The organism is Novosphingobium sp. TCA1 (assembly GCF_009811895.1).
In the GTDB taxonomy this organism is placed as follows: Bacteria; Pseudomonadota; Alphaproteobacteria; order Sphingomonadales; family Sphingomonadaceae; genus Novosphingobium; species Novosphingobium panipatense_A.
The window spans coordinates 1-40,628 of sequence record NZ_BLJH01000034.1 but is presented as its reverse complement, the minus strand read 5'-3'; the positions used below and the strand labels follow the sequence as shown (position 1 = coordinate 40,628).

Sequence of the window (40,628 nt, the reverse complement as noted above, 5' to 3'; positions counted from 1 at the left end):
GCCAATAAGGGGCATCTGTCACAATCCATCTAACGAGGTCAACCGTTCGGTTGCCCCCGTAAGGTAGACGCGTAAGCTGCCTTTGACCATCACCCCTCAGTAGGACAGGCGTCTACCGCCCCGTTCATTTTAGCCGAGTGTACGGAACTTGAGAGAGGCCCCTGCCCCGGCCGGCCGTAGCCTGCGGATACCGCCAGGAAGTGCCCCTGAAAATGCCGGAACTCTGCCGCGCAGCACATTGGCGGCCGGCGGTATTCTTCCCTGAATCCGGCCGTATTCTTGCGGGGCTGGTAGCGAAAATTCAGCGGTGGCGGGGAGTCCGGTCGTATCCTGAAACCGACAAAAACCCCTCGCCTCATAGCCTGGTTTGTGCTGTCCGTGAAGGACACTTATCGGACATGGTAACGAAGCGGGGATCGCTTTCGCCGTATGGCTACAGCCAGAGGTTTCACATCCACTCTCCCTATTTGATTTACCCCCCCATCGGTCACACTGAGTTGATGACAAAGCCATTCTATCGCAGCGCGCAGGCACCAGCTAAGAACCTCGCCTGTCACTTTACCGCCGGTAAAGTGACACGAATGTCCCATCTGCCTTATTACGCGGGAAAGGGATTCACATCTGGTGTCGGCCGTGCTTGATTCATGAAATGTTCCAGGCCGATCTTTTCCGCGACAGCAAACCTTCCGAACCGGTGCGTCTCGCTGCGCCGCCCCCCACTACCACCGTCTCCATCCTCGAGCGCCTTTCCACCAGTTGCAAACGCCCGCGCTACGCGTTCATGGTGCTCAACCTGCTTGTCGAAGCCAGTCAACGCACCGGTTCTGCTGGGCCCTATGTTCTCGACGGTGATTTGCGAGTGCCGGTTCGCGACTGGCTTTGCCATGCATTGATGCCCGTCGCTCAGCGCGACCCGCGACGTCTTTCGATCGAAGGTCGGGTTCGCCAGATGCTCGAGGATGCGGGTGCCCTACCTGCGGATCCTCATGACGCGCAGCGTTTGGTTGATGAGAAGGTGCTGGAGCGTATCCGCATTTCAGGTCGCACAAACGTCAGTCGGGCCGTGAGCGAATTGGTCCGAGCCGGACTGGTCAAAAGGCACTACCAGGGCTTCCGGGTTGACCACCACAATCGCGGCGCGAAGCGACAGGCGGTCTATGTCGTGACCGATCCTGTAATGCGGGCTCTTTCGCGTGCGACGACCTGACCTCGGGATGTCCCTGCCGGACGAAGATTAGTACCCTCGCTTAACTGGGCAGCGAGGTTGGAGGATTTCGCGTCGGGAAAACCGGGCCACGCACCGTCATTTTCTCAGCTTCAAAGGGGCGCTGAAGCGACCGGATCTCATCGTACGAGCCCCGGAGCCATATATCGACGTCGTCAGGATCGAGGATCGTCACCATTGCCTTGGGGTGGATCGGTACGACCAGCGAATTGGCGTTGCACGTCACCATGGTGAAGCCGTTCCCCTCTCCGGTTTGCTGCCAGAACCCGGCCACCGCGAAGACAGGCTGATCTATAACCGAAAACCACATCTCGCCTTTGAGCGGCGGCTTGCGATCGCAAAGGTCGTGTTTGTCGGGCGTGAATTCGCAGAACTCGGCGAGCGGTACAACACACCGGTTTTCCGGCCGGTCGGCGAGCCGCCGCCATTGCGGGAGGGAAAGGTTGCGAACGTTGGTCATCGGCCAAGCAGCCTTGCCGCCAAGAACATCCCAGTTCATGACGTCCCATGCCCGCACCCCATCCTGTTCCCGGATGACGTATGCTCTTCCCTTGGGCCGTAGCTCTTGCGGATCGAAGCGATTGTCGCGCGGGCGCTCGCTAAACAGCTCGGCGACAAATCCCCAGATCGTCTCGATCTCACCTTTCATGCGTGCGCGATTACACATGGCTCAACTCCTGCGAGAGGATAGTCTTCTATGCTCGGCCGCCGGCCCTCGCCATCTTCGCGGTTCAGAGATTGCCCTGTTGCTCCATCGGAACCTCGTCGTCCGGCGCGAAGTATAGGGCGGCGCATTCCGCCCGCAGACATCCGCCTTCGAGTTCAAGGTCGTCACGAAACGCATCCTTGATAAAGTCCATGGTGTCGAGGTGGCGGTCTTCGAAATACATCTGGTGAACGTCGTCACGACCCGCACCGTAGACTATGCGACCCACCTTGGCCCAGATCGAGGCCATCGTGCACATGCCGCACGGCTGCAGGGTCGAGTAGAGCGTCGCGCCGCGAAGGTCCATGTCGCCGTGCGTCGGCCCTGCCCCGCGAAAAGCCATCATTTCGGCGTGCGCCGTCGCGTCGCAAGTCTCCTCGGTCTTGTTGACCGCACGGGACAGCTCGCGACCATTCAGCACGATGATGGCCGCGATCGGCGTATCCTGTGGCGCTGTCCCTTTCGATTTTGCCAGGTCAATGGCCTCACCCATCCAGGCCCGGTCATTGTCGTCGATCATGGTGGATCAGACTCCCGCCGGCCGCAGCCCGGCTCCGGCGGCACCCGAACTTGCCGGCTCATCGCGGGAGTAGGTCCCGATCAGGAAGCCGGCAGCAAGGACTTTACCGTGTATCGCCTCGAGGAACGCGGAGCGCCCCGGGTTGGCTTCAAGGACAGGAACCTCGGAGAGCGCGAAAAGCTGGAACACATAATCGTGCGTACCGTGGCCTTTCGGAGGATCTGGCGGCAGCCAGCCTTCGGCGAGATAGCTGTTTCGTCCAACGTCGCTGCCATGCGCTGCGCCGTCCCCGTCAGGCACGATCGCCCCCTCGGGCAATCCTCCAACATCGGGCGGGATATTCCAGACAACGGCATGCACGAGGGGATAAGGGGCCGGTGCGTCGGGATCTTCGACCAGCAGCGCCAACGACGCGGTCCCTGCGGGGAGAGGTCCCCAGCTCAGCGGCGGCGAAATGCCTTCCCCGTCGGCCGTAAACCTGATCGGGAGGCGCTGACCGTCAGCGAACGCGGAGCTCGACAAGGGAAACAGGCGCTCACCCACGTCTTCGCGAACAATTGCCAGTTTCGCGTGTCCGGCGCGGACATCCTTGAGCAATTTGCCCAGCCAGGCAGGTACGTGTTCAAGCATTTCATGATCCTTTTCACGCCGAATGAGCCTTGCTGGCTCATTCACTTGTTGCCACGCGCGGCACTCACACCAGACGAACGCGCGCAGCCCCTCGATCTGCGTGGACCGGCCGGCCTTGTCCTTGAAGGTAAGCGTCGACGTGGGCCATGAACGCGCTCTTGAAAGCCACCAGGTCAACGGTGCGCCAGGAAACGTCGTGCGCTATGCCCTCAATCCGGCCGATCAGAACGTCTTCGTCCCGGCAATACATGATCGGGGTCGTGAACCCGCGATGGTGCAGGCGATTGGCGGCAACGAGAAGGGAGCTTTCGGTTTCAGGCATCGAACCCATGAACGCACCGAGAAAAGGATGGTCGCAACGGACCTGCTGAATTTGTTCAAGATGTGCCGATTTCTTCCGGTCAGGTCAGGTTTGTGCCCGGTCGGCGGGGAAGATGTGGCCCGACTACAAAAGGGTGCGGGCGAAAATCGGGAAGTGACCGCCTTTGCAGCGACCATTGAAGCCACGGTGGGTCAAAGGAGCAGTAGCGATGTCGGATGTTGGGAAAGAGCTGATCTCGGCGATGGAAAAAGCCGCCGCCCATGCCCAGGGCAAGGGCAGCGTGGCACGTGCCCATAGCATCGAGGTTCCGGATGTACGTTCTCTCCGAGAAGAGCTGGGCATGTCGCAGCAGGCTTTCGCGAGCGCCTATCGGATCCCTCTGGCGACCCTGAAAGGTTGGGAACAGGGCCGTCGTCAGCCCGACGCCACCGCCAGCGCCTATCTGTCGGTCATCGCCAGACTGCCCGATGCCGCCCGCGACGTATTGCGCGCCGCCTGAAACAGCAATTGCATTGGCAACGTTACATCAATCCGACTGTGCACGATCGGTATGTACTCTCCGCCGCGTGAACTGACGCGATTCTCGGCCTTGCTATACATTCGGTCATCTGGGGCGGGGCCATGTCAATCGACGAGGCCCCAGAACCCGCTCTTGCGCCCGTGCAGCTTGCGCAACGTCGCTGCATAATCGGTGTGAGATTCATGCGCGCCAAAATCGGGGATTTGTCGCGAGAGACTGGCGCACTCGAGGAGATGACGAGCAGCGTGCTTGTAACGCGTTGACCGGGCATGGATCAGGGTGAAATCGATCATGGCGCGCAGCACGAGGCTCGCCGCCAAAGGATACTTCGCCGAAAGCGCGTCAGCGGCAGGCGTTAGGATTTCGTAATGGTCGCCGTCGATCTTCTCGAGGCGACCGATTACAAGGCCGGCGGCCCGGTCAAGCTTCGGCCATGCCACGAAGAACGACAGTGCACCAAGAACGCTGTTGCAGGTTTGCGCGTGGTCGAAGGCACGCGTCTCAGCATCGATGTCCTCGAAATCGGACAGCTGCTTGAGGTATTCACGCAAGTGCCCGGACGACAGCGAACTTTCGAAACAGGACCAGCGCATGTCCTGTGCCTCACGCCCCCTGCCCAATGCGTCCAGAACGGCGATCCTTGCATCAACCCATTTGAAGTCCGGCCAATCGAATCTGGAATGACTGGGATTGTTCTGCGTTGCCTCATCAAGGATTTGAAGGGCATCGTCAGCACGATCCGCGGCGACGAGGCGATTGGCAATTTCAGCCGCGATCCGGGGCACCTTGCGGGTGGGTTCGTCATACTGCGCGATGAACGCATCGACATCGCCCAATGCGTCAGCGATCTCCATAAGCGCGAGCTTCACCGTGCTATCCCGGCTGCGCTCGTCAATCTCATCTTGGTAGATGGCGCCGCTCGATGCCCAGCCGACGGCTACCCGATCCTTGCCTGCCGGCCTTTTGAGAGGCGTCTTCGCCAGCGCAGTCATGCGACCGCGCAGATAGGTAAGCCCGCGCTCTCCCAGAACGGGAGCAAGGGTGCCGATCAGGTCGTCGTACTGGCCATACTCATTGGCGGTCAATGCATCATAGACCGCGTCACCCAGCACCTCCGGCCTGGGATTTGCCCGCACGGCGATCTCCGCCAGATCCGCGACAGCCTCGTGGAAAATGGCAATGACCATCCCGCTGCTGTCATCACAGCGCCCGAAGATGGAACTGGCCAGACCAAGAAAGCGCCACATCAATGCCAGACCCTCCGCAGGGTCCGATTGAGCGACCTGCTCGACAATGGCCTTCCTTTGCGTCTGAAGATCCGCGATCAGGGCTTTACGGTTCTGCCAGTCGACGAAGGATCGCGATCGCCGGATCTGGCTGAGCCTTTTGTCCACTTCACACGCCACCTCCCCCGGGCATTGTGCGCCGGCAAGCTCCAGGCGCAGGCGACGCTTGGCGAGGGCATTTCCCGTGCTGATTTCGATCAGCAGTTGGGCGAGGCGAGCTGCCCCCAACTCCTCAAGGTTCTTCGCGTTCAGGGTTTTCTTGGAAGCCAAAGTCTCAACTCGATCCGGGCTGGTTGCACGGTCAGTGCATGACGGGTTTCGTGAGCGTAGATCCCTTGAGCATCTTATGTCGAGCCCGGGCGCAAGACAACACAGCCTCATGGATTTCGGTTTCCATGATTTTGGTGAGTTCGCGCACGTGTCTGAAGGTCGTCTCGAGCTGGGTTCGGCTTTCCGCCTGGATGTCGCGCGCGACCAGGTCCTCAATGCCGCCCATCATCGCGCGAAGTTCACCAAGGTGCCCCAGAGACGTGTGGGCTCGCTCCGGCAGGTCGAGGGTTTCATGACCACCGAACAGACCTTCAACAAAGCCTTCCAGCTCCTGTCGGCGCACTCGGGCGTACCTCGCAAGATTCTCAGCCGACGGCTCGAGATCAAGCCGGTAAAGCCTGAAGGGCGCTGTACGGCTATTATGCTTGGTCAGGCTGTTCCAAAGCTGATTGATCAGCACATCGATCAGGCGATTGAGATCACCCATGGAATCGAACGGCGGAAATTCGCCGCCCCACAGCGCCTTCACCACTGGCAGCGGCGAAGCCGCCATCAACGGTGAGGCGATTGCTCCGAGAAATCGCGTGCGCACTTCATGGTAAGGAACCGGACAAGCGTGCTTCTCCAGCACATCGCGAACGACTTGCTCCTTCGGCGTTCTGAATTTTGACGTCATGTCTTCCCATACCCCCAAAGCTGAGAACACTATCAGTCGAGGAAAGCACGCATGATGCGCGACCGGCTAGGGTGCTTGAGCTTGCGCAGTGCCTTCGCCTCAATCTGGCGGATGCGTTCACGAGTTACCGAGAACTGCTGGCCGACTTCCTCGAGGGTATGATCGGTGTTCATGCCGATGCCGAAGCGCATGCGCAGAACGCGTTCCTCGCGCGGTGTGAGCGACGCTAGGGTGCGCGTGATCATCTCCTTGAGGTTCGCCTCGATCGCCGCGTCCACCGGGATCACCGCGTTCTCGTCCCGGATGAAGTCACCCAGGGAGCTGTCTTCCTCGTCGCCCACCGGACTTTCGAGTGACACCGGCTCCTTCGCGATCTTCAGCACGCGCTTGACCTTCTCGAGCGGCATTGAGAGCTGCTCGGCCATCTCCTCGGGCGTGGGCTCGCGGCCATGCTCGTGCAGGAAGCGGCGGTTGGCGCGGACCAGCTTGTTGATCGTCTCGATCATGTGAACCGGGATGCGGATCGTGCGGGCCTGATCGGCGATCGAGCGGGTGATCGCCTGCCGGATCCACCAGGTCGCATAAGTCGAGAACTTGTAGCCGCGGCGGTACTCGAACTTGTCGAGCGCCTTCATCAGGCCGATGTTACCTTCCTGTATCAGGTCGAGGAACTGCAGCCCGCGATTGATGTATTTCTTGGCGATCGAGATCACCAGACGCAGGTTCGCCTCGACCATCTCCTTCTTGGCGATGCGCGCCTCGCGCGCGCCCTTCTGGACCATGTTGACGATGCGGCGGAACTCGGGAAGCGCCATGCCGATGGTCGCGCCCCGCCATGTCCGCGACCCAGGTATCGTCGAGCTCACGACCGAGATAGGAATCGAGGAAATCGGCGCGTTTCACCTTGTGGCGCTCGACCAGTCTCAGCATCTGGCCGTTCAGAGTCGTGAGACGGCGGTTCGACACGTACAGGTTGTCGATCAGCTGACCGATGACATTCTTGCCGGTCAGAGGATCGATGACGAGGCGGCGATCGAGCTTATGTCCTCGGCCGACATCATCGTCGCCCACAACGCTGCCTTTGACCGACCTTTCATAGACCGGCGTCTGCCCGCCATAGCGGGTAGGCCCTGGGCATGTTCGATGGCCGAAATCGACTGGCTTGAGCTTGGCTTCGATGGTCGAGCGCTTGGCTACCTCGTCGCCCAGCGCGGCTGGTTCTTCGAAGGCCATCGGGCTCAGAACGACATCCTGGCACTCATCTATCTGTTGGGACACGTCGCCGCAGGTGGAAAGACTATCCTGGCAAGGCTCATCGCCGCCTCTGAAAGTGCCAGCTACAAGGTCAACGCGGTTGATGCGCCGTATGACGGGAAGGATGCGCTAAAGGCGCGCGGCTATCGCTGGGACGCCGCCATGCGGTACTGGTCCAGGACTATTGGCGCCGAGGAAATGGGAAGCGAACGCACCTGGCTCCTCCAGGAAATCTACGCAGGCCATGCCGAGCCTGCCTTCCACCTTCAAACGGCATGCGAGCGTTACGGCCGATAAGACAAAAACAACGAGAGACACGGTATAACGAGCGTGTCGGGGCTTATGTCCCTGCCTCAATGCCATCCGAGCGCAGGTTTGACTAACCACAGGCTTTTTGCGATACCTGTCCGGGAATATCGGTCATTTCGCCGCATTTTTCCCGAACCTTCATGATTCGGGCCTGTAGTAGAGGACACCTGCATGCTGTCTGGTCAAATTCTGGATGCAATGATCAGCTCATGCGAGAACGCCAAGAGCGTGCTGCGACAGGCTGCGATCGACCCGGCGGACCGTAAGACGCTCAACATATCGATGGGCGCCACCGTCGCTGCAGAACTGCTCGGGCGGACACCCGAGGCACTTTCCAAGGCTGAGGCACGCGGCCGCCTCCCGGCGCCCAAGACCGCATCCAATGGTCGCCGGTACTACACCGTTGAAGACCTCATCGCCATCCGCGAGGCGCTCGGCATCAAGATGGGCAAGCTTCCTGAAGAACGGGCGGTCGTCCTTGCGGTCCAGAATTTTAAGGGGGGCGTGAGCAAGTCAACCACGGCCAAGCACCTGGCTGACTATCTTGGCCTGCGCGGATATCGCGTCCTTGTCGTCGATTGCGATCCGCAGGCCTCGATGAGCGTCATGTTCGACGTCAACCTCGAGGCCATGGTCGAGGAAACGCATACGCTGTCGAACTTCCTTTCACCGCGTATCGACGATGCCGATTCCTTCCGAAAGACGATCCAACCGACCGCTTGGCCGAACATAGACATCTGTCCGGCCAACCTCGGCCTGCAGGATACCGAGTGGGAGCTCACTGCGACCATTGAGGAAGGCCCAACTGCGATCGCCGGCGCATTCCGCAAGCTGCGTATCGGCCTTGAGGAGGTGCGCCACGATTACGACGTCGTGATCCTCGACCCGCCGCCGGCTATGGGTTTCCTTGGTGTCAACACGCTGACGGCGGCTGACGGCCTGCTCATCCCTGTACCTGCCCGTCAGCTTGATTACCTGTCAACGATCCACTTCATGCAGACATGTCGCGAGGCCATGAGCCTTGTGTCGCGCTTCGATACCTCGATCGACTACGGCTTCATCCGAATTGTCTGCACCATGTTCCAGCCCAACCGCACCAACGAGGCCCAGATGCTGCAGGTCATGGAAAAGACCTACGCTGGCCAGATGCTTTCGACCCCCATCCTGCTTTCCGAGGAAATCAAGAATGCGGGGCTTCAGATGTCCTCGATCTACGAAGTGAACAAGCCTTACGGCTCCCATCAGACATACGTGCGTTGCCGTGACAATCTCAACATGGTCTTCCGAGAGGTCGAAAAGGACATCTGCAAACAGTGGCCCTCCCGCATCGGCCAGCTTGGTACCGACAGGCTGACGGAGGCAGCATGAGCACCGGAGGAAAGCGCCGCAGCCTGCTGGCAAACGCAATTGAAAGCATCAGCGCTGCAAAGCCGATCATCAGTGATGCAGCGGAAGCGTCTGCCGCTTCCGTGGTGCAGGATCGCGTCTCGGACGATGCCCCTGCGCCCCCCCCTGCCCCTTCGTTTCTGGAGCGGCGCGGTGCTGGCCTCGACGAGATCGCCAAGACCGTCAAGCGCATAACGATCCGTATCAAGCCGTCCGATTGCACCATCTGGCCTGGCAATGCGCGTGATTATGCGCAACTGAGCTATGAGCGCTGCGCCAGCCTGATCGACTCCATCCGGGAGGAAGGCACGAACCGCGAACCGGTCGTGATCCGGCGTACAAAGGCTCCGGCCACGGTCCCGTACGAGCTCATCGTCGGCACCCGCCGGCACTTCTCGATCTCGTGGCTCAACGCCAACAATCACTCCGACATCGAACTCGTAGCTCGCATCGAGACGCTTGATGACGAGGCTGCGTTCAGGCTGGCCGATCTGGAGAACCGTGAACGCGAGGACGTCACGGATCTTGAGCGCGCTCGCAACTACCATCACGCCGTGACCGCCTACTACAACGGCGGCCGGACACAGATGGCCGAGCGGCTCGCTATACCCCGGCAGAACCTCCACAATCTGTTGCAGCTGGCCGAACTCTCCGACGAGATAGTCGCAGCATTCGCAGATCCGGGTGATCTCAAGGTCCGGCACGGCATGCGACTCTCCCCTATCCTCAAGGATCCTGCACGCGCCGACGACATTCTCGCCGAAGCCCGGCTTATAGCGGCCGAACAATCGGAGCGCCGTGAAGCGGGCCTGGAGAAGATCGAGGGAGCGCGTGTTGTCGAGCGGCTGACTGCCGCCACCGCCCCTGCCAAGCCAAAGCCTGCTGCACGCTCCAAACCGACCCTGACCGCGACCTCCGGAACCCGCATCGGCGAGGTGCTCTCCGATACGCGGGCCAAGGGCATCACCATCAATATCAATCCCCAATCGGGCACATCAATCGAAGACATTCTCGAAACGCTGCGCCCGGTGATTGAGAAGGCCAAATTCACCCGATGACGCTCGAAAGAGTGGCAGATTCAGGTATTAATCTTTAAAATACAAAAACTTATGCCCTTGTAAAACGCGTTTTACGGGCACTGCGGAAAAGGCAAATGTCCAAGGATCAGCGCGAAGACCGGCAAGTCGATCTCTTCCTCCCGCAACTGACCACCCTGCCCCTCAGGGATCAGCGCGAGACGATGGAGCGACCGTTCTTTTCGCTTTCGAAGCGCAAGCGTCTCAAGCCCATCGACTATGTCAGTCCGGACAAGAAAGTGACCGTCCACGTCTCCGCAAACTCGGAGTATGGTCTGGCAACGATCTACGATCTGGACATTCTGATCTACTGCGCGTCCGTCCTCATCGAGCATAAGCGCCGCGGCACAAATGACATTCCTCAAACGCTCCATGTCGTCCCGCACGATATGCTCAAGACTTTGAAGCGTGATGTGGGGGGCAGAACGTACGAGCTTTTGGGCAATGCCCTCGACCGTCTGCAATCGACGACCGTCAAGACCAACATCAGGTCTGGTGATGCCGTCGAGACGACATTCTCGTGGATCGACAGTCACAGCCAGATCCGCGACCGCAAGGGCATGATCCGCGGAATGAGGATCACTCTTGCGAAGTGGTTCTACGATGGCGTGCTCATGGAAGGCGGTGTGCTGGCGATCGATCCTGCCTACTTCTCGCTTACCGGTGGCAGAGAGCGTTGGCTTTACCGTGTTGCACGCAAACATGCCGGTGGCGCGGGCGCTGATGGCTTTGCGATCTCAATGCCCACCCTCTTTGAAAAGAGTGGCGCCGAGGGCGACTATCGTCGGTTCAAATTCGAACTCGCAAAAATCGCCAAGGAAGACGCTCTGCCAGGATACGCACTTCAGCTTGAGGTGCGAGACGGTGCAGAGCCTATGTTGCGCATGATCAAGCGGACAAGTGACAACGAGGCGGGGTCCGGCCAAGGCTCAGGCTCGACCGCTCCAGCCGTAGAGCCTGCATCGCCTCCCAGTGGGCGTGAAACGGGATCGCGCCAGGCGCATTCCTCCCCCGAGCCCGGCGTGGCCTTCCCCCATGAGGGCCATATCGCCTATACTGCATTCGGTGCGATCGCGCGGGCCAACCTGCCCAGCCCGCAAAGAGACCATGGCCTTGTCGCGAACGACTTTCGCCAATTCCTCCGCGAGCGAAAGATCGCAGCGGACGCTCCCAAAATCGCTCAGATCTTCGCAACCTTCTGCTCAAAACAGCGACCTGCCACCTGATCTCAGCCCGATGTGAGGCGGGCCCAGCATCGGTGCGCACGGTTGCGCAGACGTTATGAGGAATGGGGATTTCCCCCTGCCCTGCTCGCGGTACTTCAGGAACGCAGTTGTGGTTTGGAACCTGTACGTGCGACCATGCCGGAATGCATCGAGCCCCGCCGTTCGTTATCCTCGACCCGGCATGACCTTGCTGCGCCCTATCCGCCCCTCCCCCGCCTTCGGCGCAGCGCCTAGGCTGCGCCATAGCCCAAACTACAACATCCCTGACTGCTGCTCCGGCGGGTCACTCTGCGATCGCCTCCTCCCCCCGTCAGGTTGTCTTTCTTGATCCGGCCGGCAACCGGGCATGGCAGATCGTCCCATTCCTGCGGAACAGGTCTGCATCCGGGCCGCGACTGAACAAGCGTTCCCGAAGTACCGCCCTCCACTGCACCGCTATAACGACATCCCCTGCATCACACCCCGTGCAGCCAGGCCGGATGGCACGGACCTGCAGGCAGCTTCATTTCCCGCGATTCTGCCCAGAGACGGTACGTCGGCTCGTACCGCCTGGAGGCTTTCAGAGATCCCAGGCACGGCGGGCCACGGTAAGTGGCAAGGAGGAGATCCTCTCTATTGGGGCTACCTCGGTCTGACTGCTTCATCGCTACGCCAGCCTTTTTCGAGCAGGCGGCTGGCGCTAGGCCCCCGTCCCTCTGCCGAATGATCTTTCGGAACGGCGCTCGGGGTTGCGGGCCCTGGAGACCACGAAGTCAGCACAAGAAAACATCTCGATACGACGCGGATGGGTGGTTCGTGCCGCGAAAGAACCGTTGGGGAAGGGAGAGAAGGTGAGGGGAGGGTGGTCCGGTTTAGGGGCTGGGGCACGGGTAGCGAGGAGACCATGCGCATTCTTGGTCGTCATTTTGCGACTAGGGACAGACCGAACTGGCCGAATCTAGAAGTCGGCTCTAGCCAGGTTCTCTCTAGTGAGCGGAGCTGAGAGGGCAGGGGGAATTCTCCCGACATATATGTGCGTTCCTTATATCCCGTGAGAGCTCGGCACGAACCTCGCTTTGTCGAGGGGCCAACAAAGTGGGCACCGGCCAACCCGGCACAACGCCGTTGCTGAAGTTCCGTGGCTTGCGCCATCTGCCTGATCAGCGCGCCTAGATTTGAGCTGGCCTCGGCCATCAAGGCTCGGCCATCCGCGTCAGACGGGGCCTCCGCAATTGCGGCCGTTCCTGAAGTTCCGTGCGAAGGTCACGGACGCTAACAGCCAGATAGCAACCCCATGGCCTAGTTCACCGTCGAACTGGCACTGCGCAAAGAGGTCAATATGGGGGCGGCAGGCATGGTAAAGGCACTTTGGATCGCCCGAAAGGCGCGGAAATCAGGGAGAATTCCGGCCGTAAAACGCGTTTTACGGGCCTCGTTAAGCGGGTTTCAGACGTCACAGAGCACGGGACTTTGGGAACGCGTTTCGGGACTTCGGGAACGCCTGCACGGGATAACGGGAACGCGAATCGCGGTACTTCAAGAACGCTTCCACGGGATATTGGGAACGGGGCGAAGTTCGCGACTCATGCATTTAAGCCGAGTCGCAACAGGAGCCGTCGCGCGGTAACTTTCTATCTACCTTCTAAAGGAATTAACGCGCGCCTGCGGCGCAGCTTCTCCCTTGGAAATTGAAGATGATAGATGAGTTACGCCACTTCACTTTCCCCACACGGTCGGCGGCATAGACAAAGCCAGGATCGTATGAGTTCGATCCCCGATAGTCTGCCATCCGGCTTACAAGCAACCAATGAGGGAGATGCCCTATGATCTTCAAGCCCACGCACTCAGCCGCTCAACTGGCAGAAATCGCCGGCGCCGACAACTGACCGCCCGAGTACGTCGTTCATGCCCCCCTCCGCGTCAGGCCTATTGCAGGGCAGCATGTTCACCCCTTTATTCCCAAACAGCTGATGCCACGCCAGATCACGGCAATTCACCCAAAGGCTGGCGCGCAAGCCCCGACACGCTTCCGCACGTGCGATCACACCAGGAATTTGCAGACTGACCTGCATAGCGGGCACCAAAGCTACTAAGCGCGAGGTTCGCTGACCCGTTCAGCCAAGCAGATGAGGCATGATCATGACATGCGGTCCGCCTGAGAGAAAGTCGACGACTGATGACGTGGCGTTCATCGCATCGATTGTTATTCAACCTGGAAGGAAGGAACAATGTGATCGATCACCGTCGCAACCAATCGTCGTAAGCGCCCCGAGATCCTGACAACACCTTAGCACGACCGAGTAGGACCATCGTGGTAGCGTCGCGTCACAGGCAGGGGGCAACCATCCGCATAGATCTACGCCATGTGATGAACCTTTGGATTGCCACCGGAGATGCCGTTTCGGCGACGGCATCGTTTCCTCCGACATTCGCATGTAGCGGGGTGAGGATAGCCAGTGTATCGACTGAAGCGGAACTACAGTGGCCCAAATCATGCGCTTGAGAGGAACGAAACAGGAAACCTCTGAAATCTGCCTCCAGGAGCCCAACGAGCGCGTTGGGTGCCCCAAGGTCATATTGGGTGGGAGATTGTCTTCCATGCGCTCTGACGGCCGTTTCTGGCGAGGTGATCGGTTAGGGAAATCCAGGCCGAAACAGGGCCGATTCCCGGACGATGCGTGGTTGGCGCCTTGAGTCTCCTGCTATCGGGCCGAAGAGGGCATGTTTGCCATAAGATCATACGCGATGCCCGGAAGGGCCCACACAGTTTCGAGACGCAGCGATCTTGATTAATTGTTCCGACCCTTTGATCTGCTGGGGGAGACCTTGGCCAACCTTTCGCTCATCTTGGCAATGGCGCGCCGATGGATCGACTCATCGAGAATGAAGCGGCTTGAGACACACGGTGGTTCGATGCATCAGCAACTCACCCAGCGAACAATCGGACGGCTTCGTATAGTCCAACAGATGCAACTGGCCGCATTTGAAAGGGGAGGAGAGGGTAATTGCCGACTCGGCACGGGGTGCCGCGTCGACGATGCGAGCACGCCGCTTGACGGACTTCGACCTAAAATCGTGACCATGGAGAAATCCTCGGTCGCGTTTCAGAACCAACGAGGCAGCGACACGATCGGGGGCAGTAAGCTTCGTCAGATCCTTGCACGTCTTTTCAGAGTGCTCTGCCAGGTCTCCGAAGCACGGGTCTAATTCATCCGGCGGAAATGCCCCGTGATATGCCAGCACTCGCGACGTGGGGTTTCCCTGTAAATTGAGCTGAGCGGTCTCCGGCGGTCGCGAAATTCGATTGAGCGTCAAGCGAACCGGGGGCTTTGACGGGGAGATATATCGAAGCCGATCGGCTGCATGGCCCGCGATCATTCATCCTCCACGTGCGTCTCTGCGAACTCTGGCTGAGACGCCCATCGGTCTCCACTTGCAGGCATGCGCGAGCGATACTGGAGTTCGGCCTCGGCGAACGCGGCACGTTTGGTCCGGAACGGTCCGACGTCGTACTCCGGAGCATCTGGGAGCCAGGCAGGTAGAAACCACCATCCCCCCGTCCGATAACTCATTGCGCTTCGTACAGATCCTACCCCAGCTGCAATCGACCAGCCAGCATCGAAGCCGTCGCGTATCCAGAGCAGGGGAGGGTGGTCCACGGTTGTCGCCGGCCAAAGAAGGCTGCAAGCAGCATAAATTACGTAAAAACAACCAGATACATCAAAGGTATCGCAGCATTCAATGACGCACGTGCGAATCTATTTGCGCACTGTGCCATAATAGATGACATTGAGCGTGAAATTTCTGGTGGAATTCAGCACCATGATTGCACGCAAGCCGCCGCCTTCGGCTCGTCGTTCAGAAGCTGCATTGGCAACAGGCACGGCGCTGTATCCAGCGTTTCGCCAGTACGTTCCGCTTGATGCGCCTTTGACGGCGCAGGCAGTCGTGGCAATTTCGACCGTAACCGGACTCAAGGAACGACGAATTCGCGAACTCGCCCGGCGATTCCGAGATCACCCCGTCGCAGAATCGTTGGCGTCGTTGCCCAAAGGACCCAAACCAGGAAGCCGACGTGGTGGCCCAACCGTGCTGGCTGCGATCGACACGCTCATCGGCGAGATTCACTTGCGCAAGGCCGGCGCGAGCATGAAGGAAACTGCTCGTCAGGTTCGCGGACTCCTAATCGCCGACAACGGCGATTATCGTTTTGAAGCCAGTGAAGTGCCAAGCGAACGCAGCATTGAGCGGGCGATTGCGGCGATATCGGACCCGGTGCGGGCACGCACCATGATGGGCTCGAAGACGCGCAGTGCACATGAGCCGCATGCGGGTGAGTATCTAAGCCGGGGCTTCCTGGACCTCGTTCAGATGGATCATACGCGGGCCGATGTAATCCTTGTCGACAGCGTGCAGCGCAAAGAGCTGGGGCGCCCTTGGGTGACCTTGCTAATCGAAGTGCGGACCCGATGTATCCTTGGCTTCTATGTGAGCTTTGGGGATCCCTCGATATTTCGATGCGGGCGTGCGATCGCCAATGCGATCCTGCCAAAGCATAGCCTTTTGCAGGCGTTACAGCTTGATGTCGACTACCCAATGCATGGGCTATTCAAGCGGCTACACGCTGACCACGCGGCAGCACATCGTGCACAATCCTTTCGGTCCGCGTGCCTTTCCCACGGCATCGATCCGGATGTCAGGCCACGTGGCCCCGCGCATTTCGGTGGCCATATCGAGCGCCTGATTGGAACGATGATGGCCAAGATGCGCTTGTTGCCCGGTGCTACGGGAGCAAACGCCACCAAGCGCGACGGTTATGACGCTGGTGCGGCCGCTGCGATGACCATCGATGAGTTTGAACGCTGGTTTGTTCGGGCAATTTGTCTCTATCACGCCGAGCCGCACGCAGGCTTGGGCGGCTTTGCGCCGGCGCAGGCTTGGGCCGAGGAGGCGAGGAGCCAAGGGCCTTTGGTTCCGCTCGGCCTCGACGAAACGGCTCTCGTCCGCCGTTTCCTGCCATGGGTTGAGCGAACGGTGAAGGCCTACGGAATCCAGATTGGCTATCGTCGGTACTGGCACGCCAGCCTTGCATCCCACATCGGTCAGAAAGTCATGGTTCACTTCGACGAGCGCACAATCCAGGAGGTCTATCCGGAAGTGGAGGGCGGGTTCGTCTCAGCAGCGGTCGTCGGGCATTATCCTGATGTCAGTCTGGCGGAATGGGAAGCGGCGCGGAACGAACGGTTCCGGGCCGGCAGGGCCTATCAGGATAACGGCGCGCGCGCCGAAGCCGCGCGCCTGATCCATGCCAATCGCAGCGATGTTCTCTCTGCAACTGCGAAGACCCGGCGCGCCCGTGAGGCCCGAAAACGAGCGGAGCGCGAGGGAACATCCCATACGCCGGCACCGGCGCAAGCCACGGCAGAACCCGCGTCGCATTGGCTTCCCGTGGCGGAGTTGGGGGAAGATACATGGCTGAAACGGATCGAATGACTGCCCCTATGTCTGGCGGTTCGGCGCTGTCGCAGGCCTTCTGGATCGATTTCGATGAAGCCCGCCAGCATGTCGAAACTCTGGTCGAACTTGCCCATGACGAACCCGACGAACGGCCGACCTGTGTGGTATTGGTCGGGCAGTCGGGCAGTCGGGCATGGGCAAAACCTCGATTCTGCGCGAGGCCCAGCGCCGGATTGCCCACGATTTTCCCGAGCCGCTCAGCATTGATGATGCCCGCTATCAACCGATGCTGCGAACCGTCATCCCTTCGGGTTCGACCGCCCTCAAAATCAACCTGACCCTGCTGTGGAAGCAAGGCTGGCCGATCACCGGAAAGACCCACCGCATTGCAGACCTTAAGGTCGTCGAACTCTTGCGGCGTCAACACACCCGGCTCATCGGGATCGACAATGTTCATGCGATCCTCACCGCCAGCGGGAGAGCGCGCCGCGATACGCTTGATGCGTTCCGCTTCCTAATGAGCGAGGGCAATGTACCGATGGTGGTCGCAGGACTCGACGTCGCCGCCGATATCTTTACCGAGGACGTCGAGCTTGCCTATCGCTCGATCATCTTGCGACTTAAGCCCTGGCCACAGGGAGCGCCGACGCAACGTCTCATTCGGGTACTCGGGCAGGGGATGGGACTGATCGAGCCGGATTGCCTTGCCGAGCCGGAGGTCGCCGGTTTTCTCTGGGAGCAAAGCCTTGGGGTGACCGGAAACTTCAAGCGCCTGCTGCACTGGGGCCAGAAAGTGGCGTATCGACATGGCAGAGCGCGCGTGGAATTCGCGGATATTCGCGAGGCGGCGGTGTTGCTGCCGAACTATGCGGCGCGATGACCGTACTGGCGTTGGAGCCGCAGCCGCTGGCGTTCCGGGTCCGCCCGCAGGCCGACGAGTGCTTTGATTCCTGGATCGATCGGGTTGCGGCCGCGCACGAAACCACGCGACCCGCGCTGTTTCGGCACCTTGGTCTTGAAGCGGCGATTGCCAGCCTGGATCTGGCCCGCGGCACATGCGGCTTGTCCAATGAGCAGTACTTCGCCGTGTATCAAGTGATTGGTCAGTTGGCCTGGGCGGTTGAGATTGAGGTCCAACAGATCGAAGGAACCTTCCTCAACGTCGAGGCTTCGGTGGTTCTGCCGCGCCGCCAGCGCCGATATGTCTGTCCGCTCTGCTGGCAGCAGGCCCTGCGGGATGGCCGGGCCCCAATCATCCGCAAGGAATGGATCTTGCGCATGAGCTGGCGGTGCCAAGTGCACGCTCTCCCGCTCTGTGCACTGCCGGTGGCGGATGGAGCGATGTCGGAGCAGGCTGTCGGTTCGTGGCTGAGCGGGGCGGTGGCCCGCGCAGAGAGTTTGCGCTGGAAGCTCGGGGCTCATCCGCGCTTGGTCGAATGGAACGCCGAGGGCGTCGACACACTCGTGCGGGCAAGCCGCAAGCGGTTCAAGGGGGAGAAGAAAGCCTATGTGGATCGCTTTCAGGCGAACCTGTTTCACTTCGCACACGATCGGATCGCGATGCTGGCACTGGCGCACAGCCGGGTGGGCAAGGCGACGTGGGGATTCGAGCGATTGGTGGCGCTGGAATTGCCCGGGCGTCCAGGGCGAGAGGTGATGACACTGCAGCCGCCGAAACTGCCACCGCGTCGCTGGCGCATCAGCAAGGGCAGTCTACGGCCGGGTAGTCATGACGCTGGCGTGCTCGACCTCGTGCTCGCGTATGCCCATCTGCGGGTGCGCCGCGATGCCTAGGCTCAAGTTGAAGCCCAATTTGGCCGATTTCCCTCGTGAGGGTGCCAATCCGGGGCCGCCTTGGTGGCAGAATGGGCGATCATGTCGAAATCTGCCCTGAGAAGCTCGTGGAGCGCATTTACGGCATTTGCATACTCCGGGCAGCCCGAGGCCGGTTTTCGCGCTGCAAGGGGCGTTTCCGGCGGCCTCATAATTGCCAAGCTATATCAATTGTTTATAGTCGAACCAGCGAGATCGGGCCCGCCAAGGCCTTCAACGCGGGTGTCGAACTCGGCCAATTCGGCATCAAACGCTGCAAGGACCGAATCCAGCGTTGGTGAGGGGGCAGGCACTAGACGGGGGCGTCCCCGCATCGGAGCGACCAAGCCGAGCGAGACGGCGATGTCGGGGGTGACATAGGAGCGCCAGGTTCCGCGCCCGGATATTTCGACCAGCAGGCCGAGGCGGGTCGCACGCTCGAGTAGCTTGCCTGCGCCCGACACGGTGAGGTCGAGCTCGGGAGCGAGTGAGCGAGCGGCCAGGCAGGGACGGGTGAGGGCGAGCCGGCCAAGGTCGGCAAGCTTGCCGGGACGATGCTGCGCGGCGATTGTCGCCGCGCCTCGCTGCACGGTATCTTCGAGCCGTTCTAGCCGGGTCAGACCGTCCTCGGCGCTGCGGCGTAGCTGCTTCAGCAGCCGCTTGAGCAGGGCAGGGCGGTCACCCTGCACAAAGCGCTGTCCGGGATCGCCCATGACGAGGCAGGGCAAGGTGCGCTGCGTTAACCCCATGCGCCGCAGAACCATCGGGAACGCCAGCCACGGCGTGATCGTGCGGTCGCGCCGTGCCCAGTCATCGAGCAGCGCGAGCGCGCGTGCGAGGGCAGGGGCTTCGTCCCACCCTGCGGGCAGATCGAAGCTGAACGGCAGATCCTCGCGCCAGTGCCTGCCCTCTTTCTCGGCGAGCCGGTTCCGCCAGGGTTCAAGCGCGGAAAATGGAGCCCCTGCCGTTTCAAGACGCGGCCTTCCGGCCAGCTGAAGGCCACATTGCCGCGAAATAATATCGATTTCCTCAATTTCGAGATGTTGCAGGCTGAGCGCTTTGGCGTAGCCGGTCCAGCTGGCGCGCAGGTGCCAGGCAGGAGCGAGCGCAGTGGCGGAGATCCTAGCATCAAGCCGCCCGATCGCGCTGCTGGCGTCGGCGAGTGCGCTCACAAGGTCAGGGGTCCAGGCGATCGCGCTGAGCGGCATGGGAGGGCGGTTCATTACGCGATACTAGACGGAAACCGTTCTTCAGTCCACGAGCCCTACGTCTTAGTGTTGATAATGGCTGCTTATCGTGCCCCTATACATTGAAGAATCGTCCGGTTATCGTCGCGTACATGCCCAAACAGCGCCCCAGACCCGCCACAGGCAGCGCCATCGTCCCGTTGAGCGCTGCCCCGGCCGATCTCGTCGCCGATGTCCGCTCCCTGATTGGGTCGGGGGCCATTTCTGGCGGTCGTATCGACGAGGCCTTGCTCGAAGCAGCGATGCGGGGCTGGTCGGTCAATACCCGGCGCGCGTTCCGCTCGGACCTCGGCCTGTGGGGGCAATGGTGCCACTCGCGCCGGATTGCGCCGGGTTCGGCCGAACCCGCCGACGTAGCTGCCTGGATCCGTGCGCTTGCCGGGATCGATCCGTCGGATCTGAAAACCCGCGCCATGGCGACGATTGAGCGCTACCTCGTCCATGTCGGGTGGGCCTACCGGATGGCGGGGCTGACGGATCCGACCGCCGACCCGCTGGTCAGGTTCGAGCGCAAGGCTGCGCGCAATCATCTCGGCGTGCGCCAGAGGCAGGCGCGCGCCATCCGGTTCAAGGGCGACATCGCTGATCTCGACAGTCCCGCCTCTGGCGTGTGCCTCGCCCATCTGCTCAAGGCCTGTCGCCGCGACGAATTGGGGCTACGCGACGCAGCAATGTTGCGCATTGCCTACGACACCGCTGCGCGGCGGTCCGAACTGGTGGCGATCGATGTCGGCCATATCGAGGGTCCAGATAGCGAGGGGGCCGGGCTGCTGCACATCCCCTCGAGCAAGACCGACCGAAAGCAGGTCGGAGCCGAGGCTTACCTCTCTCCAGCGACCATGGCGGCGATCGCGCGCTGGCGCGATGTGGGCAGGGTGGACAAGGGTCCGCTTCTGCGTCGCGTGACGACCCACTTTGATGGCTCGATTGACAGCATTGGCACAGAGCGCCTTCACCCCAACAGCATCACGCTCATTTATAAGCGTCTCATTCGCCGGGCTTGGGAGAAGGGCCTGCTCGGTGAGATGAGCGAAACCGAACGCGATCGCTGGCTCACGGCGGTCTCGTCACATTCGATCCGGGTCGGCGTGGCACAGGACAATTTTGCGGCAGGCGAGGATCTCCCCGCGATCATGCAGGCCTACCGTTGGCGCGACGCGCGCACGGTGCTGCGCTACGGATCAAAGCTAGCCGCAAAGAGCGGGGCGAGCGCCAGGCTGGCGAAGCGGTTCTCCGAACAGTAGCGTGATTTGCCAGCAGCTGCGATACGGGCCGAATGCAGTCTATTGTGGCGCGCGAAACCGGAAGAACTGCGCGCCATTGCATTCTATTTTGGCGTCCGACAACTGCGCGCCATTGCATTCTATTTTGGCGTCCGACAACTGAAAAGACGATATTCTGGTCATGGCAGAGCGATTTTGATGGGCGCGTGACGCGTGAGACTATCTATGGGGTCGAACCGCACAGCTTCGACCAGATTGTCGCGCTGTCCAGATGAGCCTCCCAGCGCCCATCAGCAGCCGGCGAGGCCGACAGGCCGTCGACCTCGCCTGGGAGGTGACCAAGCTGAACTGTCGATCGCCAATCACGATCAACGCCGAGCTGATCGCCGCCTATCAGGCGGCATCCTCGCCGCATTCCCTGCGCGCGCTTGCCAGCGACATCGAGGCGTTCGACCATTGGTGCCGCCGAAACGGGCGCGTGACCTCGCCGGCGACTCCCGAGACGGTCGCCGACTATCTCGATGCCCGGGCAGGGCAGGGGGCGAAACCCGCCTCGCTCGGTCGCTACAAGGCGTCGATCGCCAAGATCCACCAGCTGCTCGACATCAAGGATCCCACCCAGGCCGAGCTGGTCAAGCTGCGGCTCCGCGCGATCCGCCGGGAGAAGGGCAGCACGCAAGCCCAGGCGCGGCCGCTGCGGTTCAAGGGGCCGGTGCGCAATGTCGAGCGGGACGCACCCCGGGGGCTTAATGTGCGGGGGCTGCTTGAGGCCTGCGCGGATGATTTGCCGGGGCTCAGGGATCGGGCTTTGCTGTCGGTCGCCTACGACACGGGCTTGCGCGCCTCCGAGCTGGTCGCGGTCGAGGTCGAGCACATTGTGGACGCCATCGATCCCGAGGCGCGGCTGCTGACGATTTCGCGCAGCAAGGGCGATCAGGAGGGAAAGGGCGCGACCGCGTTCCTCAGCCCGCGCTCGGTGCGGGCGATCGCCGCCTGGACTGCGGCTGCCGACATCGAGGAGGGACCGCTGTTTCGCCGGGTGCAGGTGCGCCGCTACAAGGCGCGGGCCGCGGTCAAGGGGCGGCGGATCGAGACGATTTCTGGCCGCGAAAGCTGGGATCTGCGCAAGACATTGCCGAAGTCGGTGGTGCCGGCGCGCACCGAATATGATGTGGGAGAGGGGGCGTTGCACCCGGGTTCGATCGGGCCGATCTGGCGGGCAATGATCCGGCGCGCCTTCGACAAGGGCGCGCTGAGCGACCTCACCGCCGATGATCTGGCGCAGTTGCTCAAGGGCGTGAGCGCGCATTCGACGCGGGTGGGCTTGAACCAGGATCTGTTTGCGAGCGGCGAGGATCTGGCGGGGATCATGGATGCGCTACGCTGGAAGAGTCCCCGGATGCCGCTCGCCTATAATCGCAATCTGGCGGCAGAGCAGGGTGCCGCCGGCCGCTTGATCGCGAAAATCGGGTGATTAGATCTTGAGCTGCGCACAATTAGGTATTTGTGACGGTGTTTGAAAATTCCGAGTGCGCCAGATCACGCGGATTAGCGTTCCAGCGAATGTCCTACGGAATCGGAAAAGAAAACCCGCCCGTCTTTTGACGGGCGGGCAAGGAAAGGTGTCTACGTCTTACCGAGACTCCTTCGGGTCGCTGGCTGATGCTATGCCTTCGTGTTTCGGATTCAAGGCTAAACTAGCGGGGCTGAGCAGTTTCTCAGGCTGTGTACATCGCCGCGACCGACGACCTGGAAATATGCGCTAGCCTTGCGTTTATGCGCAATCATGATCGATGTATTATATATACATGATTGGAGCGCGAGTCGTGGACGGTGTCTCGAAAATCAGAGAAGAAGAGCTGACTCCTTTGGTGGAGGAATTTTACGCGCGGGTCCGCGCCGATCCCGCGCTTGGGCCGATTTTCAACGATGCGATCGATGACTGGCCGGAGCATCTTGGGAAGCTGACTGCGTTCTGGTCCTCCGTCATGCTCACCAGTGGCCGATACAAGGGGCAACCGGTGCCGGCCCATTTGGAGCATAAGGCCAGGATAACGCCCGCGCTGTTCGAGCGCTGGCTCGCACTCTGGGTTCAAACGACCAATGACAGGATGACGCCCGAAGCGGCAGCGGCGCTACAAGCGAAGGCGCGGCGCATCGCCGAGAGCCTGCAACTGGCGATGTTCTTCCAACTGGAGGAACGGAGTGCTGCATCGGTCGCCAACGCGGAACGTAAGGATGCCATCGAGCGACCAGGGCAAACCCATGGCTGAAATCTTGCCTTACCGTTCCACGCCGGTGTTCAACCAGGACACTCTGCCGGCTGCCTTGCGCGCGCGACATGACACGAAGGCTGGTGTTTGGGGCGTGATCCGGGTTTTGGAGGGCGAACTCCGGCTAACCTACCTCGAGCCACCTTCGGAGATCGTCCTGACGCCTGACCAGCCTGGCTTGATTCTCCCTCAGCAACCGCATTTCGTAACGCCGACAGGGCCGATGAAGATGCAGGTGGATTTTTACGATCACATTCCCAAGCTCTGACATTCCGGGATTTTCAACGCATTCAAAAAGGAGAAGTTGATGACGCAGCCCCTCAGCGATCAGACCATTGCGCTCGTCAAGGCGACCGTCCCCGCGCTCGAAGCGCATGGCCTCGACATCGTGAACGAGATGTATTCCCGGATGTTCCAGAACCCGAACATTCGCGACCTTTTCAACCAATCGCACCATGGTGATGCCGGTTCGCAGCCGCGGGCGCTGACCGGCGCCATTCTCGCCTATGCGAGCAACATCGAAAATCTCGGTGCGCTTGCCCCGGCGGTCGAGCGGATCGCGCAGAAGCATGTTGGCCTGCAAATTCTGCCCGAACATTATCCGCACGTTGCCGAGGCGCTCCTGGGGGCGATCAAGGCGGTGCTGGGGGATGCGGCCACCGATGAGATTCTCGCTGCCTGGGGCGAAGCCTACTGGTTCCTGGCCAACATCCTGATCGCCCGCGAGCAGCGAGTCTACTCAGAACAGAAGGATGCGACCGGCGGATGGAATGGCTGGCGCGATTTTCGCGTCGAGGACGTCGTGCGTGAGAGCAGCGTCATCAATTCCTTCGTTCTGCGCCCCGTTGATGGCGGGGCCGTCATGCGGCACAAGCCCGGGCAATATCTGACCTTCTGGCTTGAAATTCCGGGACATCCGCCAGTCAAGCGCAACTATTCGATTTCAGCAGCCCCCAACGGCGAAACCTATCGCATTTCGGTCAAGCGTGAGCCGCTTGGTCTTGCGTCAGGCTGGCTTCATGATGAAGCCAAGCCGGGCACGGTGCTCAAAGTTGCCGCGCCTGCAGGCGAATTCTTCCTGGCAGCGCATGTCGAACGCCCGGTGATCCTCCTGTCGGGCGGCGTGGGGCTGACCCCGATGGTGGCCATGCTCGAAACGCTTGCTGAGGGCGAGGCGGGAGTCCCCGTGCACTATGTCCACGGAACTCATGACCGCGATACCCACGCAATGCGTGATCATGTTCGCGCTGTCGCTGGGCGGGGCAAGTCAATCACCGTCACCGATTTTCATCAGACCCCGCTCGAAGATGAAGTCGCAGGACGGGATTATGACGTCGCCGGCATCATTACCGATGAATGGCTGGTCGCCAACACGCCTGTAGGTGAGGCCGATTACTATATCTGCGGACCACGCCCGTTTCTGCGGCACGCCGTCTCGACCTTGTCGCTGGCTGGCGTCCCATCCGACCGCATTCATTACGAATTCTTCGGTCCGGCGGACGAATTGCTCGCCGCCTGACTGAGCGCGGAGAAGGGCGACATCGCCCTTCTCCGCGTCTACTCAAACCGCCATGTCGGGGGCGTCACATAAAACGGGCACAGATATACGCTCTCATGACTGCCATCCGAGACGCTGGCCGAGTTTACTCCTTCGCTGGCCTCGAGACCAGCGGTCGCATTGACCTTGGCGGGTGTGCCGCGGGCGCCTGATCGACGACGATTGATCATGCTCTCATCCGCGGGTTGATTACCGCACTATCCGTATCCGTCGCTGGGCCTATCCTCCGTATAAGTTCGGGCGTCGGACGAACCTGCCCCACCGTACACCGTGGATTGCCCATCACAGTCGGGTGCCCGCGGCACGTCGGCCAAGGCTATGCAGTTGGTGCGCTGGCGCCTCCTCTCGTTAATGTCGTGGGTGGATCAGCCGGCTATCGCCGGCGACACCCGACGGGCGATGTCCCAGGCATAGCCGAACAGTTCACGCGCGATCGCGGTGGTCACCTTGGGCTGAGGCTTGCCCGTGGCCGCCAGGCGACGGTAGCGCTGGCAATGGTTCCGTTCAGCGAGCCCGAGCTGATCGCCCAGGAGATCATGCGTCTCGTCGATCGATCCCGCGCCGAAGCAAGGACAAGCCTATGACGGATATCCAGCGGCTCCCGCTTCTTCGTCTCTGCGGTATCGCGGGCGTGATCGGCGCGATCCTCTGGACGCTTGGCGACGCGCTGATCATCGGGGCTAGGGCAAGTCCCGACGACTATCCGCTGATCCTGAAGACCTATGCCGATCGCATCCAGTTCGACGGTGTCGCGCTGATGCTTCCATCCTCCGAGGCGCGGCTCGCCGCGGGCGCGCTGGTGGCCGATGCCGGCATCGTCTTCTATCTCGCGGGCTGCTGGCATCTGCTCGAAGGGCTGCGTCCGGCGATGGGCTGGTGGCGCTGGCTGACCTTCGTCCTGCTGGTCGCCGGCAACGCCTGGTCTCCGCTCGGCCATGCGGGCTTCTACTATGTCGGCATGGCCTACAAGACGATCCTCGAAACGCCGGCCGCGGCCCATGGCGCGCTGCTCGATCTCGGCCAGCACTTCTACCATGTCCTGCTCATCGCCTGGTTGATGCCGATCGTGACGCTGGGCCTGGCGCTGCTGCTCCTCGGGATCGTCATCGCGCTGGGCCGCACCGCCTGGCCACGCTGGTTCGCAGCGCTGGCCAATCCCGTCTCGCTGGTCGCGATCGGCATGCTGATCGCGCGCATCCTGCCCGAGCCGGCGCACACCTGGCTTGACGGCGCCGCGTTCAACCTCGGCTGGCTCGTTGTCTATGCCGTCTCGACGGCGCTGCTCTGGAATGGTGGCCGTTCGCCGGTCGCATCACGGGACGAAGCAGCATGACCGAAGCTGCGACAGCGACAGGCGACGAACAAGTGGGGGAGGAAGCATCAGGCGCTTTCAGCATGAAGCCACTGATGTTCGAGACCTTCGTCTGCTCGATGGCGATGATGTCGTTCGTGGCGCTCGCGGGCCCCATCGCGCGCGTGCTTGGCCTCGAGCCATGGCAGGTCGGCGGGGCGATGACCGCGTCGGGCATCGCCTGGATGATCATGGCGCGGTTCTGGGGCGGCCTTAGCGATCGGCGCGGCGCTCGTCGCTTGACGGCTTGATTGGATCGGGGGCGCCGCGATCAAGCGTTACCGCTCGGTTAGAGAATGGGATGACCAAATTATCGCTGCAACTTTGCCATCGCTTCCACTTCGATGGTTGTAAGCTCGTCGATTGTCAGGTCGAGCGCAGAGCGCTGCGTCTTCAAGTCGACCAACCTTTCCCGGATGCGGGCAATCAATCGCTCCATTTGCTCCTTATGCTCGGGATCGGCATCGTAGAGATCGAGAAACTCCTTGATTTCCTTGATGGAGAAGCCAAGGCGTTTGCCGCGCAAAATCAGCTGTATGCGTCCGATCTCACGCCTGGAATATGCCCGGGTACTGCCTACCCGTTGAGGGGCGATAAGCCCCTCCTTTTCGTAGAAGCGTAGCGTGCGAAGTGTCAGTCCGAGTTCCTGAGCGACATCCTGGATGCCGTACACTTGTAAATCCGCATCCTTTGCGCGGGTTCTCCCCTTGTGCGTGGGGTTGTCGCGATCCGCGTCCTTAAGCGTTTCATCGTCCTCGGCGAGGTGGAGCGAGTTCCCCATGCCATCCACTCCCTGTCCTCCAATCACGGCTACCCTACCACTCAAGCGCATAAGCCTCGTAGCTTGACAGGGGATAGAGGCTCAGGCGAGCTTTTTGTTCTCCTCCTCGATCAAATCCTTCTTCGAAAGTTTGCCGATCAACGTCTTGGGCAGGCTGTCCCGGAATGCGAAGGCCTTGGGCATCTCGATCTTGCTGAGGCGATCCTGCAAAAAGACCTTGAGTTCATCGACGGTCAGGTTCGATCCCTCGTGCAGCGCGATGAACAACTTGGGAGATTGACCTCTGTAGGCGTCAGGAATCGCGATTGCGATCGCCTCCTTTACCGCCGGGTGCTGGTAGGCCGCATCCTCGATGATCCGGGGATATACATTATATCCGCCACAGAAGATGATGTCCTTGATGCGGTCGACGAGGAAGAGATAGCCATCCTCATCAAAATAGCCGATATCGCCGGTTCGTAGCGCGCCATCGACGAAGACAGCACTGGTTTCTGCAGGGCGCTGCCAATAGCCCTTCATCACCTGAGGGCCGCGGGCGCACACTTCTCCGCGTTCTCCCTGGGGAAGAACCCGCGAGGGATTCTCCGGATCTCGGATCTCGATGATGGTGCCGGGGAAACTTGGGCCGCAGCTATTGTCCTTCACCGTCCCAAACAACGGGTTGCAGGCGATGATCGGGGCGGTTTCGGAGAGCCCATATCCTTCCACGACCCTGGCACGCGTGCGTGCCTCGAACTCCTCGCGTACCTCGAGCGGGAGCGGTGCGCCGCCGGATATACAGGCGCGCACGGCCGAGAGATCGGGTATCTCGTCGTCCGGAAGCGCGTTCAGGGCAACATAGATCGTAGGCACGCCGAAGAACTGTGTCGGCGGCTTGCGCTTCATCGTGTTGAGAACCTGCTTCATCTCAAACCGTGGCAGCAGGACGATTTCGGCGCCGATTTCGACTGAGAAGTTGAGCACCGTCGTGAGTGCGAAGACGTGAAACATGGGCAGGACGCCGAGAGTTCTCTCCTGCTGCGGGCGAAGTCCTCCCACATGCACCACCATCTGGGCGCTGTTCGCCGTGAGGTTGGCGTGGGTCAGCATTGCGCCTTTGGGCACGCCGGTTGTGCCTCCGGTATATTGAAGGACCGCGACATCATCAGGGTGACGTTCTACCGCGTCAGGTTCGGCATCATGGGCGAGAAGCGCCTTGAGCCGGACATGAAGGCCTTCGTCGAGTATCCGCGCGTGGTCTTTTCGCTTGAATAGCGCAAAGCCCAGGCCTTGCAGCCAGGGCAGCATATCCCTCATGCCGCACAACACGATCTTGTCCAGCCCGGCACGTGGCGCGACGGCTTGCACTTTCTCGTGGATTATCCGGACGTCCGGTACCGCCATCATGCGCGTTCCCGAGTCCCGGATCTGATGCTCCAGTTCGCGCTCCGTGTAGAGCGGGTTGAAGTTGACCACGATCGCACCCACGCGCAGCGCCGCGAAGTACAATATCGCGAAATAGGGGCAGTTCGGCAGGCACAGGCCGAACCGATCGCCCTTGCGCAGCCCCTGATCCTGCAATCCACGTGCTGCACGGCGAACGAGTTGCCCCACCTGCGCATAAGTCCAGGTTCGCCCGAGAAAGTCGATGGCGACGCGTTCGGGATAAAGGTTCAACGCATTGTCGAGGAGGTCGGTCAGGAGCCGTGGCGGAATTGCCGGTTCCGGTATCGACGGGAAGGCGCTGATGGCGGGCTGGGGCATGGCGATCTCCAGCATCAGAAGTGGAAACGTCCGCCGAGCGACAGCACGACGGCGTGCGCGTCCTCGAGCTTGCCGTCCATCAGGATCGGCGTCTGCACGGCCGTGCCGGCATAGGCCGCTGTCGTGCGATCAATAGTCGTATCCTTGAACGTAATATACGCTGCGCCCGCATCGAGCGTGAACCGGGAAGACACGGCATAGCTTGTGCCGGCAGCGAAATTCCAACGGTTGCTGTCAGGCACTCGAGCGTCCCGATTGCCGTTGCGCGTCGGGGTCTGGGCGTGTTGAACGCCGGCACGAACGGTCCAGGCTGGTGTGACCGCGTAATCGATGCCGCCTGCGAAGCTCCAAGTGTCCCGGTAATTTTCCGGGATTGAAACGTTGAGCGGCGCGCCGAGCCGGATAGCGTCGAATTTCGACCAACCCATGCGGGTCACCTGACCGTTGAGGGTGACCTTGGGCGACACCGCCACGCGCGCTCCGAAGATCGCCTGCCAGGGGGTCTCGAACGTGGCGTTTGCATTCACTACGCTGTTTTGCCCGGCGAGCGGACCAAGAAGACCGGTCGTCGTCACCGAACCGTCGAGATTATGCTTCACGCTCGACTTGTAGCTGGCGCCCAGTTGCATGGGGCCGGCGCGATATTGCAGCCCGGCCGACCAGCCAAGATCCCAACCATTGCCTTTCAGCTCCTGGTGGCCGTCGGCGAGAAGAGGCGATAGGTTCGGCAGATAGTTGGACAATGATGCGTCGGCATATTCGATATTAAGCGCGGCGCCGATGCTGAGATTTGGCGTAACGAGGTAGGCGATCGATGGCTGGATGTCGTATGTTCGCAGCTTGGTCTTGTCGGCGCTATACCGTGCCCAGCTGTCGGCATCATAATTGGTTGTGAAGCTATAAGGGGAGGCGACGGTCAGCCCCAAAGCGAGCCGTGATGTCAGGCCGACGGCTATCGCGCCGGAGGGTAGTACGCCATTATTGATCGGATCACGAGAGCGTTGGCTCCCGCCTACAGCCGCAGCCGACTGCCCGGGACGGACAATGAGCGTGTTGACATTGTCAACCGACCCTTTGGGAAGGATTACGCTTACGGCCTGGTGGGCATCGACTCCTTCCATGCCTGCGATCGCAGCCGGATTCCACCAGAGGGACTGTACGCCCTGGTCGGCGACCTCGCCCGAAAAGGCTCGTCCGGCACCTCTGGACGATTGTTCCTGAAGGTAAAAGGCCTGCGCGCTCGCGGCTTGCGGCGCGAGCAATCCAGCCGCCACGGCCGATGTTGCGATCCCAACTTTCCAATTTTTGCCTGCCACGCCCATCTCCCCTTTCGTGATTGTCAAATTCCTCGTGCTTATCGGAGGCGCGTCCATGTCTGCGTCTTGCACAGGGGCCAGACGATGCAGCCCTTGAGGCGCAAATGATCCCGATCGGCTAACGTGACCGTCGCGCTGTATGTACCGCCATCCTCAGCGTTGTAGATGGAACCACCCGACCAACTGCCCGACTTCCACGTAAAACCCTGCAGAATCTGCAATCCACGAAGCTTACGACCGCGCAACGCAGCGGTCTTGTTCTTTTCGTCACGTAGTTCGGGGTTGGCTTTGATCCCGTCGGAACTGATCAAGGCACCGCAGATCGATTGCCCGCAGCGGGTGATTTCCACGACGCCATGACGGCTCTCGGTTTGCCAGCGACCGACAACGGTGTCGGCGGGCAATGCAGTGCTCGAAGCCAGTAGTGTCAGAATGATCGACATTGTTCCTCTCCGCGCGCCTTCAGGCGACCGTCTGTTTCACGTCTGGAGCCAATATGCGGCAAATCAGCGTCCCATAACCATCTCGATGACGTATAGGTAAGTCAATAGCTCAATGCGTCATCAAAATGCCTATTAGGTTGTGTGCGAATTGGAGGGGTCAGGCGCTGCTGGCCCCGTCGTCAGGGTTCGGGCGTGTTCGTGTGTGACGCCGTCAAGCTATTGATCTGTGCGTGCCTTCAAGCAAGGAAAGATTGCGATAATTGCCCAGTTCCTGAATGCGCTGGATGGAACGCGACACTTCGCCGTCAGCCGCCCCGTTCGCGGCAACGACCAGGCGCCCGTAGCCGCCGGCGTGAATGCGAAAGTGGCTCCAGATCCGGACGCTATCCCCGATGATGCAGGAGACGAGATGGCCCGGATGGAAGTCGGCCCGATCGACAACCGGCTCGGCGTAGCGATCGTTCGCCACAACGACGATGTGGGTTGCGCGGATGACCAGGCCCGGCAGCGTTTCCATCCACTGCAAGGTATCACTGAAGGGGCCGACGTCGGGAGCAGACCAGAACTGCGCGTCCGCGCTGACCGAGGTTGACGTTAGCGTCGTGGTGACCGCTTCACTGTGCCTTTCCCAGGCCAGCCGCCCGTTGGCGGACCACTCCGTTTCCAGGTGGCGCAGGTTGCGATCGAGTCCAGAGGCACATCGCTGCTCCAGGATCAGCCATTCCTTCTCCCGGTCATTCTCATCGACCAGGCGAACCGTCTGAAATGCCATGGCGGGCAATTCGAGTGCAGGAAAACGGCGCAGATGCATTTCGCCGACGATCTGACGCCGGAGGGGATGCTCAGAAAATCGCATGTGTGCGCCTTCGAAAACAGGTGCAGTGGCGCTTGGGGAGAGGCGCAGCCGTCGATAAGACGGGCGCGAGCATCATCGCCGGGATGAGAGTGCGCGGTTTTTCACTGGCGAGCATCCGTACGTTCCTCGGCCAAGACCTCCGATATCAAGCCTCCCGGGAACCGGTGCATGACGATTCCCTCGACGGCGTGAGAAGAGTGCCAAAGATTTTAGTTGACGTAAACGTCATTTCACGCACCATTAGGTAATCAGATGTCCGATTCCCTGGAGAGGCTATCATCGATGCGTAATGTGGTTGTTGCGGGCTATGCCCGGTCCCCCTTTCACCTGGCAGGCAAGGGCGCGCTGGCGCGCGTCCGCCCTGACGATCTGGCCGCTCAGGTCATTCGCGGACTGATTCAGCAGACCGGCGTGAAGGCCGAAGATATCGAGGATATCGTGCTGGGCTGCGCTTTTCCTGAAGGCGAGCAGGGCTTCAACATCGCGCGCCTTATCGGTCTTCTCGCCGACCTGCCGCTCTCTGTCGGCGGCATGACCGTTAATCGCTTCTGCGGATCGTCGATGAGCTCGGTCCACATCGCTGCGGGCCAGATTCAGCTTGGCGCCGGCGAGGCCTTCATCTGCGCGGGCGTGGAGTCGATGAGCCGCGTGCCGATGATGGGGTTCAATCCGCTGCCGAACCCCGAGCTCGCGAAGAAGAGCGCCGCCTATATGGGCATGGGCGACACGGCGGAGAATGTCGCGACCAAATATCAGATCACCCGTGCCCAGCAGGAAGCCTTTGCGGTCGCCAGTCAGGACAAGGCGGCCGCGGCTATCGCGGCCGGCAAGCTCGAGGCCGAGATCGTGCCGATCACGACCAAGGCGGGCGTGGTCGACAAGGATGGCACGCCGCGTGCCGGCACGACGACGGAAACCCTCGCCGGGCTGAAGCCGGCCTTCAGCCAGGACGGCACGGTAACGGCGGGAACGTCCTCGCCGCTGACCGATGGCGCAAGCGCAATCCTGGTCACGAGCGAGGATTATGCGCGCGCGCATGGACTGCCGATCCTTGCTCGCATCAAGTCGGTTGCTGTCTCTGGCTGCCAGCCGGAGATCATGGGCATCGGACCGGTCGAGGCCTCGCGCAAGGCGCTGCAGCGGGCGGGGCTCAGTGTGGACCAGCTTGACGTTGTCGAGCTCAACGAAGCCTTTGCGAGCCAGTCACTGGCCTGCATCAGCGACCTGGGGCTTGACCAGTCGAAGGTCAATCTGGACGGCGGCGCCATCGCGATAGGCCACCCTCTGGGGGCGACCGGTGCGCGGATCGTGGGCAAGGCCGCGGCTCTGCTGAAGCGCGAAGGCGGCAGCTATGCGCTTGCCACCCAGTGCATCGGCGGCGGTCAGGGCATCGCCACCGTGCTGGAGGCGGCGGAATGAGCGAGCAGGCCATCAAGCCAGTCGGCGCCCCGCCGGAAACCATCAAAAAGGTCTGCGTGATCGGCGCAGGCGTCATGGGCGCCGGCATCGCAGCGCAGGTCGCCAATGCCGGGGTGCCGGTGCTGCTGCTCGATATCGTGCCCAAGGAGGGCGGCGATCGTGACGCCGTGGCGAAGGGTGCGGTCGCGAAGATGCTGAAGACCGATCCGGCGCCCTTCATGTCGAAGGCTGCGGCGAAGCTCGTTGAAACGGGCAATATCGACGACCATCTCGAGCGGGTGGCCGAATGCGACTGGATCGTCGAGGCGATCGTCGAACGGCTCGACATCAAGCAGGCGCTCTACGCCAAGCTCGAGCAGCTCAAGCGTCCGGGCACGGCGGTATCGTCCAATACCTCGACGATTCCGCTTGGCCATCTGGTCGAGGGGCGGGACGATCAGTTCAAACAGGACTTCCTGATCACCCATTTCTTCAATCCGCCGCGCTACATGCGGCTCATCGAAATCGTGACCGGCCCCGACACTGATACGGCTGTGGCGAGGCGCGTCTCGGATTTCGTCGATCGAAAGCTCGGCAAGCGCATCGTGCCGGCGCGGGACACGCCGGGCTTCATCGCCAATCGCATCGGTACCTACTGGCTGGCCGTCGCGATCAATGCCGCGATGGACCAGGGGCTGACGGTGGAGGAAGCCGACCAGATCGGCGGAAAGCCGATGGGCGTGCCCAAGACCGGCATTTTCGGCCTTGTCGATCTCGTTGGCGTCGACCTCATGCCGCTGCTCACGAAGAGCCTGTCCTCGACGCTGCCGGCAGGTGACGCCTATTTCGACACGGTGAGGCCGATGCCGCTCGTCGACAGGATGATCGCGGAAGGCTTTACCGGGCGGAAGGGCAAGGGCGGTTTCTACGCGTTCGACAAGGCGACGAAGACCAAGAAAGCGCTCGATCTCGCGACCGGCGAATATCGCGTATCGGTGAAGCCGGCTTCCTTGCCGGGCCGGGCCGAGAAGGACCTGGCAGCATTGGTTGCTGCGCCCGGCAAGGTCGGCGCCTATGCCTGGGAAATTCTCGGCAAGGTTCTTTCCTATGCCGCGAGTCTGGTCGGTGAAGCTGCGGACAACATCGTCGGCATCGATGACGCGATGAAGCTCGGCTACAACTGGAAGTTCGGGCCGTTCGAACTGATCGATCGCCTTGGGCCGGGCAAGCTCGCCGAACGGCTGGCCGCCGAGGGGCGGGATGTTCCCGCGATCCTCAAGGTAGCCGGAGATCGGCCTTTCTACCGGGTGCAGGACGGCCGTCGGCAATATCTCGATGCCGCCGGCGACTATCATGATGTCGTGCGGCCCGAGGGCGTGCTGCTGCTGGAAGACATCAAGCTCCATAGCCAGCCGATCCTCAAAAATGGTTCGGCGGCACTCTGGGATGTCGGCGACGGCGTTGCCTGCCTTGAGTTCACCGGCAAGATGAACGCGCTCGACGGCGATGTGATGAAGCTGATCGGTCAGGCGATCCCGGTCGTGCAGGACAAGTTCAAGGCGCTCGTCGTCTATAATGAGGGCAGCAATTTCTCCGCCGGCGCCAATCTCGGTCTTGCTCTGTTCGCACTGAACATCGCGGCATGGGGCGAGATCGAAAAGCTCGTCGCGGGCGGGCAGCAGGCCTACAAGGCGCTCAAATATGCGCTGTTCCCGGTCGTGAGCGCTCCGGCCGGCATGGCATTGGGCGGCGGTTGCGAGATCCTGCTCAACAGTGATGCCGTGCAGGCCCATGCCGAAAGCTATGTGGGTCTGGTCGAGTGCGGCGTGGGTCTGATCCCTGGCTGGGGCGGATGCGGTGAAATGATCGATCGCTGGCGCTCCAGTCCCGGCATGCCCAAGGGGCCGATGCCGGCCGTAGCCAAGGTCTTCGAGACGGTATCGACAGCCACTGTGGCAAAGTCGGCCGCCGAGGCGAAGGAGCATGGCTTCCTGCGTCCCTCGGACGGCATTACGATGAACCGGGACCGTCTGCTGGCGGACGCCAAGGCGAAGGCACTGGAACTGGCCGACGGTTACAAACCGCCTGTGGCTCCGGAATTCCGCTTGCCTGGCGCGGGAGGCAAGTCCGCTCTTTCGATGGCTGTCGAAGGCTTCCAGGCCCGTGGCCTCGCCACATCTTACGATGGTGTCGTATCCGGCGCGCTCGCCGACGTCCTGACGGGCGGCGAGAAGGATCTCATCGACATCGTGACCGAAGAGGATCTGCTGGCGCTCGAGCGCAAGGCCTTCATGCAACTGGTGCGCGACCCGCGGACCCAGGCGCGCGTCGAGCAGATGCTCGTCACCGGCAAGCCGCTGCGTAACTGATTGGCGGCCGGCGGCCGGATGGCCGACCGGTCAGGAGATATAAATATGCAAGTCTATGACGCCCCGTTGCGCGACATGCGCTTCGTGCTCAACGAACTCCATGCCGATGACGGCTTCGGGGATATTCCCGCGCTGTCGGAGTTCACACCGGATCTCACCGATGCGATCCTCGAGGAGGCGGCGCGCTTCTGTCGCGACGTCCTGTTGCCGATCAACCGGTCGGGCGACGAGGAGGGGTGTCATCTGGAAAACGGCGTCGTGCGGACGCCGGCGGGGTTCCCCGAAGCCTATAAGCAGTTCGCCGAAGGTGGCTGGACCGCGCTCGCATCCGATCCGGAATGGGGTGGGCAGGGGCTGCCGGAAGCGGTCAACAAGCTGGTCGAGGAGATGATCTGCTCGTCCAACCTCTCCTTCGGCCTCTACCCGGGCCTCACCCATGGTGCCACCACTGCGATCGAGGGCCATGGCAGTGACGCGCTCAAGCAGGCCTACCTGCCCAAGATGGTGAGCGGCCAGTGGTCCGGCACGATGTGCCTGACCGAGCCTCATTGCGGTACCGATCTCGGGCTCCTGCGCAGCCGCGCGGTCCCGCAGGGCGATGGCAGCTACAAGGTCACCGGTTCCAAGATCTTCATCTCCGCCGGTGAGCATGACCTGACCGAGAATATCATCCATCTCGTGCTCGCCCGCCTGCCCGACGCCCCCAAGGGCGTGAAGGGCATCAGCTTGTTTCTCGTCCCCAAATATCTGCCCAGGGAGGACGGTACTCCCGGTCAATCGAACGGCGTCGCCTGCGCCGCGATCGAGCACAAGATGGGTCTCAAGGCGTCGGCGACGTGCCAGATGAACTTCGATGATTCGATCGGCTGGATCGTCGGTGAGCCTGGCAAGGGCATGGCCGCCATGTTCACGATGATGAACACGGAGCGTGTCTCCGTCGGCATCCAGGGCCTGGGTGTGGGCGAGGCGGCGTATCAGGCGGCGGCCTGGTATGCGAAAGATCGTATTCAGGGTCGGGCGCTCTCGGGACCCAAATATCCCGATCAGGCAGCCGATCCGATCATCGTTCACCCCGATGTTCGCCGCATGTTGATGACGATGCGGGCTTATAATGAGGGATGCCGGGCGCTCTCGGCCTGGGTCTCGCGCGCCCTGGACGCGGAAAAACATTCTCCCGAACCCGAAGTGCGCCAGCGTGCGAGTGACTTCATTGCGCTCATGACCCCCGTCGTCAAAGCGCTCTTCACCGACCTTGCGTTCGACAGCGCGAACCTTGCGGTCCAATGCTATGGTGGCCACGGCTACATCCGCGAAAGCGGCGTCGAGCAATATGCCCGCGATGCCCGGATCACCATGATCTATGAGGGGACGAACGGCGTTCAGGCGCTCGATCTCGTCGGCCGCAAGCTCGGCGCCCATATGGGCCGCTATCTGCGCAGCTTCTTCCATCCGGTGTCGGCTTTCATCGAGGAAAACAACGTCGACGGACCGATGAAGCCGATGATCGAGGCGCTCGCCAAGGCGTTCGGGGCGCTGCAGCTTTCGACGGCCACGGTCGCGCAGCGGGCGCTCAAGGATCCCGAAGAGGCGGGCGCGGCGTCGGCGGACTATCTGCGTCTGATGGGCCTGGTGGCCATGGGCTATTGCTTTGCCAAGGCGACCAAGATCGCAGGCTTGCAGCTCTTCTTCGGCAGCGAGGACAAGCGCTTCTACGATGCCAAGATCAAGACGGCGACGTTCTTCTTCGAGCGTATCCTGCCTCAGGCGACCGCCAGCTTCCTGGCGATCAAGGCGGGCAAGAAGTCGCTGATGGCGCTGGAAGACGACGTGTTTTGACGCTTCCGGCAAGCCTCGAAAAGCGGCTGGCCATTCCAGCCATCGTTGCGCCGATGTTCCTTGTGTCGGGACCGGACCTTGTCGTCAGTTGCTGCGAGGCGGGACTGCTTGGTACTTTCCCGGCGCTCAACCAGCGCACCAGTCAAGGTTTCGGTGAATGGCTGGATGAAATCGAGGAGCGGCTGGCTCCCATGCCGGGAGCGGCGCCCTTCGGCGTCAACCTCATCGTCCATAAGAGCAATCCGAGGCTCGACGCCGATCTGGAACTGATCGTTCGGCACCATGTGCCATTGGTCATCACCTCGCTCGGCGCCATCGCCGATCTTGTCCAGGTGGTTCAGGGCTATGGCGGGCTGGTCTTTCACGACGTGACGAACGTGCGTCATGCGGAAAAGGCGCTCGAAGCTGGCGTCGACGGTCTGATCGCGGTCGCTGCCGGCGCGGGGGGACATGCCGGCACGATGAGCCCGTTCGCACTGGTTGACGAGATACGGCGCTTCTTCCAGGGGCCGCTGGCGCTTTCCGGCGCCATCACGCGCGGCCACCAGATCGCGGCCGCGCAGATGATGGGGGCCGATCTTGCCTATATCGGATCCCACTTCATCGCGTCGGAAGAGAGTCTCGCCTCGCCGGCACAGAAAGACATGGTGATCGGGGCCGGACCAGCGGATATCGTCTATACGGACCGGGTCACCGGCGTCGGGGCCAATTTTCTCCGGCCCTCGCTGGAAGCCGCGACTCTCCCTGAGCCACATGGCGCGCTTTCGGTTTCGGAGGAGGCCAAGGCCTGGAAGACGATCTGGTCGGCAGGCCACGGTGTCGGCGCTACCACTGCCGTCCAACCGGCCCGATCCATCTGTGAGAGACTCATTGCCGAATATCAGGCGGCATTACAATCAGAGTAGGATTGATCCATGAAGGTGCTTGTGCCCGTCAAGCGGGTTATCGATTATAATGTGAAACCGCGCGTGAAGGCGGATGGGACGGGCGTCGATTTGGCGAACGTGAAGATGTCGATGAACCCGTTCGACGAGATCGCCGTCGAAGAGGCTATCCGCCTCAAGGAAAAGGGAGTCGCGACCGAAATCGTGGTGGTGTCGATCGGCGTCGCCAAGGCGCAGGAAACGCTGCGCACCGCGCTCGCCATGGGGGCCGACCGCGCGATCCTCGTCCAGACTGACGATGAGGTCGAGCCGCTCGCCGTCGCCAAGATCCTGAAGGCCATCGCCACCGAGGAGGCTCCGGGCCTGGTGATCCTCGGCAAGCAGGCCATCGACGATGATGCCAATCAGACCGGCCAGATGCTGGCAGCCCTTCTCGGTTGGGGGCAGGGCACATTCGCCAGCAAGGTCGAAGTATCGGGCGAGACTGTCGCGGTGACCCGTGAGGTGGATGGCGGTCTGGAGACCGTAAGCCTCAAACTGCCGGCGATCGTGACGACCGATCTGCGTCTCAACGAACCGCGCTATGCGAGCCTGCCCAATATCATGAAGGCCAAATCCAAGCCGCTGGCGACGAAGACGCCGGCCGATCTCGGTGTTGAGATCGCCTCGCGCCTCAAGACGCTCAAGGTGACCGAACCCCCCAAGCGCTCGGCGGGCATCAAGGTGGCCGACGTCGATGAATTGGTCGCCAGGCTCAAGGAAATGGCGATTTGATAAACTTTCAAACGCGCCGAACTTGCCGAACCTCTCCCATGCAAGTGACGGCGCACCCCGCTTCATCCTGTGCGCACAGAGATGAAGCGGGGGCGGATTTCTCGGAGAATAAGTTATGAATACGCTCGTCTGGGTTGAACATGACAATGCGTCGGTCAAGGATGCGACGCTATCGGCCGTCACCGCCGCTGCCAAACTTGGTGAGGTCCATCTGCTGGTTGCCGGTGCGGGCATCGGCGGCGTGGCCGAGGCTGCTGCGAAGGTCGCGGGTGTCGCCAAAGTCGTAACGTTCGACGATGCGGCGTTCAAACACGCTTTGCCCGAGAATGTCGCGCCGGCCGTCGCGGACCTGATGCGCGGCTATGACGCGTTCGTGGCGCCTTCCACTTCGAATGGCAAGAACATCGCGCCGCGCGTGGCGGCCTTGCTTGATGTGATGCAGGTCAGCGACATCCTGTCGGTGGAAAGCGCTGACACGTTCACGCGTCCCATCTACGCGGGAAATGCGATCGCGACGGTCCAGTCGTCTGATGCAAAGAAGGTTATCACGGTGCGTGGCACAGCCTTCGAGAAGGCGGCCCGCGAGGGTGGCTCGGCCAGTATCGAGGCTGCGACGGGCACGGATGCGGGACTTTCCAGCTTCGTGGGTGCCGAGATCGCCCAGTCCGAGCGCCCGGAACTCACCTCGGCCAAAATCATCGTCTCGGGCGGGCGAGCGCTGGGCTCGGCCGGGCAGTTTCATGGCGTGATCGATCCGCTGGCCGACAAGCTGGGCGCGGGTGTGGGCGCAAGCCGCGCAGCGGTCGATGCTGGCTATGCGCCCAACGATTTTCAGGTCGGCCAGACCGGCAAGATCGTGGCGCCGGAAGTCTATGTCGCCGTCGGCATATCGGGTGCGATTCAGCACCTTGCTGGCATGAAGGATAGCAAGACCATCATCGCGATCAACAAGGATGAGGACGCGCCCATTTTCCAGGTCGCCGATATCGGCCTGGTCGGCGACCTCTTCAAGATCGTTCCTGAACTGACCGAAAAGCTTTGAGGTAAGCGATGACCGGTCTGGAAGAGATCGAACAGTTCATGGCGGCCGGCACCCGGCCGCCCATGATGGACCTGTTCGACATCGATCTGCTTGAGGCGGAGGAGGGGAAGGTCGTCTTTGTCGCGACGCCCACCTCGCAGACCTACAATTTCATGGGCATCGCCCATGGTGGCTATGCCGCGACGCTCCTGGATTCGGCCTGCGGCATCGCGGCGAACTCCGCGGCCCAAGTGCCCATCAACTGCGTCACGCTCGAACTCAAGGTCGCCTATCATGCGCCCTTGACCGACAGGGTCGGGATGGTCCGTGCAATCGGCCAGGTGGTGTCGATGGGCAAGAGGGTGGCGCATACTGAGGCGCGTCTGATCGACATGGCCGGCAAACTCTATGCCTCCGCGACATCGACCTTGCTGCTCGTCGATCGGGCGGCCTGAACAGGAAAGAAGATATGGAAGTCGTTATCCCGCACAGCCTTGGTAAAATCGAAGCGAAGAGCAGGATCGAGGCCGGCCTGCCCAAGCTGGCAGCGCATATCCCGGGAGGCGGTTCGCTCAGTTCCGAGTGGGTATCGGACTACGCACTACACTTGGTCATCGGGGCGATGGGGCAGAATATCCCGGTGCAACTCGACATTGAGGATAGCGAGATTCGCGGCGACGTCAGCGTACCGCTGTTCCTCAAAATGATGTCAGGACAGATTTCGGATTTTGTGAAAACGAGCGCCGAGAAAATGCTCAGCAAGGCATGATGAATTTACTGGCCGCAGGACAATATCGTTGCTCTGCGATGATTGAGTTTACGAGAATCTGCCCTGTTTCCTAGGGTCAGGACCCATTGATATGATTAGGTTTGTGTGATTCAGGCTCCGTGAGGAGACTGG

35 protein-coding genes and 2 pseudogenes are annotated in these 40,628 nt (G+C 61.3%); 24 read left to right on the top strand and 13 right to left on the bottom strand.

Features of this window, described 5'->3' with window-relative positions; all coding sequences use genetic code 11:
• Positions 1 to 649 precede the first annotated feature (649 nt).
• Positions 650 to 1,207 (top strand): hypothetical protein, encoded by a 558-nt coding sequence (locus NTCA1_RS24185; protein ID WP_133085123.1) that lies wholly within the window; start codon positions 650 to 652, stop codon positions 1,205 to 1,207.
• 40 nt (positions 1,208 to 1,247) lie between these two features.
• On the opposite strand, the gene NTCA1_RS24180 is transcribed toward NTCA1_RS24185, so the two are convergent.
• The 3 genes from NTCA1_RS24180 to NTCA1_RS24170 all read right to left on the bottom strand — a co-directional run bounded on the left by NTCA1_RS24180 (position 1,248) and on the right by NTCA1_RS24170 (position 3,081).
• Positions 1,248 to 1,892, bottom strand: a complete 645-nt coding sequence (locus NTCA1_RS24180; RefSeq protein WP_133085122.1) for an SOS response-associated peptidase family protein — start codon at positions 1,890 to 1,892, stop codon at positions 1,248 to 1,250.
• A gap of 64 nt (positions 1,893 to 1,956) precedes the next feature.
• Positions 1,957 to 2,451 carry a nucleoside deaminase gene (locus NTCA1_RS24175; RefSeq protein ID WP_133085121.1) on the bottom strand — a complete coding sequence of 165 codons (495 nt, stop codon included), beginning with the start codon at positions 2,449 to 2,451 and terminating at the stop codon, positions 1,957 to 1,959.
• Between the two features lie 6 nt (positions 2,452 to 2,457).
• Positions 2,458 to 3,081: a YbhB/YbcL family Raf kinase inhibitor-like protein gene (locus NTCA1_RS24170; protein WP_133085174.1), complete on the bottom strand. Its 624-nt coding sequence runs from the start codon at positions 3,079 to 3,081 to the stop codon at positions 2,458 to 2,460.
• A gap of 530 nt (positions 3,082 to 3,611) precedes the next feature.
• Here NTCA1_RS24170 and NTCA1_RS24165 point away from each other — a divergent pair.
• On the top strand, positions 3,612 to 3,902 hold the full coding sequence (locus tag NTCA1_RS24165; RefSeq protein ID WP_133085120.1) for a DNA-binding transcriptional regulator: 291 nt from the start codon (positions 3,612 to 3,614) through the stop codon (positions 3,900 to 3,902).
• Positions 3,903 to 4,027: 125 nt separating this feature from the next.
• Here the strand turns inward: NTCA1_RS24165 and NTCA1_RS24160 are convergent, their stop codons facing one another.
• The 3 genes and pseudogenes from NTCA1_RS24160 to rpoD all read right to left on the bottom strand — a co-directional run.
• Complete coding sequence (locus NTCA1_RS24160) at positions 4,028 to 5,479, bottom strand: DUF6880 family protein (RefSeq protein ID WP_133085119.1); 1,452 nt, start codon at positions 5,477 to 5,479, stop codon at positions 4,028 to 4,030.
• A gap of 31 nt (positions 5,480 to 5,510) precedes the next feature.
• Positions 5,511 to 6,155: a hypothetical protein gene (locus NTCA1_RS24155; protein WP_133085118.1), complete on the bottom strand. Its 645-nt coding sequence runs from the start codon at positions 6,153 to 6,155 to the stop codon at positions 5,511 to 5,513.
• 32 nt (positions 6,156 to 6,187) lie between these two features.
• Positions 6,188 to 7,148 (bottom strand): annotated as a pseudogene (gene rpoD, locus NTCA1_RS24150) (RNA polymerase sigma factor RpoD); the annotation flags it as partial.
• Between rpoD and NTCA1_RS28815 the strand changes: the two are divergent.
• The 7 genes from NTCA1_RS28815 to NTCA1_RS24115 all read left to right on the top strand — a co-directional run bounded on the left by NTCA1_RS28815 (position 7,029) and on the right by NTCA1_RS24115 (position 18,636).
• Positions 7,029 to 7,706, top strand: a complete 678-nt coding sequence (locus NTCA1_RS28815) for a hypothetical protein (RefSeq protein WP_236549546.1) — start codon at positions 7,029 to 7,031, stop codon at positions 7,704 to 7,706. The pseudogene rpoD and the gene NTCA1_RS28815 overlap by 120 nt on opposite strands.
• Positions 7,707 to 7,889: 183 nt before the next feature.
• On the top strand, positions 7,890 to 9,086 hold the full coding sequence (locus NTCA1_RS24140; protein WP_133085117.1) for an AAA family ATPase: 1,197 nt from the start codon (positions 7,890 to 7,892) through the stop codon (positions 9,084 to 9,086).
• Entirely contained in the window at positions 9,083 to 10,162 is a 1,080-nt protein-coding gene (locus NTCA1_RS24135) for a ParB/RepB/Spo0J family partition protein (protein WP_133085116.1), read from the top strand. The genes NTCA1_RS24140 and NTCA1_RS24135 overlap by 4 nt, the downstream gene beginning before the upstream one ends.
• 95 nt (positions 10,163 to 10,257) lie before the next feature.
• Complete coding sequence (locus tag NTCA1_RS24130) at positions 10,258 to 11,406, top strand: replication initiator protein A (RefSeq protein ID WP_133085115.1); 1,149 nt, start codon at positions 10,258 to 10,260, stop codon at positions 11,404 to 11,406.
• Positions 11,407 to 15,180: 3,774 nt separating this feature from the next.
• Positions 15,181 to 16,878, top strand: coding sequence for a Mu transposase C-terminal domain-containing protein (locus tag NTCA1_RS24125; RefSeq protein ID WP_236549545.1), 1,698 nt, complete (start codon positions 15,181 to 15,183; stop codon positions 16,876 to 16,878).
• A 157-nt stretch (positions 16,879 to 17,035) separates the two neighbouring features.
• Positions 17,036 to 17,722 carry a TniB family NTP-binding protein gene (locus NTCA1_RS24120; RefSeq protein ID WP_236549544.1) on the top strand — a complete coding sequence of 229 codons (687 nt, stop codon included), beginning with the start codon at positions 17,036 to 17,038 and terminating at the stop codon, positions 17,720 to 17,722.
• On the top strand, positions 17,719 to 18,636 hold the full coding sequence (locus NTCA1_RS24115; RefSeq protein WP_021235287.1) for a TniQ family protein: 918 nt from the start codon (positions 17,719 to 17,721) through the stop codon (positions 18,634 to 18,636). Before NTCA1_RS24120 ends, NTCA1_RS24115 begins: the two co-directional genes overlap by 4 nt.
• A 206-nt stretch (positions 18,637 to 18,842) precedes the next feature.
• On the opposite strand, the gene NTCA1_RS24110 is transcribed toward NTCA1_RS24115, so the two are convergent.
• Positions 18,843 to 19,877, bottom strand: a complete 1,035-nt coding sequence (locus NTCA1_RS24110) for a hypothetical protein (RefSeq protein ID WP_133085114.1) — start codon at positions 19,875 to 19,877, stop codon at positions 18,843 to 18,845.
• Positions 19,878 to 19,993: 116 nt separating this feature from the next.
• On the opposite strand from NTCA1_RS24110, the gene NTCA1_RS24105 reads away from it, so the two are divergent.
• From NTCA1_RS24105 to hmpA, 5 genes are all read left to right on the top strand, one after another.
• Positions 19,994 to 21,145 carry a tyrosine-type recombinase/integrase gene (locus NTCA1_RS24105; protein ID WP_133085172.1) on the top strand — a complete coding sequence of 384 codons (1,152 nt, stop codon included), beginning with the start codon at positions 19,994 to 19,996 and terminating at the stop codon, positions 21,143 to 21,145.
• A 250-nt stretch (positions 21,146 to 21,395) separates the two neighbouring features.
• Entirely contained in the window at positions 21,396 to 22,598 is a 1,203-nt protein-coding gene (locus NTCA1_RS24100; protein ID WP_036526778.1) for a tyrosine-type recombinase/integrase, read from the top strand.
• Positions 22,599 to 22,917: 319 nt separating this feature from the next.
• Complete coding sequence (locus tag NTCA1_RS24095) at positions 22,918 to 23,397, top strand: group III truncated hemoglobin (protein ID WP_133085113.1); 480 nt, start codon at positions 22,918 to 22,920, stop codon at positions 23,395 to 23,397.
• Positions 23,390 to 23,665, top strand: coding sequence for a DUF1971 domain-containing protein (locus tag NTCA1_RS24090; RefSeq protein WP_004206958.1), 276 nt, complete (start codon positions 23,390 to 23,392; stop codon positions 23,663 to 23,665). Before NTCA1_RS24095 ends, NTCA1_RS24090 begins: the two co-directional genes overlap by 8 nt.
• A gap of 39 nt (positions 23,666 to 23,704) precedes the next feature.
• Entirely contained in the window at positions 23,705 to 24,916 is a 1,212-nt protein-coding gene (hmpA, locus tag NTCA1_RS24085) for an NO-inducible flavohemoprotein (protein ID WP_004206960.1), read from the top strand.
• Between the two features lie 404 nt (positions 24,917 to 25,320).
• Here hmpA and NTCA1_RS28810 read toward each other — a convergent pair.
• A pseudogene (locus NTCA1_RS28810) lies at positions 25,321 to 25,449 on the bottom strand (IS110 family transposase); the annotation flags it as partial.
• A gap of 86 nt (positions 25,450 to 25,535) precedes the next feature.
• Here NTCA1_RS28810 and NTCA1_RS24075 point away from each other — a divergent pair.
• On the top strand, positions 25,536 to 26,288 hold the full coding sequence (locus NTCA1_RS24075) for a DUF6796 family protein (RefSeq protein ID WP_004206961.1): 753 nt from the start codon (positions 25,536 to 25,538) through the stop codon (positions 26,286 to 26,288).
• Positions 26,285 to 26,557, top strand: a complete 273-nt coding sequence (locus NTCA1_RS24070) for a hypothetical protein (protein WP_017503288.1) — start codon at positions 26,285 to 26,287, stop codon at positions 26,555 to 26,557. Before NTCA1_RS24075 ends, NTCA1_RS24070 begins: the two co-directional genes overlap by 4 nt.
• 59 nt (positions 26,558 to 26,616) lie before the next feature.
• On the opposite strand, the gene NTCA1_RS24065 is transcribed toward NTCA1_RS24070, so the two are convergent.
• From NTCA1_RS24065 to NTCA1_RS24045, 5 genes are all read right to left on the bottom strand, one after another.
• The gene (locus NTCA1_RS24065; RefSeq protein WP_017503287.1) at positions 26,617 to 27,087 is read right to left on the bottom strand and encodes a MerR family DNA-binding transcriptional regulator; all 471 of its coding nucleotides are present in this window, start codon (positions 27,085 to 27,087) and stop codon (positions 26,617 to 26,619) included.
• A gap of 81 nt (positions 27,088 to 27,168) precedes the next feature.
• Positions 27,169 to 28,845, bottom strand: coding sequence for a long-chain fatty acid--CoA ligase (locus NTCA1_RS24060; RefSeq protein WP_017503286.1), 1,677 nt, complete (start codon positions 28,843 to 28,845; stop codon positions 27,169 to 27,171).
• Positions 28,845 to 30,152 (bottom strand): OmpP1/FadL family transporter, encoded by a 1,308-nt coding sequence (locus NTCA1_RS24055; RefSeq protein WP_036526777.1) that lies wholly within the window; start codon positions 30,150 to 30,152, stop codon positions 28,845 to 28,847. Before NTCA1_RS24055 ends, NTCA1_RS24060 begins: the two co-directional genes overlap by 1 nt.
• Before the next feature lie 32 nt (positions 30,153 to 30,184).
• Positions 30,185 to 30,589 (bottom strand): DUF2147 domain-containing protein, encoded by a 405-nt coding sequence (locus tag NTCA1_RS24050; protein WP_036526775.1) that lies wholly within the window; start codon positions 30,587 to 30,589, stop codon positions 30,185 to 30,187.
• A 211-nt stretch (positions 30,590 to 30,800) separates the two neighbouring features.
• Entirely contained in the window at positions 30,801 to 31,445 is a 645-nt protein-coding gene (locus tag NTCA1_RS24045; RefSeq protein ID WP_036526774.1) for a DUF3422 family protein, read from the bottom strand.
• Positions 31,446 to 31,727: 282 nt separating this feature from the next.
• Here NTCA1_RS24045 and NTCA1_RS24040 point away from each other — a divergent pair, with 282 nt between their 5' ends.
• The 8 genes from NTCA1_RS24040 to NTCA1_RS24005 all read left to right on the top strand — a co-directional run bounded on the left by NTCA1_RS24040 (position 31,728) and on the right by NTCA1_RS24005 (position 40,496).
• Positions 31,728 to 32,864: a thiolase family protein gene (locus tag NTCA1_RS24040; protein ID WP_004206969.1), complete on the top strand. Its 1,137-nt coding sequence runs from the start codon at positions 31,728 to 31,730 to the stop codon at positions 32,862 to 32,864.
• Positions 32,861 to 35,212, top strand: coding sequence for a 3-hydroxyacyl-CoA dehydrogenase/enoyl-CoA hydratase family protein (locus NTCA1_RS24035; RefSeq protein WP_004206971.1), 2,352 nt, complete (start codon positions 32,861 to 32,863; stop codon positions 35,210 to 35,212). Before NTCA1_RS24040 ends, NTCA1_RS24035 begins: the two co-directional genes overlap by 4 nt.
• Positions 35,213 to 35,257: 45 nt before the next feature.
• The gene (locus NTCA1_RS24030) at positions 35,258 to 37,048 is read left to right on the top strand and encodes an acyl-CoA dehydrogenase C-terminal domain-containing protein (protein WP_017503705.1); all 1,791 of its coding nucleotides are present in this window, start codon (positions 35,258 to 35,260) and stop codon (positions 37,046 to 37,048) included.
• The gene (locus NTCA1_RS24025) at positions 37,045 to 37,953 is read left to right on the top strand and encodes a nitronate monooxygenase family protein (protein ID WP_017503706.1); all 909 of its coding nucleotides are present in this window, start codon (positions 37,045 to 37,047) and stop codon (positions 37,951 to 37,953) included. Before NTCA1_RS24030 ends, NTCA1_RS24025 begins: the two co-directional genes overlap by 4 nt.
• Before the next feature lie 9 nt (positions 37,954 to 37,962).
• Positions 37,963 to 38,706 carry an electron transfer flavoprotein subunit beta/FixA family protein gene (locus NTCA1_RS24020; protein WP_004206977.1) on the top strand — a complete coding sequence of 248 codons (744 nt, stop codon included), beginning with the start codon at positions 37,963 to 37,965 and terminating at the stop codon, positions 38,704 to 38,706.
• Between the two features lie 115 nt (positions 38,707 to 38,821).
• Positions 38,822 to 39,748, top strand: a complete 927-nt coding sequence (locus NTCA1_RS24015) for an electron transfer flavoprotein subunit alpha/FixB family protein (protein ID WP_004206978.1) — start codon at positions 38,822 to 38,824, stop codon at positions 39,746 to 39,748.
• Positions 39,749 to 39,756: 8 nt separating this feature from the next.
• On the top strand, positions 39,757 to 40,182 hold the full coding sequence (locus NTCA1_RS24010; RefSeq protein WP_004206979.1) for a PaaI family thioesterase: 426 nt from the start codon (positions 39,757 to 39,759) through the stop codon (positions 40,180 to 40,182).
• A gap of 14 nt (positions 40,183 to 40,196) precedes the next feature.
• On the top strand, positions 40,197 to 40,496 hold the full coding sequence (locus tag NTCA1_RS24005) for a polyhydroxyalkanoic acid system family protein (RefSeq protein ID WP_004206980.1): 300 nt from the start codon (positions 40,197 to 40,199) through the stop codon (positions 40,494 to 40,496).
• Positions 40,497 to 40,628: the final 132 nt, after the last annotated feature.

Coding starts and splice junctions, on each gene's coding strand:
- NTCA1_RS24185 (WP_133085123.1), top strand. CDS start 650: ATGTTCCAGGCCGATCTTTTCCGCGACAGCAAACCTTCCGAACCGGTG.
- NTCA1_RS24180 (WP_133085122.1), bottom strand. CDS start 1,892: ATGTGTAATCGCGCACGCATGAAAGGTGAGATCGAGACGATCTGGGGA.
- NTCA1_RS24175 (WP_133085121.1), bottom strand. CDS start 2,451: ATGATCGACGACAATGACCGGGCCTGGATGGGTGAGGCCATTGACCTG.
- NTCA1_RS24170 (WP_133085174.1), bottom strand. CDS start 3,081: ATGCTTGAACACGTACCTGCCTGGCTGGGCAAATTGCTCAAGGATGTC.
- NTCA1_RS24165 (WP_133085120.1), top strand. CDS start 3,612: ATGTCGGATGTTGGGAAAGAGCTGATCTCGGCGATGGAAAAAGCCGCC.
- NTCA1_RS24155 (WP_133085118.1), bottom strand. CDS start 6,155: ATGACGTCAAAATTCAGAACGCCGAAGGAGCAAGTCGTTCGCGATGTG.
- NTCA1_RS24140 (WP_133085117.1), top strand. CDS start 7,890: ATGCTGTCTGGTCAAATTCTGGATGCAATGATCAGCTCATGCGAGAAC.
- NTCA1_RS24135 (WP_133085116.1), top strand. CDS start 9,083: ATGAGCACCGGAGGAAAGCGCCGCAGCCTGCTGGCAAACGCAATTGAA.
- NTCA1_RS24130 (WP_133085115.1), top strand. CDS start 10,258: ATGTCCAAGGATCAGCGCGAAGACCGGCAAGTCGATCTCTTCCTCCCG.
- NTCA1_RS24120 (WP_236549544.1), top strand. CDS start 17,036: ATGGGCAAAACCTCGATTCTGCGCGAGGCCCAGCGCCGGATTGCCCAC.
- NTCA1_RS24115 (WP_021235287.1), top strand. CDS start 17,719: ATGACCGTACTGGCGTTGGAGCCGCAGCCGCTGGCGTTCCGGGTCCGC.
- NTCA1_RS24110 (WP_133085114.1), bottom strand. CDS start 19,877: ATGAACCGCCCTCCCATGCCGCTCAGCGCGATCGCCTGGACCCCTGAC.
- NTCA1_RS24105 (WP_133085172.1), top strand. CDS start 19,994: ATGCCCAAACAGCGCCCCAGACCCGCCACAGGCAGCGCCATCGTCCCG.
- NTCA1_RS24100 (WP_036526778.1), top strand. CDS start 21,396: ATGAGCCTCCCAGCGCCCATCAGCAGCCGGCGAGGCCGACAGGCCGTC.
- NTCA1_RS24095 (WP_133085113.1), top strand. CDS start 22,918: ATGTATTATATATACATGATTGGAGCGCGAGTCGTGGACGGTGTCTCG.
- NTCA1_RS24090 (WP_004206958.1), top strand. CDS start 23,390: ATGGCTGAAATCTTGCCTTACCGTTCCACGCCGGTGTTCAACCAGGAC.
- hmpA (WP_004206960.1), top strand. CDS start 23,705: ATGACGCAGCCCCTCAGCGATCAGACCATTGCGCTCGTCAAGGCGACC.
- NTCA1_RS24075 (WP_004206961.1), top strand. CDS start 25,536: ATGACGGATATCCAGCGGCTCCCGCTTCTTCGTCTCTGCGGTATCGCG.
- NTCA1_RS24070 (WP_017503288.1), top strand. CDS start 26,285: ATGACCGAAGCTGCGACAGCGACAGGCGACGAACAAGTGGGGGAGGAA.
- NTCA1_RS24065 (WP_017503287.1), bottom strand. CDS start 27,087: ATGGGGAACTCGCTCCACCTCGCCGAGGACGATGAAACGCTTAAGGAC.
- NTCA1_RS24060 (WP_017503286.1), bottom strand. CDS start 28,845: ATGCTGGAGATCGCCATGCCCCAGCCCGCCATCAGCGCCTTCCCGTCG.
- NTCA1_RS24055 (WP_036526777.1), bottom strand. CDS start 30,152: ATGGGCGTGGCAGGCAAAAATTGGAAAGTTGGGATCGCAACATCGGCC.
- NTCA1_RS24050 (WP_036526775.1), bottom strand. CDS start 30,589: ATGTCGATCATTCTGACACTACTGGCTTCGAGCACTGCATTGCCCGCC.
- NTCA1_RS24045 (WP_036526774.1), bottom strand. CDS start 31,445: ATGCGATTTTCTGAGCATCCCCTCCGGCGTCAGATCGTCGGCGAAATG.
- NTCA1_RS24040 (WP_004206969.1), top strand. CDS start 31,728: ATGCGTAATGTGGTTGTTGCGGGCTATGCCCGGTCCCCCTTTCACCTG.
- NTCA1_RS24035 (WP_004206971.1), top strand. CDS start 32,861: ATGAGCGAGCAGGCCATCAAGCCAGTCGGCGCCCCGCCGGAAACCATC.
- NTCA1_RS24030 (WP_017503705.1), top strand. CDS start 35,258: ATGCAAGTCTATGACGCCCCGTTGCGCGACATGCGCTTCGTGCTCAAC.
- NTCA1_RS24020 (WP_004206977.1), top strand. CDS start 37,963: ATGAAGGTGCTTGTGCCCGTCAAGCGGGTTATCGATTATAATGTGAAA.
- NTCA1_RS24015 (WP_004206978.1), top strand. CDS start 38,822: ATGAATACGCTCGTCTGGGTTGAACATGACAATGCGTCGGTCAAGGAT.
- NTCA1_RS24010 (WP_004206979.1), top strand. CDS start 39,757: ATGACCGGTCTGGAAGAGATCGAACAGTTCATGGCGGCCGGCACCCGG.
- NTCA1_RS24005 (WP_004206980.1), top strand. CDS start 40,197: ATGGAAGTCGTTATCCCGCACAGCCTTGGTAAAATCGAAGCGAAGAGC.